48 protein-coding genes and 1 tRNA gene (2 of these 49 only partly in view) are annotated in these 56,979 nt (G+C 72.1%); 25 read left to right on the top strand and 24 right to left on the bottom strand.

The annotated features are described in order from the left end of the window. The 4 genes from IEY91_RS33280 to IEY91_RS33265 all read left to right on the top strand — a co-directional run. Positions 1-563, top strand: partial view of a serine/threonine-protein kinase gene (locus IEY91_RS33280; protein ID WP_189176842.1) — the 3' portion only. Its footprint begins 2,179 nt before the window's first position; the window shows 563 of its 2,742 coding nt (coding positions 2,180-2,742); its start codon lies off the left edge, out of view; its stop codon occupies positions 561-563. 2 nt (positions 564-565) lie between these two features. After that, positions 566-1,882 (top strand): PP2C family protein-serine/threonine phosphatase, encoded by a 1,317-nt coding sequence (locus IEY91_RS33275; protein ID WP_189176841.1) that lies wholly within the window; start codon positions 566-568, stop codon positions 1,880-1,882. Between the two features lie 122 nt (positions 1,883-2,004). Beyond that, positions 2,005-3,348, top strand: coding sequence for a vWA domain-containing protein (locus IEY91_RS33270; RefSeq protein ID WP_164324944.1), 1,344 nt, complete (start codon positions 2,005-2,007; stop codon positions 3,346-3,348). Between the two features lie 135 nt (positions 3,349-3,483). Next, positions 3,484-5,271 (top strand): FHA domain-containing protein, encoded by a 1,788-nt coding sequence (locus IEY91_RS33265; protein ID WP_189176840.1) that lies wholly within the window; start codon positions 3,484-3,486, stop codon positions 5,269-5,271. 47 nt (positions 5,272-5,318) lie between these two features. Here IEY91_RS33265 and IEY91_RS33260 read toward each other — a convergent pair whose 3' ends face one another. After that, positions 5,319-6,329: a methyltransferase domain-containing protein gene (locus IEY91_RS33260; RefSeq protein WP_229697391.1), complete on the bottom strand. Its 1,011-nt coding sequence runs from the start codon at positions 6,327-6,329 to the stop codon at positions 5,319-5,321. A gap of 86 nt (positions 6,330-6,415) precedes the next feature. Between IEY91_RS33260 and IEY91_RS33255 the strand changes: the two genes are divergently transcribed. Continuing rightward, complete coding sequence (locus IEY91_RS33255; protein WP_164324940.1) at positions 6,416-6,820, top strand: globin; 405 nt, start codon at positions 6,416-6,418, stop codon at positions 6,818-6,820. 36 nt (positions 6,821-6,856) lie between these two features. Here IEY91_RS33255 and IEY91_RS33250 read toward each other — a convergent pair whose 3' ends face one another. From IEY91_RS33250 to ettA, 3 genes are read right to left on the bottom strand one after another with little or no spacing between them, the layout of a single operon-like run. Beyond that, positions 6,857-7,543, bottom strand: coding sequence for a DUF8010 domain-containing protein (locus IEY91_RS33250; RefSeq protein WP_189176839.1), 687 nt, complete (start codon positions 7,541-7,543; stop codon positions 6,857-6,859). After that, positions 7,540-8,013: an acyl-CoA thioesterase gene (locus IEY91_RS33245; RefSeq protein WP_164324936.1), complete on the bottom strand. Its 474-nt coding sequence runs from the start codon at positions 8,011-8,013 to the stop codon at positions 7,540-7,542. Before IEY91_RS33245 ends, IEY91_RS33250 begins: the two co-directional genes overlap by 4 nt. A 1-nt stretch (position 8,014) precedes the next feature. Next, the gene (ettA, locus tag IEY91_RS33240) at positions 8,015-9,679 is read right to left on the bottom strand and encodes an energy-dependent translational throttle protein EttA (RefSeq protein WP_164324934.1); all 1,665 of its coding nucleotides are present in this window, start codon (positions 9,677-9,679) and stop codon (positions 8,015-8,017) included. A gap of 260 nt (positions 9,680-9,939) precedes the next feature. Here ettA and IEY91_RS33235 point away from each other — a divergent pair, with 260 nt between their 5' ends. Further along, the gene (locus IEY91_RS33235; protein ID WP_189176838.1) at positions 9,940-10,236 is read left to right on the top strand and encodes a DUF3303 family protein; all 297 of its coding nucleotides are present in this window, start codon (positions 9,940-9,942) and stop codon (positions 10,234-10,236) included. 67 nt (positions 10,237-10,303) lie between these two features. Here IEY91_RS33235 and IEY91_RS33230 read toward each other — a convergent pair whose 3' ends face one another. The 3 genes from IEY91_RS33230 to IEY91_RS33220 all read right to left on the bottom strand — a co-directional run bounded on the left by IEY91_RS33230 (position 10,304) and on the right by IEY91_RS33220 (position 14,589). Further along, on the bottom strand, positions 10,304-11,758 hold the full coding sequence (locus IEY91_RS33230) for a Cys-Gln thioester bond-forming surface protein (RefSeq protein WP_373288073.1): 1,455 nt from the start codon (positions 11,756-11,758) through the stop codon (positions 10,304-10,306). 354 nt (positions 11,759-12,112) lie between these two features. Next, positions 12,113-12,646: a single-stranded DNA-binding protein gene (locus IEY91_RS33225; RefSeq protein WP_189176837.1), complete on the bottom strand. Its 534-nt coding sequence runs from the start codon at positions 12,644-12,646 to the stop codon at positions 12,113-12,115. 287 nt (positions 12,647-12,933) lie between these two features. Continuing rightward, positions 12,934-14,589 (bottom strand): YfjP family GTPase, encoded by a 1,656-nt coding sequence (locus IEY91_RS33220; protein ID WP_229697390.1) that lies wholly within the window; start codon positions 14,587-14,589, stop codon positions 12,934-12,936. Here IEY91_RS33220 and IEY91_RS42120 point away from each other — a divergent pair. Next, a complete protein-coding gene (locus IEY91_RS42120; protein WP_229697389.1) occupies positions 14,575-14,952 on the top strand; it encodes a hypothetical protein in 378 nt (125 codons plus the stop codon). The genes IEY91_RS33220 and IEY91_RS42120 overlap by 15 nt on opposite strands. 80 nt (positions 14,953-15,032) lie before the next feature. Here IEY91_RS42120 and IEY91_RS33215 read toward each other — a convergent pair whose 3' ends face one another. Beyond that, the gene (locus IEY91_RS33215; RefSeq protein WP_189176893.1) at positions 15,033-16,670 is read right to left on the bottom strand and encodes a dynamin family protein; all 1,638 of its coding nucleotides are present in this window, start codon (positions 16,668-16,670) and stop codon (positions 15,033-15,035) included. 328 nt (positions 16,671-16,998) lie between these two features. On the opposite strand from IEY91_RS33215, the gene IEY91_RS33210 reads away from it, so the two are divergent. Further along, positions 16,999-17,071 (top strand) — tRNA-Arg (locus IEY91_RS33210). A 16-nt stretch (positions 17,072-17,087) separates the two neighbouring features. On the opposite strand, the gene IEY91_RS33205 is transcribed toward IEY91_RS33210, so the two are convergent. After that, positions 17,088-17,501 carry a DUF3291 domain-containing protein gene (locus IEY91_RS33205; protein WP_189176835.1) on the bottom strand — a complete coding sequence of 138 codons (414 nt, stop codon included), beginning with the start codon at positions 17,499-17,501 and terminating at the stop codon, positions 17,088-17,090. A 118-nt stretch (positions 17,502-17,619) separates the two neighbouring features. Here IEY91_RS33205 and IEY91_RS33200 point away from each other — a divergent pair, with 118 nt between their 5' ends. After that, positions 17,620-18,294, top strand: a complete 675-nt coding sequence (locus IEY91_RS33200; protein ID WP_189176892.1) for a MerR family transcriptional regulator — start codon at positions 17,620-17,622, stop codon at positions 18,292-18,294. Here the strand turns inward: IEY91_RS33200 and IEY91_RS33195 are convergent. Further along, a complete protein-coding gene (locus IEY91_RS33195) occupies positions 18,291-20,222 on the bottom strand; it encodes an AMP-dependent synthetase/ligase (RefSeq protein ID WP_189176834.1) in 1,932 nt (643 codons plus the stop codon). The genes IEY91_RS33200 and IEY91_RS33195 overlap by 4 nt on opposite strands. 189 nt (positions 20,223-20,411) lie before the next feature. Here IEY91_RS33195 and IEY91_RS33190 point away from each other — a divergent pair, with 189 nt between their 5' ends. Then, entirely contained in the window at positions 20,412-21,188 is a 777-nt protein-coding gene (locus IEY91_RS33190) for a class I SAM-dependent methyltransferase (protein WP_189176833.1), read from the top strand. 43 nt (positions 21,189-21,231) lie between these two features. After that, a complete protein-coding gene (locus IEY91_RS33185) occupies positions 21,232-23,019 on the top strand; it encodes an arabinofuranosyltransferase AftB family protein (RefSeq protein WP_189176832.1) in 1,788 nt (595 codons plus the stop codon). Here IEY91_RS33185 and IEY91_RS33180 read toward each other — a convergent pair. The 3 genes from IEY91_RS33180 to IEY91_RS33170 form a co-directional block, all read right to left on the bottom strand. Then, positions 23,016-24,629, bottom strand: a complete 1,614-nt coding sequence (locus IEY91_RS33180) for a vWA domain-containing protein (protein ID WP_373288072.1) — start codon at positions 24,627-24,629, stop codon at positions 23,016-23,018. The genes IEY91_RS33185 and IEY91_RS33180 overlap by 4 nt on opposite strands. Positions 24,630-24,826: 197 nt before the next feature. Continuing rightward, positions 24,827-25,759, bottom strand: coding sequence for an ABC transporter permease (locus IEY91_RS33175; protein ID WP_229697388.1), 933 nt, complete (start codon positions 25,757-25,759; stop codon positions 24,827-24,829). Next, on the bottom strand, positions 25,756-28,491 hold the full coding sequence (locus IEY91_RS33170) for an alpha/beta fold hydrolase (RefSeq protein WP_189176831.1): 2,736 nt from the start codon (positions 28,489-28,491) through the stop codon (positions 25,756-25,758). Before IEY91_RS33170 ends, IEY91_RS33175 begins: the two co-directional genes overlap by 4 nt. A 157-nt stretch (positions 28,492-28,648) precedes the next feature. Between IEY91_RS33170 and IEY91_RS33165 the strand changes: the two genes are divergently transcribed. After that, a complete protein-coding gene (locus tag IEY91_RS33165; protein WP_189176830.1) occupies positions 28,649-29,893 on the top strand; it encodes a threonine synthase in 1,245 nt (414 codons plus the stop codon). Between the two features lie 49 nt (positions 29,894-29,942). On the opposite strand, the gene IEY91_RS33160 is transcribed toward IEY91_RS33165, so the two are convergent. Continuing rightward, entirely contained in the window at positions 29,943-30,338 is a 396-nt protein-coding gene (locus IEY91_RS33160; RefSeq protein ID WP_164324913.1) for an ABC transporter permease, read from the bottom strand. A gap of 11 nt (positions 30,339-30,349) precedes the next feature. Between IEY91_RS33160 and IEY91_RS33155 the strand changes: the two genes are divergently transcribed. Further along, on the top strand, positions 30,350-30,829 hold the full coding sequence (locus tag IEY91_RS33155; protein ID WP_189176829.1) for a TetR/AcrR family transcriptional regulator C-terminal domain-containing protein: 480 nt from the start codon (positions 30,350-30,352) through the stop codon (positions 30,827-30,829). Between the two features lie 42 nt (positions 30,830-30,871). Here IEY91_RS33155 and IEY91_RS33150 read toward each other — a convergent pair whose 3' ends face one another. From IEY91_RS33150 to iolC, 6 genes are all read right to left on the bottom strand, one after another. Continuing rightward, on the bottom strand, positions 30,872-32,317 hold the full coding sequence (locus IEY91_RS33150; RefSeq protein ID WP_189176828.1) for an APC family permease: 1,446 nt from the start codon (positions 32,315-32,317) through the stop codon (positions 30,872-30,874). Between the two features lie 320 nt (positions 32,318-32,637). Beyond that, complete coding sequence (gene mmsA / locus IEY91_RS33145; RefSeq protein WP_164328527.1) at positions 32,638-34,149, bottom strand: CoA-acylating methylmalonate-semialdehyde dehydrogenase; 1,512 nt, start codon at positions 34,147-34,149, stop codon at positions 32,638-32,640. Between the two features lie 22 nt (positions 34,150-34,171). Next, positions 34,172-36,070: a 3D-(3,5/4)-trihydroxycyclohexane-1,2-dione acylhydrolase (decyclizing) gene (gene iolD, locus IEY91_RS33140; RefSeq protein ID WP_189176827.1), complete on the bottom strand. Its 1,899-nt coding sequence runs from the start codon at positions 36,068-36,070 to the stop codon at positions 34,172-34,174. Beyond that, entirely contained in the window at positions 36,067-36,870 is an 804-nt protein-coding gene (iolB, locus tag IEY91_RS33135) for a 5-deoxy-glucuronate isomerase (protein WP_189176826.1), read from the bottom strand. The genes iolD and iolB overlap by 4 nt, the downstream gene beginning before the upstream one ends. A gap of 30 nt (positions 36,871-36,900) precedes the next feature. Continuing rightward, on the bottom strand, positions 36,901-37,782 hold the full coding sequence (locus IEY91_RS33130; protein WP_444545480.1) for a Cgl0159 family (beta/alpha)8-fold protein: 882 nt from the start codon (positions 37,780-37,782) through the stop codon (positions 36,901-36,903). Positions 37,783-37,790: 8 nt separating this feature from the next. Continuing rightward, a complete protein-coding gene (gene iolC / locus IEY91_RS33125) occupies positions 37,791-38,774 on the bottom strand; it encodes a 5-dehydro-2-deoxygluconokinase (protein WP_434092983.1) in 984 nt (327 codons plus the stop codon). A gap of 138 nt (positions 38,775-38,912) precedes the next feature. On the opposite strand from iolC, the gene IEY91_RS33120 reads away from it, so the two are divergent. From IEY91_RS33120 to IEY91_RS33100, 5 genes are all read left to right on the top strand, one after another. Further along, complete coding sequence (locus IEY91_RS33120; protein WP_189176824.1) at positions 38,913-39,812, top strand: sugar phosphate isomerase/epimerase family protein; 900 nt, start codon at positions 38,913-38,915, stop codon at positions 39,810-39,812. Positions 39,813-39,902: 90 nt separating this feature from the next. Next, positions 39,903-40,904: a helix-turn-helix domain-containing protein gene (locus IEY91_RS33115; RefSeq protein WP_189176823.1), complete on the top strand. Its 1,002-nt coding sequence runs from the start codon at positions 39,903-39,905 to the stop codon at positions 40,902-40,904. Between the two features lie 327 nt (positions 40,905-41,231). Then, the gene (locus IEY91_RS33110; protein ID WP_164324899.1) at positions 41,232-41,432 is read left to right on the top strand and encodes a helix-turn-helix transcriptional regulator; all 201 of its coding nucleotides are present in this window, start codon (positions 41,232-41,234) and stop codon (positions 41,430-41,432) included. Between the two features lie 167 nt (positions 41,433-41,599). Then, positions 41,600-41,845: a heavy-metal-associated domain-containing protein gene (locus IEY91_RS33105; protein ID WP_189176822.1), complete on the top strand. Its 246-nt coding sequence runs from the start codon at positions 41,600-41,602 to the stop codon at positions 41,843-41,845. Between the two features lie 84 nt (positions 41,846-41,929). Beyond that, complete coding sequence (locus IEY91_RS33100) at positions 41,930-44,194, top strand: heavy metal translocating P-type ATPase (protein WP_189176821.1); 2,265 nt, start codon at positions 41,930-41,932, stop codon at positions 44,192-44,194. 490 nt (positions 44,195-44,684) lie between these two features. On the opposite strand, the gene IEY91_RS33095 is transcribed toward IEY91_RS33100, so the two are convergent. Both IEY91_RS33095 and recD2 read right to left on the bottom strand, forming a co-directional pair. Beyond that, positions 44,685-45,983 carry a citrate synthase gene (locus IEY91_RS33095; RefSeq protein WP_164324893.1) on the bottom strand — a complete coding sequence of 433 codons (1,299 nt, stop codon included), beginning with the start codon at positions 45,981-45,983 and terminating at the stop codon, positions 44,685-44,687. Positions 45,984-46,211: 228 nt separating this feature from the next. Next, positions 46,212-48,467, bottom strand: a complete 2,256-nt coding sequence (recD2, locus tag IEY91_RS33090; protein ID WP_229697387.1) for an SF1B family DNA helicase RecD2 — start codon at positions 48,465-48,467, stop codon at positions 46,212-46,214. A 196-nt stretch (positions 48,468-48,663) separates the two neighbouring features. Here recD2 and IEY91_RS33085 point away from each other — a divergent pair, with 196 nt between their 5' ends. The 6 genes from IEY91_RS33085 to IEY91_RS33060 all read left to right on the top strand — a co-directional run bounded on the left by IEY91_RS33085 (position 48,664) and on the right by IEY91_RS33060 (position 55,394). Beyond that, on the top strand, positions 48,664-49,695 hold the full coding sequence (locus IEY91_RS33085; protein WP_189176820.1) for a LacI family DNA-binding transcriptional regulator: 1,032 nt from the start codon (positions 48,664-48,666) through the stop codon (positions 49,693-49,695). Continuing rightward, on the top strand, positions 49,692-51,356 hold the full coding sequence (locus IEY91_RS33080) for a sugar ABC transporter ATP-binding protein (protein ID WP_373288071.1): 1,665 nt from the start codon (positions 49,692-49,694) through the stop codon (positions 51,354-51,356). The genes IEY91_RS33085 and IEY91_RS33080 overlap by 4 nt, the downstream gene beginning before the upstream one ends. Before the next feature lie 58 nt (positions 51,357-51,414). Next, positions 51,415-53,307, top strand: coding sequence for an ABC transporter permease/substrate-binding protein (locus IEY91_RS33075; RefSeq protein ID WP_229697399.1), 1,893 nt, complete (start codon positions 51,415-51,417; stop codon positions 53,305-53,307). A 74-nt stretch (positions 53,308-53,381) separates the two neighbouring features. Beyond that, the gene (locus IEY91_RS33070) at positions 53,382-54,290 is read left to right on the top strand and encodes a ribokinase (protein ID WP_189176819.1); all 909 of its coding nucleotides are present in this window, start codon (positions 53,382-53,384) and stop codon (positions 54,288-54,290) included. A 46-nt stretch (positions 54,291-54,336) separates the two neighbouring features. Next, positions 54,337-54,732, top strand: a complete 396-nt coding sequence (rbsD, locus tag IEY91_RS33065; protein ID WP_189176818.1) for a D-ribose pyranase — start codon at positions 54,337-54,339, stop codon at positions 54,730-54,732. 227 nt (positions 54,733-54,959) lie between these two features. Next, positions 54,960-55,394: a DUF937 domain-containing protein gene (locus IEY91_RS33060; protein WP_189176817.1), complete on the top strand. Its 435-nt coding sequence runs from the start codon at positions 54,960-54,962 to the stop codon at positions 55,392-55,394. Positions 55,395-55,428: 34 nt separating this feature from the next. Here the strand turns inward: IEY91_RS33060 and IEY91_RS33055 are convergent, their stop codons facing one another. Next, positions 55,429-55,701, bottom strand: coding sequence for a hypothetical protein (locus tag IEY91_RS33055; RefSeq protein WP_164324861.1), 273 nt, complete (start codon positions 55,699-55,701; stop codon positions 55,429-55,431). A gap of 84 nt (positions 55,702-55,785) precedes the next feature. Here IEY91_RS33055 and IEY91_RS33050 point away from each other — a divergent pair, with 84 nt between their 5' ends. After that, entirely contained in the window at positions 55,786-56,397 is a 612-nt protein-coding gene (locus IEY91_RS33050; RefSeq protein WP_189176816.1) for a winged helix-turn-helix domain-containing protein, read from the top strand. Positions 56,398-56,418: 21 nt separating this feature from the next. On the opposite strand, the gene IEY91_RS33045 is transcribed toward IEY91_RS33050, so the two are convergent. After that, on the bottom strand, positions 56,419-56,979 hold the 3' portion of the coding sequence (locus IEY91_RS33045) for a sugar phosphate isomerase/epimerase family protein (protein WP_189176815.1). The gene runs 315 nt beyond the window's last position; the window shows 561 of its 876 coding nt (coding positions 316-876); its start codon lies off the right edge, out of view; its stop codon occupies positions 56,419-56,421.

Here is a 56,979-nt window from a genome sequence, read left to right as displayed (position 1 = left end):
CCGAGTACTACCGCCTGGTGTGGGCGACCGACCCGAGCTACGTCAGCGCGGCCTTCGGGCTCGCCCGGGTGCAGCTCGCGGCGGGCGACCGGAGCGGCGCGGTGCGCACCCTGGAGTCCGTGCCGGAGTCCTCGATCCACTACACGGCGGCCCGCGTCGCCGCGGTCCGGGCGCGGCTGCGGCAACGTATGACGTTCGACACGACGGCCGGGCCCGGCGCCCGGTTCCTGGACGACCTGACGGCCGCCGCCGGGCAGGTGGAGGCGCTCGCGGGCTTCGGCCTCGACGCGGTGCGCAGAGAGCGCCTTTCCACGGAAGTCCTCGGTACGGCGCTCGACTGGGTACTCTCCGGTAGCCACTCTGGCCACGCCCCCGCGCCACCGGCCGCCCCCGGCGGCGGTAGTACGGGGACGGTCCTGCTCGGCAGCGAGCTGGACGAGCGCGGTCTCCGGTTCGGTCTGGAACGCTCGTACCGGACCCTTGCCCGGCTCGCACAGGGTGGCGAGGAAAGGATCGAACTGGTGGAACGGGCAAACCGTTTCCGCCCTCGGACGTGGGTGTGAAGATGTCCCAGATGCACCAACCGGCGGCCCTGTCGACGTGCCCGAGCTGCGAGGAGCCCCTGGAGTCGGGCGACTTGTTCTGCGGCGCGTGCGGCTACGACCTGTCGGCGATCCCGACCCCACCGTCCGACCGCCCCACCCTCGCGATCAACGGCCTGCCACCGGGACCCGCTCCGGCTCCGGCTCCCGCCGAGTGGCCCGTGGCGCCCGAGGTGGACAGCTCCGACGTCCCGGCACCGACCCACCGGTCGGCGGACCTGCCCGGCACCGACTCCCGGGGCGGCGACCTCGAGGCTTCCGGGCAGGGGGCGCCCGGCCAGGTGTCCGCCGAGCCGGACGAGTACCCGCTGCCCGCCCCGGCGGCACCGGCCTCGGAGTCGCCGACCCCGACCCCGCCCACCGGCACCAAGCTCTGCGTCGCCTGCCGCGCGGGCCACGTCGCCCCGGACGGCTACTGCGAGAACTGCGGGCACGCCCAGCCGCGCGAGCGGGACCACATGGAGCAGGAGCTCCAGGCCGTCGCCGCCGTCAGCGACCGCGGCCTGCGGCACCACCGCAACGAGGACGCGTTCGCGATCTCCTCGGCCAAGCTGCCCGACGGCTCACCCGCCGTCATCGCGATCGTCTGCGACGGCGTCTCCTCGGCGACCCGGCCCGACGAGGCCTCCATGGCCGCCTCGCGCGCCGCCGACGCCTCGCTCCAGGACGCCCTGCCGCGCGGCACCCACCCGCAGCAGGCCATGCACGACGCGATCATCGCCGCCGCGGAGGCCGTCAACTCGCTGGCCACCGAACCCGATTCGGCCCGCGAGCACAGCCCGCACCAGAACGCCCCCGCCTGCACCCTCGTCGGCGCCGTCGTCGCCGCCGGGCTGCTGGTCATCGGCTGGGTCGGCGACAGCCGCGCGTACTGGATCCCGGTCGACCGCACCGGCCCCACCGCCCGCCTCACCGAGGACGACTCCTGGGCCGCCCAGATGGTCGCCGCGGGCCTCATGAACGAGGCCGAGGCGTACGCCGACGAGCGGGCCCACGCCATCACCGGCTGGCTCGGCGCCGACGCCTACGAACTGGAGCCGCACACCGCTTCCTTCAAGCCGGACCGCCCGGGTGTAGTGGTGGTGTGCACGGACGGCCTGTGGAACTACGCGGAGGCGGCCGAGGACATGGCCCGCGCCGTGCCCGCCGACGCCGCCCTGCGGCCGCTGCACAGCGCCCAGGTCCTCGTCGGCCACGCGCTCGACGGCGGGGGCCACGACAACGTAACAGTGGCGATCGTGCCGTTCCCCGCCCCGCCGCAAGGGGCAGGATCGGCCTAGCGCGGGCGGGAGCGGGCCCCGCGCCGCCCGGCCCGCCCGGCCGCCGCCGTGCGTCCGCGCCGACGCGCGCCACGACGGGCAACGAGTCTGTGGGGAAGAATTCCTAGGGGGGAACAGCGTTCATGGCCATCTTCTCGAAGTCGAACGTGCCGCAGTTCACGGTCGATGTGTACCAGAACGAGTACCTGCCGGAGGGCGGCCGCGAGGTCAACGCGATCGCCACCGTCACCTCGACCGGCGGCGGCACCATCGGCACCGCGGTCGGCGCGCCCCATCTGTACTCGGCGGGCCAGGGCCCGGACGCCGCAGTCGCGATCATGGTCGACTGCTCGGGCTCCATGGACTACCCGCCGACGAAGATGCGCGGCGCCCGCGACGCCACCGCCGCCGCCGTCGACGCCCTGCGCGACGGCGTCCACTTCGCCGTGGTCGGCGGCACCCACGTCGCCAAGGAGGTCTACCCCGGCGGTGGCCGCCTCGCCGTCGCGAGCCCGCAGACCCGCGCCCAGGCCAAGGAGGCCCTGCGCAAGCTCAGCGCCGGCGGCGGCACCGCCATCGGCACCTGGCTGCGGCTCGCCGACCGCCTCCTCGCCTCCGCCGACGTATCCATCAGGCACGGCATCCTGCTCACCGACGGCCGCAACGAACACGAGTCACCGGAGGACCTGCGCGCCTCCCTCGACGCCTGCGCGGGTCGCTTCACCTGTGACGCCCGCGGCGTCGGCACCGACTGGGAAGTGAAAGAGGTCACAGGCATCGCCTCGGCGCTGCTCGGCACCGCCGACATCGTCGCCGACCCGGCCGGCCTCGCCGCCGACTTCACGCAGATGATGGAGTCCGCGATGGGCAAGGAGGTCGCCGACGTCAGCCTGCGGCTCTGGACGCCCATGGGCGTGGAGATCATGTTCGTCAAGCAAGTGGCGCCCACGGTCGAGGAGTTGACCGACCGGCGTACGGAGGTGGGGCCCCGCGCGGGCGACTACCCCACCGGCTCCTGGGGCGACGAGTCCCGCGACTACCACGTCTGTGTCCGCGTGCCCGGCGCCGATCTGGGCCAGGAGATGCTCGCGGCCCGGGTCTCCCTGGTCGTGCCCGGCGCCGACGGCACCGTACAGACCCTGTCCCAGGGCCTGGTCAGGGCGGTCTGGACGGACGACATGGCGGCATCCACCTCCATCAATCCGCAGGTCGCGCACTACACGGGCCAGGCGGAACTTGCCCAGGTCATCCAGCAGGGCCTGGACGCCCGCAAATCGGGCGACTACGACGGCGCAACGGCCAAACTGGGCCGGGCCGTTCAGCTCGCCAGCGCCTCCGGCAACGAGGACACCGCCAAGCTCCTTTCCAAGGTGGTGGACGTGGTCGACGCCACGACAGGTACTGTTCGATTGAAGGCGCGGGTCGCCGAGGCGGACGAGATGACACTCGAGACGCGCTCGACGAAGACGGTCCGCGTGAAGAAGTAGTACGTCCAGCAGTACGTGAACTTGTACGTGAAGCAGTACGCGCAGTACGTGTCGCCAGTACCGCAATAGCCGGAAACCCGGCAAAGCCAGTGCACACGGCCCTCGGGCCGGAGAAGGAGAGGGGGAAGCGCCGACATGCCGACCTGCCCGAACGGACACCAGTCGGGTTCCGACGACTGGTGCGAGGTCTGCGGTCACCGCATGGCCGGTGCCGTACCGCCGCCGCCTCCCCCGCCGCCCCCGGCCGCCGGCTACGGCTATCCGCCGGCGCCCGGCCAGCAGGGCGCACCCGGCCAGCACGGCGGGCCCGGTCCCGGTGGACCTGGCGGCCCTGGTGGTCCCGGCCCCGGCGGTCCCGGCCCAGGTGGTCCCGGTCAGCCCGGCCGCCCGCACCTTTCCGCGGTGCCGGACCTCGGCCCCGAGCCGCAGCTCTGCCCGCAGTGCCGCACGCCCCGCGAGGCGAACGCGCCGTTCTGCGAGGAGTGCCGGTGGAACTTCCTGACCGGTACGGCCACGTCGTACACGCCTGCCGCGCCCAATCCGCCGCTGCCCACGGGTGGGCGGCCGGGTGGGCCCGGGGGGCCGGGGATGCCTGGGCCTGGTGGTCCGGGTGGGCCCGGCATGTCCGGGCCTGGTGGTCCGGGTGGGCCTGGTGGCCCCGGCGGACCTGGTCCTGACGGGCCGGGTGGGCCGTTCGGTGGGCCTGCCTTTGGCGGGCCTGGTGGGCCTGGGCCCGGCGGTCCCGGTCCGGGTGGGCCCGGGCACGGTGGTCCCGGCGGGCCTGGTCCGGGTGGACCTGGTCCCGGCGGACATGGTGGTCCCGGTGGGCCCGGTCCTGGCGGGCCTGGCCCCGGTGGACACGGTGGTCCGGGTGGACACGGTGGTCCCGGTGGCCCCGGTCCTGGCGGACATGGTGGCCCTGGCGGTCCCGGCCCGGGTGGGCCTGGCCCCGGCGGCCCCGGCCCCGGCATGCACAGCGGTCCCGGTGGGCACGGCGGCCCTGGTGGTTCCGGCTCCCCCAGCCCCGCCCAACAGTTCCAGCAGGGCCCGCCTCCGCCCCCGCCCGGCCCAGGCGCACCGGGCGGTCCCGGCACCACACCCCCCGGCCCCGGCCAGGACCCGTTCGACTACCAGGGCTCCCGGCCCTCGCAGATGAACCGTCCCGCCGAGCCGATCCCGCCGTTCGGCCCGGGCAACGGCGGCACCCCGCCCGGCGCGAACCCGCCCGGCGCCCCGCAGGCGTTCCAGCAGCAGGGTCCGCCGGCACCGCCCGCGTTCCCGCAGGAGACCGGCACCCCGCACGGCCCGCCCCCGCCCGGCCAGGGCGGACCCGGCGGTCCGGGTGGCCCCGGCGGCCCCTTCGGCGGCGGCGACGACTGGGTCCTCTCGCCCCCGTCGTCCACGGCCCCCGGCCAGGGCGGCCCGGGAGGCCCCGGCGGCCCGGCCCAGCAGCCCCAGCAGGGCTACCCGAGCCACGGCCACCCGCAGCAGCCGCAGCAACCGCAGCCGCAGGGCCCCACGTCCTGGACCGCGACCATCGGCCCCGACCGTGAGTACTTCATGGCGATGATGCAGCGCAGCGGCCCCGAGGCCTCGGGCCTCAACCTGCCCGCGTACTCCCCGGAGCAGCTGCGTCCGCTCGTCGGCAACCAGATCACGATCGGCCGCCGCCGCCACTCCACCGGCGACACCCCCGACATCGACCTGTCGGTGCCGCCGGAGGACCCGGGCGTATCGCACCAGCACGCGGTCCTGGTCCAGCAGCCGGACGGCGGCTGGGCGGTCGTCGACCAGAACTCGACCAACGGCACCACGGTCAACGGCGGCGAGGAGCCCATCCAGCCCTTCGTCCCGATACCGCTGCAGGACGGCGACCAGGTGCACGTGGGCGCCTGGACGACGATCACCGTCCGCCGCGACTGACCTCCGTACCAGAAGCAGCAGTACCCGGAAGGGCCGTACGCCCCGCCTCACAGCGGCCAGGCGTACGGCCCTTCCGGGTCGTCCAGCCACGCCCACGCGTACGGCCCGCTGACCGTGACCCCGAACCGCTCCCGCACCGGCCGCCGCTCCCGCTGCCACAGCGCAAGGGCCTCGTGCGGGTCGAGGCTCCCCGCGGTCAGTTCGAGCAGGAAGCGGAACAGCTCGCTCTGCAGTGCCCGGCGCGGCAGCCCGCCGATGTGCTGCTCGTGCGCCGCGAGCCGCCCGTCCCCGCCGCGCAGCGGCACGAAGTACGCGGGCGTGTGCAGGAACCGCCCCTCCGCGTGCTCGGCGTCCGTCACCCGCAGCGCGATCAGCCCGGTCGCCAGCGGCGCGAGCACCCGCGCACCCGGGCGGCACTGCCCGAGCCAGGCCCGCGGCACCGAACGCAGCGTGCAGGTCGCGATGATCCGGTCGAAGGGCGCCCGCTGCGGACAGCCCGCGGCGCCGTCACCGGTCACGACGGCCGGCCGGTAACCGGCGGCCGCCAGATGGCGCCGCGCGGACTCGGTGATCTCCGGATCGAGGTCGATGGTGGTGACGCGCTCGTCCCCGAGGCGATGCGCGAGCAGCCCCGCGTTGTAGCCCGTCCCCGCGCCGATCTCCAGTACGTCGTGCTCACCGCCGTCACCGACGTGCAGCTCGACCAGCATCTTGGCCATCAGCGAGGGCTGACTGCTGGACGAGACCAGCTCCCCGTCCCGTACCCGGGTGGCCAGCGGCGCGTCCGCGTACGCCCCGCGCAGCCATCGCGCCCGCCGCACCGGATCGGGGTCCTCGCCCCACATCCGCTCGTACCCGCCGCCCGTGCTCACGTAGTAGTACGGCACGAAGAGGTGCCGCGGCACCTCCTGGAACGCCTCCCGCCAGGCAGGATCGTCGTCCCAGGCACCGCTGGCCTCGATCTCCCGCACCAGCGCGGCCCGTGCCTCGGCGGCCTGCACGGGGTCGGGGCCCCCGGGTCGATCGGGTTCCTCAGCGAGCGGAGCATGCGCACCCATACCCCCCACTGTGCTGCCCCGGGCCGCCTGATGCGAGTGGTCCTAAGCCTTCCGTCCTCGTCCGTCGCGTCTGAGACCATGGAGGAGTGAACGAGATCCCGCGCGGCACGCTTCAGGAGCAGACCTTCTACGAACAGGTCGGCGGCGAGGAGACCTTCAGGCGCCTGGTGCACCTCTTCTACCAGGGAGTCGCGGAGGACCCGCTGCTCAGGCCGATGTATCCGGAGGAGGACCTCGGCCCTGCCGAGGAGCGCCTCGCCCTGTTCCTGATGCAGTACTGGGGCGGCCCCCGCACCTACAGCGACAACCGCGGCCACCCCCGCCTGCGCATGCGCCACGCCCCCTTCACGGTCAACAGGGAAGCCCACGACGCCTGGCTCAAGCACATGCGCGCAGCCGTCGAAGCCCTGAACCTCCCCGAGGAACACGAACACACCCTCTGGAACTACCTGACCTACGCGGCAGCCTCAATGGTCAACACCCCCGGCTGACGCCCGCACCCCTGCCCGGGCGTCCAACGTCAACCGTCAAGTGGGCGTGACGGTAAGCGCTCCTGCGCCGGCCCGGCGCAGGGCAACAGATCCATAGGGCGTGCGCAGCCGAAGCCACGGCCCAGCGGACAGCAAGTCCAACGCGTCCCCCCGCAAGAAGCCCAAGGCTTGCGCCGCGTGCGCGGCCCGCACGGGCAGCTCGGTCCCGGGCACCACCCGGGACCAAATCTCCCGCCCCACCCGATCAAGCTCGACCCGAACCCGCGCCTCCGGTGCCAACTCCTCGACCCGAGCCCGGAATTCGGCGACGGCCCCCGCCACCAGGGCCCGCACCTCCCCCATCGAGGGCAGCCCGGAAACCCGACGCCACCCCCCACGAGGGGGCAGCACACCCGCCCACGGCGGCCCCGTGACGGCAACGGGCACGGCAACCGTCCCCACCGTCTCCACGGCGTCAGCCGACGCCCCCACGGACTCCAGCAACTCACCGGCGGAGACGGTCACATCCAGCGACGTATCGAGTCCGTACTCGTACGGCTTGGCAAGCCGCGCCGTACGAATGGCAAGCACCTCGAACGACGGCGGCCGCCCGAAGACGGCAAGCGTGTCCCCCGCGGCCTGCAACCGCACCGCGGCCGCCTTGTCGTAGTGGATCAGCCGAGCCAGGAAGGCGGCGAGATCCGCCGCCTCCCCGGCATCGGCGAAGTGCAGTCGCACGGTCATGCGACGAGCGCCCCCGCACCGCCCGCGCCCCGGACACCCGCGGCACCCGCCGCGTCCCCGTCGCGATACTCCTCGAGGACGGCCCGCTCCTCAGCGGTGATCCGCCGCGGCCGCTGCGCCCGCAGGTCGAACGGCACGACGATCGTCGACGCCCGCACATACACCTGCCCGCCGCTCTCCGGCTCCTTTATCTCGTACGAGATCGTCAGCGACGCGGCACCGATCTTCGTCACCCACGACTCGATGGTCACCGGCTTGTGCCGGTGCACCAACGGCCGCAGATAGTCGATCTCGTGGCGCGCCACCACGGACCCGCCCGAGAACGACGGCCCGTCGTCCTCGGCCGAGAGCCGGAACATGAAGTCGATCCGCGCCTCTTCCAAGTACCGCAGGAAGACCGCGTTGTTGACGTGCCCGAAGGCATCCATGTCCGACCACCGCAGCGGGCATTCGTAGATGTGGCGCGCCATGTCAGCCCCGGGTGAGCTTCTTGTACGTGGCGCGGTGCGGCCGCGCCGCGTCCGGGCCGAGCCGCTCGACCTTGTTCTTCTCGTACGCCTCGAAGTTGCCCTCGAACCAGAACCACTTCGACTCACCCTCGTACGCGAGGATGTGCGTGGCGACCCGGTCCAGGAACCACCGGTCGTGGGAGACGACCACGGCACAGCCCGGGAACTCCAGGAGCGCGTTCTCCAGCGAGGACAGCGTCTCCACGTCCAGGTCGTTGGTGGGCTCGTCGAGGAGCAGCAGGTTGCCGCCCAGCTTGAGGGTCAGCGCCAGGTTCAGCCGGTTGCGCTCACCACCGGAGAGCACACCCGCCGGCTTCTGCTGGTCCGGGCCCTTGAACCCGAACGCCGACACATACGCGCGCGACGGCATCTCGACCTGGCCCACGTTGATGTAGTCCAGCTCGTCCGACACCACGGCCCACAGCGACTTCTTCGGGTCGATGTTGGCGCGGCCCTGGTCGACGTAGGAGATCTTGACGGTGTCGCCGACCTTGATGGAGCCCGAGTCCGGCGCCTCCAGGCCCTGGATCATCTTGAACAGCGTGGTCTTGCCCGCGCCGTTCGGACCGATGATGCCGACGATGCCGTTGCGCGGCAGCGTGAAGCTGAGGTCGTCGATCAGGACCTTGTCGCCGAAGGCCTTCGAGAGGTTCTCCACCTCGACGACGATGTTGCCCAGGCGCGGGCCCGGCGGGATCTGGATCTCCTCGAAGTCCAGCTTCCGCATCTTGTCGGCCTCGGCGGCCATCTCCTCGTAACGCGACAGTCGCGCCTTGGACTTGGCCTGGCGCCCCTTGGCGTTCGACCGCACCCACTCGAGCTCTTCCTTGAGCCGCTTGGCGCGCTTGGCGTCCTTCTGGCCCTCCACCTTGAGGCGGGACTGCTTCTTCTCCAGGTAGACGGAGTAGTTGCCCTCGTAGCCGATGGCGCGGCCGCGGTCGAGCTCCAGGATCCAGCCCGCGACGTTGTCGAGGAAGTACCGGTCGTGGGTGACGGCGACGACGGTGCCGTCGTACTTCGCGAGGTGCTGCTCCAGCCACTGCACGGACTCGGCGTCCAGGTGGTTGGTGGGCTCGTCGAGCAGCAGCAGGTCGGGCGCCTCGAGCAGCAGCTTGCAGAGCGCGACGCGGCGGCGCTCACCACCGGAGAGGTTGGTGACCGGCCAGTCGCCGGGCGGGCAGCCGAGGGCGTCCATGGCCTGCTCGAGCTGGGTGTCCAGGTCCCACGCGTTGGCGTGGTCGAGGTCCTCCTGGAGCTTGCCCATCTCCTCCATGAGCGCGTCCGAGTAGTCGGTCGCCATCAGCTCGGCGACCTCGTTGAACCGCCGGAGCTTGCCCATGATCTCGGCCGCGCCGTCCTGGACGTTCTCCAGGACCGTCTTGGACTCGTCGAGCGGCGGCTCCTGCAGGAGCATGCCGACCGTGTAGCCCGGCGACAGGAACGCGTCACCGTTCGACGGGTGCTCGAGCCCTGCCATGATCTTGAGCACCGTGGACTTACCGGCGCCGTTCGGACCCACGACACCGATCTTCGCGCCGGGCAGGAAGTTCAAGGTGACGTCGTCGAGGATCACCTTGTCGCCGTGCGCCTTGCGCGTCTTGCGCATGGTGTAGATGAACTCAGCCAAGAGAAACCGTCCGGCATTCAGTGTGTGGGCAGATACACCCCATCTTGCCTGACAGCCACCCCCCGGAGGAAACCAGTACTGTCCCGGGCCCGTGACCTGCTCACCCCGCGGAGCGGCCTCACGCGGCCCAGGGCGACACGGACGGAGGGCGAGATGTTGCTGCCCTGATCACTCGAGGAGAGGCTGAGCGGGACGTCACCGGGTCTCAGTGAGCGCGGACGGGACCGCGCCGGTCGTGGTGGACGGAAGGAACGCGTGCGATGAGGGTCATGCTGAGAGCGCATCTGGACACCCAGATCTCGAACGAGGCACTCAAGAGCGGCAAACTGCCGAAGATCATGCAGACGCTGACGGAACGACTCAAGCCCGAGGCGGCCTACTTCGGCCCCAGCGAGGGCGGGCGGTCCTGCACCTTCGTCTTCGACATGCAGGACAGTTCACTGCTGCCCACCATCGCGGAGCCGCTCTTCGAGGGACTCGGCGCGAAGATCGAGATCCAGCCGGTGATGAACAGCGAAGACCTGCAGAAGGGCCTTGCGGCGCTGCAACAGGGCTGAGGGTCGACCTCCCCGTCCTGGTCACCGCCCGGGCATCCCGGGCGGTGACCAGGTGATCACGTTCCGCTCACTCCTCGGACGAGCTCGCCTCCGCGGGTCCCGCCGGGTCCTTCTTCTTGCGCAGCAGGAAGACCGCGCCGGCGCCCACCACGACCAGGGCGATCGCGATGCCGGCTATCAGGGGCGTCGCGTTCGAGCCGCCGGTCTCCGCGAGGTCGTCGCCGTCGGACGTGCCGCCCGCCGACGCGGGGCTCGGCTCCGACACGGGCTGTGCCTTGCCGCCGACGGCGACCGCGCTGCCCTCGGTCTTGCAGTCGAGCACTCCCTTGAACCGCTTCTCGAATCCGCCCGGCCCCACGATCGTGAAGTCGTAGGGCTGGTCCTCCTGCAGCGGTATCGTCACCGTCCGCGCCTCACCGGCCTTGATGGTGTGCTTGAACCCCATCAGGCTGAAGGTGAACGCGGCGTCCCCCTTGTTGCTCGCCGTGATGTCCACGCCGCTCTTCGCGCAGTTCTTCTCCGCGGACAGCGCGGGGATCGCGCCCTTCGCCGCCCAGTGCGCCGTCGCCGCGGCGGAGACCGTCGACTCGCTGGAGCCCGCGAGTATCTGCGTCTGGCTGCGGGTCTCGGAGGTGAAGGCCCGCCCGACCGGCACGGTCGTCGACGCCTGTACCTCCAGCGAGGCCGTGCCGTCCGGCGTGCCCTTCGGCACGTCGAAGTACAGCCTGCTGCCGTCGCCCGCCGACTTGACCTGCTTGCCGTCCTTGCCGACGACCTTCACCCCGCTCGCCGAGTCCGCGGGCGGCGTGACGGTCACGCTCTCCGCGTCGGTCCGCACCGTCACCGGGCCCAGCCGCTTCCCGGCGTGCCCGGAGACGGCCGACGACTCCAGCGTCAGCGACGCCTTCGGCTCCGCGCTGTTGCGCGCGCTGCGCTGCAGATAGTCCGCGAGCTTCTCGGCCCGGGGGTCGACGGCCTCCACCTTGGCCTTGTCGGAGAAGCGCCATATCGCCACCTGGGTGCCGGCCGCGGCCGTCTCCTCGGTGAGCGAGTCCGCGCCCGCCTTCCTCGCCAGCTCGGCGAGGTTGTTCACCCGGGGATAGGAGTGCTGCAGGATCCAGCGGATCTTGCCCGCCCGTGCGTTGCCGTTCAGGGACGTGCCGCTCCAGGGGGTCTCCTGGTACTTGGCGTCCTTCTGCGTGGGGTTGTGGATGTCGACGCAGTACGTCTGCAGGGTGCCGCCGTTGTCCACTGCCATCTCGAAGAGGCCCGCGGGGATCTTCTGACTGCCGCCGTCCTCACGTATGACCGCCTGGCCGTACGTCTTGAGACCGCTGAGCGTCGCGCTCGCCCCGCCCTGGTGCTGCGGGGTGTCCGCCGCCATCGCCGCGGTCGCGGTACCCGTCACGCCCGCCACGGCGAGCCCGGAGGCGACCGCCACGGCGGCGAGGCGCGCGGCGCCCCGGCCCCGGCGTCGGCTCCACAGAGTCGGCGACAGGGACGACGGCAGCGACGACGTCACGAACGCCTTGACCGACGGACACCCTGACAACGCAGAAAACACAGAAATCCCCTCCGGGCGGGACCCATTCACATGGGGGGACTGGTCCCGCCAGCAGATTCAACCGAGCAGGGTCACCTGCCGACCGCCCCGTTCACGGCACAACCGCCCCACGGAGCCACGCCCGGAATCCTAGGGACGTGGCGCATCGCGATTCCCGGTAGTGCCGTCTGATAACCGATCCGAATCGGAATTGTTATCGACAACGCCCCTTCTGAGCTGGGCATATCGACAAATCCATGGTTCCGCTTCGCCCCACCCCGGTGGTTGCGCGGCGGCGCCGGGCACAGCGGGGGTCCAACCCCGCCGCGGTCGTCACCCGACCGGAGCGGCTTCCCGTTCCAACTCGGCCCCCAGCCCGGTCTCCAGCCCGGCATCCACTGCGGACTCCGATACATGGGACTGCGGCGAGGACTGCGCGGGGAGCTCGAACTCCGGCTCATCCGCCGTCCCCTGCACGGGACTTCGCTCCTTCAAGGAGGAGTCCATCGTCCTGCCCGTGCGCCGGAACGCCGATGTTCCGCGCGCGAGGTCGTGTCCGATCGCGTAGGCGTCGATGTCCACCGACCGCCAGTGCTGCCCGCCCCGCTCCTCGTCCCGCACCCTCAACCTGCCCTGCACGATGACCGGTTCACCCACCGCCAGCGAGCCCTGGGCGTTGACGCCGAGCTGGCGCCAGGCACACACCGTGAAGAAATTGGTGTGCCCGTCCGCCCACGCGTTCTGCGTGCGGTCGAAGTACCGTGCCGTCACCGCGATCCGAAAGCGTGTCACCGGTCCGGACGGCAGCTCCCGGAACACCGGCGTCGTCGCCACGTTCCCCACCACCGTCACCATCGTGTCGTTCATGCCGACCCCTCCCTCGTCCACACGCGTGCGGGCCCGTCCCGCACGGCCGCGTCTGTGTCCGCAGCGCTCACGTCCGCCTTCGCGTTTCAGCGTCGGCGGCGGCTGCGATCTCAGACTGCACCCGCCGGGCCGGGCCCCGCCGAGCCCTGTGTCCTACCGGCCGGTTGTGGACAACTCCGTCACCCGACGGCGCCCTTCCGCTTCCCCGCGTCGCCTCGACGGCACCCCTTCCCCCCACGGCCTCGGCTGCACCCGACCACTCCCCCGCGGCCCCGGCGGCACGCCCCTCACGCCCGCCGAGCCACCCGCACGTACTGCTCCCGAACCTCCCGGTACCGCAGCAACTCCGCCGCCACCGGATCGAGCACCCGCGCCCGACCGCACCCCGCGGCCGCCTCCCGCAACCGCCGCTCGGCCTCGTACCCGTACCGCCGCGCAGGACCGCGCGCCGCCATCCCACTGGCCCACTCCACACACGGCCCGCCCACGATGCCCATGGCCATCAGGAGCACCGGCACACCCAGGTTCGGCTCCGCGACGCCGAAGATCTGCCCCACCAGCCACAGCCCGCCGACGGCCTGGAGCAGCGTCATCGCGGCCTGCGCGAGGACCGCGGCCGGCCACCACCCGGGCCGCGGCGGCCGCCCGTCCGGGAGCGCCGCCCGCAGGGCCAGCTCGTCGAGGGCCTCGGGCAGCCCCTGGGCGCCGCGCGCGGCCGACTCCCGTACGGCCTGACCCCAGGGCGTGGGCAGTCCGGTCGCGGCCTCGTCGGCCACGGCGCGCACGGCGTGCTCCACGCGCGCGCGTGCCGTCGACTCCTCGTCCGCCGGGGGCCGCAGGACGTGCCTGCCCGTGGTGTACGGGGAGCGCTGCGCCTCGTACCAGCGCCACAGCCGCAGCCAGGGCGCGGAGCACGCCCGGCCGGCGTGCCTGCGCCAGGCCCGCTCCGCGGCCTGCCCGGCGGCCGAGGCGCCCACCGCCTCCGCGAGCCGGTCGGAGAACTCCTCGCGCGCCTCCTCGCTGAGCCCGATCGCACCCCGCGCGGACGCGGCCCCCGACCCCGACGCGTACACCGGCCGCAGCCGTGCCGCAGCCGTGTCCAGGTCCGCTTCGATGCGCCGCGCCGCGGCTCCCCGCTCGCGCGTGAACTGGCCGAGCACCTCCCGGAGTTCGCCGACCCCCTCTCCGGTGAGGGCGGACAGCGCGAGCACCGTGGCACCGGGTTCGCCGTGTTCGCCCAGTGCGATGCCGTCCTCGTCGAGCAGCCGCCGCAGATCGTCGAGGACCTGGTCGGCGGCGTCTCCGGGGAGGCGGTCCACCTGGTTGAGCACGACGAACATGACCTCCGCGTGCCCGGCCATGGGCCGCAGATAGCGCTCGTGCAGCATCGCGTCCGCGTACTTCTCCGGGTCGACCACCCAGATGACCGCGTCGACGAGCCCGAGGATGCGGTCCACGTGCTCCCGGTGGTCGCCCGCCGCCGAGTCGTGGTCGGGCAGATCGACGAGTACGAGGCCCTGCAGAACCTGCGCGTCGGTGCCCTGAAGGGGCCGTCTGCGCAGCCGCCCGGGGATGCCGAGCCGGTCGAGCAGCCCCGCGGCGCCGTCCGTCCAGCTGCACCCGATGGGCGCGGCCGTGGTCGGCCTGCGTACGCCGGTCTCCGAGATCATCACTCCCGCGAGCGCGTTGAAGAGCGTCGACTTGCCGCTCCCCGTGGCGCCCGCGAGGGCCACGACGGTGTGCCGGTCGGACAGCCGCCGCCGCGCCGCGGCCTCGTCGAGCACCCGCCCGGCCTCCGCGAGGGTCTTGGTGTCGAGCCGCGTACGGGAGAGCCCGATGAGCTCGCGCAGCGCGTCGAGGCGGCCTCGCAGGCCCCCTTCGTAGACGACGGTCGTGTCCTGCGTGACGACGTCGATCTCGTACGGAGCGTGCTGGTCGTACACATCCGGCTCCCCGTCCGCCGGGGAGGCACCCACCACCACGCGCCGCGCGATGAGCCCGTCGTCCCAGGCGTCTTCGCCGCCCCCCGCGCGGTCATCGTTTTCGTCGCCTTCCCCGGCGCGCGAGTCCTGGTCTGCCTGACTGGAGGAGTCAGAGAGGCCGGAGAGCCCGGCGAGGTCAGAGAAGTCGGAGAAGTCGGAAGGGCCAGGGAGATCAGAAGGGTCAGAGGGGTCGATGGGGTCGGTGGGGTCAGAGAGGTCGGAGTGTTCCGCGTCCGCCGAGCCTTCGAATTCATCCAAGTGCTCTGTACGAGCTGTGCGCTCGGCATCACGACCTGTGTGATCCGTGCGCTCTGTGAGATCTGAGCGCTCTGTGAGATCTGCGTGATCGGCACGATCAGAGTGCTCTGTGTGATCGGTGTGGCCCGTGACGGCGGTCACCGCGGTCACCTCTCCTTCTGCAGTACGGAAAGCGCGGCGATGAGTTCGGCCTGGGGCTCGGGGCTGACGTCGAGTGCGTCCAGGGGGGCCAGGCGCCGCTCCCGCTCCGCGCCGAGGACCTTGTCCAGGTAGTCGGTGAGCAGCCGCCCGCCGCTGTCGCGCAGGCGCAGCGCGCCGTGGGCGCCGATGCGCTCGGCGAGCGTCTCTCCGGCGGTGCGCGCCCGCCGCCCGCCCAAGAGGGCGGTGGCGAGCAGCGCGGCGACGACGTCGGTGTCGGGCAGCGCGCGCTTGTCGGCGCGGTCGAGGGCGCGCACCTCGTCCTCGGCATGCTCCTCGAGCTCGCGCCGCCAGCGGCGTACGGCGACGCCGATGCGGTGTTCGGGGCTGTCGCCGTCTTCGTAGACGGCTGTTTCGTAGCGTCCGCCGCTGCGTACGAGTCCGGGGGCCTGGGAGGCGGGCTCGCGGCGCCAGGCGTCGTCGATGCGTTCGTCGGCGGCCGTGACGGCGCACAGCAGGAGCGCTTCCAGGCTCTCGACGATGGCGTCGAGGAGCTCTCCGGGGCCGCAGTCGAGCGGGTAGGCGCGCCAGCGCTTCAGGGCGTCTCCGGCGAGCACGGCGCCCGCCTGCAGGCGTTCACGTACGCGCGCGTGCTCGCTTTCGTACGCCTCGTCGACGGCGGAGGTGAGCCGCAGGGCGGCCGCGTACTGGGCGGCGACGGCGGCGGCGAGCTCCGGCATGCGGGCGTTGAGTGAAGCGAGGACTCCGTAGGCGGTGCGTTCGATGGCCTGTCTACGGGAGGACGGTTCCTGCACGCGGTGGGCGAGCCAAGTGCGGAGCGGCTCGACGGCAGTGGCCGGCAGGAGTCCGCCGCCGCCGGCGGACTCGGGCAGCTCGGGGACGGTGAAGCGCGGTACGTCGCCGAGTCCGGCCTTGGTGAGGAGCGCCCCGTACTGCCGTGACACTTCGCCGACGACCTGGTGGGGCACGCGGTCGAGGACGGTGACGAGGGTGGCGTCGTGCTCCTTGGCGGTGCGCAGGAGGTGCCAGGGCACGGCGTCGGCGTAGCGGGAGGCCGTGGTGACCATGACCCACACGTCGGCGGCGCAGATCAGCTCTGCGGCGAGGACGCGGTTGTCGGCGACCAGGGAGTCGATGTCGGGGGCGTCGAGGAGGGCGAGGCCGCGGGGCAGGGTGTCGGCGGTCTCGACGCGCAGGAGGCGTTCGCCGTCCGGTCCCACTCCGTCGGCCCCCTCGCCCTCCTGCCGGGGCACCCAGACGCGCGTGAGCTGCGGCAGCACTCGCATGCCGGAGAACCAGTGCTGGTCCTCCGGGTGGCACACCAGGACGGGCGTGCGGGTCGTGGGCCTGAGCACACCCGCCTCGCTGACCTGACGTCCCACCAGGGAGTTCACGAGCGTGGACTTGCCTGCGCCGGTGGAGCCGCCGACAACGGCCAGCAAGGGCGCTTCGGGCGCCCGCAGCCGGGGCACCAGATAGTCGTCGAGCTGTGCGAGGAGCTCGTCCCGGTTGGCCCGCGCGCGTGGCGCCCCCGGCAGGGGGAGCGGAAAGCGTGCGGCGGCGACACGCTCACGCAGGGCGGAGAGTGCGTCAAGCAGTTGAGGCCGTACGTCCAAGGTCACCACATGCGAAGAATGCCCAATTTTGATGGCTTTCTGAAGCATATGGGCACCCCTGCGCGCCGATCGGACACCCGCGACGGAAGGGGCGACTGGGTCGCAGGCATAACGAGTGCACAACACCCGGGGCGCCAGACGCCAAAAGCGATGCGAGATTCGCACCTGCCTGCGATTATCAGGACCGCTTCACCGAACCTCCACATCGCGTGGCGGAGGTGAAGCACCAGGGACAAGCCACCAGGAGCCCTATCCTTGTCCCCGGTCCATGGTCCAGGACTCCCGGCAGGGTCACGGACCACCCCACACCGGGCTCCAGGCCACCGGCCACCACCCGGCCCCCGTAGCTCAGTGGATAGAGCAGGTGCCTTCTAAGCACTTGGCCGCAGGTTCGAGTCCTGCCGGGGGCGCTCCACGCAGCCGTGCTCAGCCGCAGGCGTCGATCACTGTCGAAGCCTCCTCCGTGATGCGCCTCTTCGCGTCCGGCCACGTGATCGGCAGCTCCCCCGCCGGCACCTCCCAGAACGTGAACACGGAGGCCCGCATCAGGGGGCGCAGGGACGTCATGACGGTCTTGTGGGGCTCCGTGCGTGCGTACGCGTACAGGGCGTTCCGGTCCTCCCAGGCCGAGAGTGTGTAGAAGACGCCCTTGAAGAGCTGGGCCTCCAGGGAGGCGCCGAGTGCGCCGGGTGCGGAGCGCACCTGCCTCCAGGCCGCGTACGAGTTCCAGAAGAAGCGGGGGACGTGCCGGAGGGACTTCACCTCCAGGCGGGAGGCCATGACGAACGCGGTGGTGTCGGGGGCCGCCTGGTGCGGGGTCACCCAGGGAATGGTCGGCACGGTATCCTCGATCCCTAGTTGGAGAGTGGCACTATCTATATTAGACAGTGGCACTCTCTAATTGCCACCCGAATGCCACCCGATCGCCGACCGACCGCAGGAGCAGGAGAAGGACCAGGTGCGTATCTCCGAGTTGAGCCGTCGCAGCGGGGTGCCCAACGCGACGATCAAGTTCTATCTGCGCGAGGGGCTGGTGCCGCCCGGCCGGGCAACCTCCGCGACGCAGGCCGAGTACGACGAGGGGCATCTGCGGCGGCTCCGCCTGGTCCGCGCGCTGATCAGCGTGCGCGGGCTGAGTGTCAGCGCGGCCAAGGAGGTCGTGGGCAGCCTCGGTGAGGTGGAGGGCGACACGTACGAGCTGCTCGGGCTCGTCTTCGGGGTGTGGCCGGGTGCGGACGGCAACGGCCCAGCCGGCTCCGGCGGGGGCGAGGGCCGGGGCGGGGGCGAGGACCACGACGAGGGCGAGGACGCCGACGTCGACGCCCTCGTCGCCGAACTCGGCTGGGACGTCACCGAGTTCAGCCCGGCCCGCAAGACCGTCACCCAGACCCTGAACACCCTGCGCAACCTCGGCCTCGACTGCGGCTGGCGCGACCTCGTCCCCTACGCCCGCCTGGCCGAACGCACCGCCACCCTGGACCTCGACCAGATCGAGGGCCCGGACGACCCCCTGGAGAAGGCCGAACGCGCGGTCCTGCTGACCTTCCTCCTCGAACCGGCCCTGCTGGCCCTCAGACGCCTCGCCCAGGAATCGGAGGCGGCGGCGCGCTACCGCGACCAGGGCCTGCCTTAGCGGCGGTACAAGCCCTCGATCTCCTCCGCGTACGCCGCCACCACAGCCCCCCGCTTCAGCTTCATCGACGGCGTGAGCATCCCGTTGCCCTCCGTGAACTCGCCCTCCACGATCACGAATTCGCGGATCGACTCCGCCCGCGACACCGCCTCGTTCGTGTAGTCCACGGCCTTCTGGACGTCTTCGAGGAGTTTCGGGTCGCGGCACAGGGCGGACAGCGGGGTGTCCGTGGGGCGCTTGCGCACGGAGAGCCAGTGCTGGACGGCCTCCGGTTCGAGGGTGATGAGGGCGGCGACGTACGGACGGTTGTCGCCGACGACGATGCACTGGCCGATGAGCGGGCGGCCGCGCAGGCGGTCCTCCAGGACGGCGGGTGAGACGTTCTTGCCGCCGGAGGTGACGAGGATGTCCTTCTTGCGGCCGGTGATGGTGAGATAGCCGTCGTCGTCGAGGGCCCCGAGGTCGCCGGTCGCGAGCCAGGCGCCGCCGGAGTCGCCGGCCAGGACGGCGTCGGTGGCCTCCTTGTTGTTCCAGTACGAGGAGAAGACGATGCCGCCCTTGATGAGTACCTCGCCGTCGTCCGCGATGCGCACCGCCGTACCGGGCACGGGCAGGCCGACCGTGCCGGGGCGCGGGCCGAGCGGCGGCACGATGGTGGCGGCCGCCGTGGTCTCCGTCAGGCCGTAGCCCTCGTAGATGACGATTCCGGCGCCGTAGAAGAAGAGGTTGCGGCGCTTGTCCAGCGGGGAGCCGCCGCTGATCGCGTAGCGCAGGCGGCCGCCGACCTCCTTGCGGATGCGGCGGTAGACGAGGAGTTCGTACAGCGCCCAGCCGAGATAGAGCCCCGGGGACGGACCCGGGCCGCGCCCCAGGAACTTGTTCAGGTACGCCTCCGCGAAGCGCACGCCGATGCGGTCGGCGCGGTCGAAGGAGGCGCCGCGGCCGATCTTCTCGGCGGTCGCGCGCCCGGTGTCGTGGATCCGCTCGAAGAGGTACGGCACGCCGACGACGAACGTCGGCCTGAAGGACCGCAGTTCGGGGCGGAGGTCGTCCGGCCTGATGCTCGGGCAGTGGCCCAGCTCGATGCGGGCGAGCATGCAGGCGATCTGGATGCTGCGGCCCAGGATGTGGGCCAGCGGCAGGAACAGCAGGGTCGACGCGGTCTGGCCCGTGATCTCCTTGAAGACCGGGTGCATCAGCTCGACGGTGTTCGAGGCCTCGGCGTGCAGGTTGCCGTGCGTGAGGACGCAGCCCTTGGGTTTGCCGGTGGTTCCGGAGGTGTAGCAGATGGTGGCGACGGAGTCGGGCGTGAGGGCCGCGCGGCGCTCGGTGACCTCCGCGTCGCTCACTTCCCGCCCGCGCTCGGCCAGTTCGAGGACCGCGCCGTCGTCGATGACCGACACGGCGGGGGGCGCGTCGAGGTCCGCGACCGCGCGGCGCGCCGTCGCGGCGTTCTCCGCGGTCTCGGCGATGAGGAGCCGGGCGCCGGAGTCCCGCGCGATCCACTCGATCTGCTCGGCGGACGACGTCGGGTAGACGGGCACGGTCTGGCCGCCCGCCGCCCAGATCGCGAAGTCCAGGACCGCCCATTCGTAGCGCGTACGGGACATCAGGGCGACCCGGCCGCCGGGTTCGAGGCCCGCCGCGATCAGGCCCTTCGCCGCCGCGGAGACCTCGCGGGCGAAGACGGTGGCCGTGACGGGACGCCACTCGCCCCCCTCCTTGCGGCGCACGACGACGGCCTCGGGGGCCTCGGCGGCGTTGGTGAAGGGGATGTCGGCGGTGCTCGCGCGGGTCGCGGGGGCGGCAAGCGCGGGGGTGCGGGCCTCCCGTACGACGCCGTGCTCGTCCCTGACGATCTCGACCTTGGCGCGGTCCGCCAGATCACTGCGGCGTCGCGCCTGCTTCAGGTCCTTGCGTACCCCCATGACGGCTCCCGGTTCGTCGGCTCGCGCGGTCCCGGATCCTTACGTAATCGTCAACTTACCGACGCGTAAGGAAAGTTCAATGGTTCGCGCAGAAGAAGCCCGGGGCGCGTGCGGGGCCCGTACCAGACCTCTCGCGGGGCTCAAGAGGCACTCTGGCAACAGCCTCACCCGCTCGCTACCGTCCCACCCATGGTCAACTCGTACACGGAACTCTCAGGCCACTACGACCAGATCATGACGTCGGGCTACTACGACTACGACGACTACGCCCGCACCCTCCTCGAACTCCTCCAGGACCGCCCCCGCCTCCTGGAGCTCGGCACGGGCACCGGCCTGGTCGTCGAGAAGATCCTGGAGCTCGCCGGCGACGGGCCCGCCCCGGACATCACCGGCATCGACCACACCGAGAGCATGCTGGCCCAGGCCCGCGCCCGCGTGGGCGGGCGGGCCCGCTTCGTCCAGCAGGACATCCTGCACATGGACAGTGACAGCGGAGACAGCGAGGCCATGGGTACGGGCACGGGGACGACCTCGGGCTTCGACGCCGCCTTCGCCGTCGGCGGGGTCTGGTACCACACGCCCGACCCGGACGACGGCGACAGGGATTCCGTCCTGCTGTGCAGCCACCTCGTCGCGGACGAGGACAACATCCGGGGGCTCCGCAACGTCCACGCCGCGCTCAGGCCCGGCGGCATCCTCCTGCTCACCAGGCAGGCCGCCCACCGCGACTACGCGCGCGACCTGCCGGGCGGCCTGGTCTACAGCCAGACGATCCGGCGCCTTGGCGAGAACCACTACCTCAAGGACTACTACGTCAGGCGGCAGGACGGACACCTGGAGGCCCACCAGCGCTGCGAGTACCGCACCTACCCGCAGGACCGGGCGCTCGACCTCCTTGAAGAGTGCGGCTTCCGTGCGGCGTACGTGAGCGACAACGGGCTCTTCCACCTCTACTCGCGGCGTTAGCCCACCGTTCAAGCCGCCCCTGACCTGCGCCGAAGTACGGTGCATGACTTCTACACGCACCCCTGCCCGCCCCTCCGGCGCGCCCGCCGGACCGGCCGCCGTGCGCCTGGGAGGCCAACTCGCCGCCGCCCGGCCGCACTTGCGGGCCGCGCTGTGTCTGGCGCCGGCGCTGGTGGTCCTCGTCGCCGGGTTCCAGCGGCGCTGGATGTCCGACGACGGGCACATCTACGTCCGCACCGTCCGGCAGATCCTCGCGGGCAACGGCCCGGTGTTCAACGCGGGCGAACGCGCCGAGTCGTCCACCGGGACGCTGTGGCAGTGGCTGCTGGTGCTCGCGGGTCTTCCGGGCGCGGACGTCGCCTCCGCGGCGGTGTACGGCGGGCTGCTGCTCACGGCGGCGGGGTTCGCGCTCGCGGCTTGGGGGGCGGTCCGCCTGCACGGCGGTGGCGGTGGCGGCGCGCGGCCGCACTCCGGGGGCGGCGGCCGCCTCCTCCTGCCTCTCGGCGCCCTCGTCCCGCTCGCCCTGCCGCCCGTCTGGGACTTCGCCACCTCGGGCCTGGAGACGGGGCTCGCCACCTGCTGGATCGGTGGCGCCTGGCTGCTGCTCGTCGCGCGGCCCCGCTCGCTGGCCACCGCCTTCGTCATCGGCCTCGGGCCGCTCGTACGGCCCGATCTCGCGCTGGTCTCCGCCGTGTTCCTGGGCGCGCAGTGGCTGATCGCGCGCCCCTCCCGGCGCGCCACGCTGGCCGGTGCCGCCACGGCGGGCGCGCTCCCCGTCGCGTACGAGATCTTCCGCGTCGGCTACTACGGACACCTGATGCCGCTGCCCGGCGTCACCAAGGAGGCCTCGCGGAGCCTGTGGGGGCGGGGGCTGCACTACCTCGGTGACTTCGCCGGGCCCTATCTGCTGTGGGTGCCCGCGGTGTTGGTCGTCGCGGCGGTGGTGCCCGCGGTGCTTCCGCTCGTACTGCCCGCGGGGCGAGCCACGTCCGCCGGGGCCTCCGGCGGCACGCTCGTCCCCGTGCTCGCTCCCGTCCTCGCGGGGGCGCTCTGCTGGGCGTACGTCATCAAGGTCGGCGGGGACTTCATGCACGCCCGGATGTTCCTGCCGGGGCTGTTCCTGATGGTGCTCCCGGTGTTCCTGGTGCCCGCCACGCGCGCGTGGACGGCGGCCGTCGTGGGTGTCGGGGTGTGGGCCGTCGTGTGCGCCGCCGTGCTGCGGATCGGGTACGAGGGGCGGATCGGGCCCGGCGGCATCGCGGACGAACGCGGTGTGTACGTACGGCAGAACGCCGCCGCGCACCCCGTGCACCACACCTTCGGGGGCTTCCGGGAGAACGCCGCGTACGCGCGCGAGGTGCGCGCGGCCGGGCGGGACGGTGGGTCCGCGCTGTTCCTCTCCCGCACCCGCGTGGCCACCGCCTCGCCCTCGGTGACCGGCTTCTACGCGACCCTCGGCCTCAACGGCACCGTCGTCCCCCTCGACGGCGCCGCCCTCGACCCGATCGGCCTCGCCTACCCGCTGGCCGCCCACTCCCAGCGCATCGCGCACGCCCGCGTCGGCCACGACAAGTGGCTGCCGGACGAATGGCTCTTCGCCGACCGCGGCAGGGGCGTGCCGCCGGCTGAGATGGATTCCGCCCGGGTGGCCGCCGCCCGGCGCGCCCTCAACTGCGGGGCCCTCGCCGAGCTCCGCTCCGCCACGCGGGCGCCGCTCACGGCGGGGCGTTTCCTCCACAATGTCGCCGGTGCCTTGGAGCGGACGTCGTTCCGCTTTCCCAACGACCCCGTCCGGGCGGAGCGGGAGTTGTGCGGCGTGGAGGCCCCCTAAGGGGCGCGGCCTCGCAGTGCGTTCGCCCGGCGGATGCTGTTCGCGAGGTCGGTCACGGCCTTGTCCCCTGTCGTGAACGCCAGAGCCGCTGCGTGGCGTTCCAGTTCGGCGGGGGCCGGGGCGCCGGGCAGCGGGTCGTACGCGGTACGCAGGTCCTCTGCGAAGTAGGCAGCCGTGGCGGCCACCTGAAGGCCGGAGTCGGACTCGCTCAGCGGGCGGTCGAGGGCGTCCACGCCCACGTCAGCCGACGCCTCGTCGGGGGCACGACTATCGGGGTCGAGCCAGCGCACCCGCACCGTGGCCACGAGGCCACCCGCGCCGGGCTTCGTGCGCACCGCGTACAGCGCCGTCACGGTGTGGCCGGGCCCGACCTCCCCGCCGTCCACGCGGTCGTCGCGGAAGTCGTCGTCGGCGACCCGCCTGTTGTCGTATCCGATGAGCCGGAACCGTTCGACCGTGTCGGGGTCGAAGGACACCTGTGCCTTGGCGTCGCGGGCGCGCAGGTCGATGTTGGCGGGCAGTCGCTCGCAGAACACCTCGCGGGCGTCCTCCTCGTCGGCGACGTAGGTGGTGTGGCCGTCGCCGCGGTCGGCGAGCCGCTCCATCAGGGCGTCCCCGTAGTCGCTGCCGACGCCAACGCCGAACAGCGTGAGGCCGTGTGTGCGGCGGGCCTCCTCGACGCGGCGCAGGATGCCGTCGGCGCTGGTGTCGCCGGTGTTGGCGAGGGCGTCCGAGAGCAGCACGACACGGTTGGTGGCGCCTTCGCGCAGGCCGCGGACGGCGGTCTCGTAGCCGGTGATGATGCCCGCCTCCACGTTGGTGGAGCTGGTGGGGCGCAGCTTGTCGACGGCGGCGTGCACGCGGTCGCGGCTGTCGCCGATCCGGGTCATGGGCAGGACGGTCTCGGCGCGGTCGCTGAAGGTGACCAGGGCGACCGAGTCGTCGTCGCGCAGCTGATCGGTCATGACGCCGAGGGACTTCCTGACCAGGTCGAGGCGGCCCGTCTCGGCCATGGAGCCGGAGATGTCGATGACGAAGGTGAGCGCGGCGGGCGGGCGTTCGCTCCGTTCCGCTTCCGGGCGGGTCGCGAGGCCGACGCGCACGAGCGACCAGCCGTCGGCGCGGGTACGGGCGCCGTCCACGGTCACGGAGAAGCCGTCGCCGTCGGGCTTGGGGTAGTCCTGCCGGAAGCTGTTCACGAACTCCTCGGGCCGCACCGTCGACGGGTCGGGCAGGCGGCCCTGGTCGAGGGTGCGGCGCGCGAAGCCGTACGAGGCGGTGTCGACGTCCAGCGCGAAGGTGGAGAGCAGATCGGCGGGGCCCGGTTCGGGGGCGATGTCGCGGCGGGCGCCGTCCTGTTCGCCCTGCGCGCCGTCGGGGGCCGGGGCGGGGACGTTGTGGCGGGGGTTGTCGGGGGCGGGCAGGGCGTCGGACGCGCGCTCCTTGCTCGCCGCCCGGCCGCCGCCGTCGCTCCCGCCGCCGCTGCAGCCCGCGAGCAGCATGCCGCCCGCCAGAGCAGCCGCCGCGATCCCCAGCCCTGGACGGCGCCGTCGCCGGTGTCCAAGTCCGGTACGTCGGCTGCGTATGCGTGGGAAAGGCGTACGTCCCATGGATCGGCCCCTCAGCTCGTCTCGTCGGCACTCGTGACTGTGACGGCGGAGGGGCCCCGGACGATCGGTCCCGTACGTTGCGGAAGGGTCTCAAGTCGGCCACGGCGGCCGGAGGTTGAGGTTCCGGCCTCCCGGCCCGCACGCGCCCGCGTGCCCCCTGGGACACCTCGTCCCCGCTAGGACACCGCGCCCTTCCGCTAGGACACCACGTCCTTCCGCGAGAACCCCCGGAACGCCAGCGCGAACAGCACCAACGCGTACGTCACCGAGATCGCCGAGCCCTGGATCATGCCGCCCCACTCCGGTGTCGGCTGGAACACGTCGGCCCAGGCGAACTGCCAGTGCGCGGGAAGGAAGTCGCGCCAGCTCCCGAGGGCCGTCACGGCGTCCAGGACGTTCCCCGCGATGGTGAGGCCGACGGCGCCGCCGACCGCGCCCAGCGGGGCGTCGGTCTTCGTGGACAGCCAGAACGCGAGCCCCGCGGTGACCAGTTGGGACACGAAGACGTACGCCACGACGACGGCGAGGCGCTGGGCCGCCGTGCCCGCTTCGAGCGTGCCGCCGGTGGGGATCTCCAGCGGCCCCCAGCCGTACGCCGCCGTGCCGGCCGCGAGCGCGACCAGGGGCAGCAGCACCATCGCGGCGGCGCTCATGCCGAGCGCGACGGCGAGCTTGGACCACAGCAGCCGGGCCCGTGGCACGGGCGCGGCGAGCAGATAGCGCAGGCTGGACCAGCCCGCTTCGGAGGCGACGGTGTCCCCGCAGAACAGCGCGACGGGGATCACCAGGAGGAAGCCCGCCGAGACGAACAGGCAGGTGGCGGCGAAGTTGGCCCCCGACGCCGTGGCCGTGTCCATCAGCGTGACCTCGCCGTTGCGCCCGCCCGGCGAACCGGCGACGGCGAACGCGATAAGGAGCACGAACGGGAGCAGCGCGAGCACGCCGCCCATCACCAGCGTGCGCCGCCGCTTGAGCTGGCGGACCGCCTCCACGCGCAGGGGCAGGGTGCGCCCCGCGCGGTACCCGGGGGCGGTGGCGCGCTCGGCCGGGCCCTCCCCCGGGCCCGTCTCGACGGTGTCCAGGGAGTCCGGCACGTGCGGCGCGCCCGGCGTGCTCTCGGTCGCCGTCATGCGGTGCCTCCGATCAGGGTCAGGAACGCGTCCTCAAGGCGGCGGTGCGGCCCGATGGACTCGACGGGGACTTCGAGCCGGACCAGCTCGACGAGCAGCCGGGAGGCGGCGGAACCGGCAGCCGCAGACGCGTCGCCCTCCGTCGGCTCAAGCCGCACCAGCAGCCCGCCCTCCGCCCGCGCGGCCGTCGCCACGCCGGTCAGGGACGCCACCTTCTCCACCAGCGGCTCGGGGATGTCGGCCGCGAGGCCCACCAGGAGCGTGTCCCCGGAGCCGACGATCTCGTCGACCGGGCCCGCCTGGACGAGCCGGCCGCGGTCCATGACGACCAGGTGCGTGCAGGTCTGCTCGACCTCGGCGAGGAGGTGGCTGGAGACGATGACGGTGCGTCCGCCCGCGGCGTACCGGATCATCACCTCGCGCATCTCGCGGATCTGGGGCGGGTCGAGGCCGTTGGTCGGCTCGTCGAGGATGAGCAGGTCCGGCAGGCCGAGCATGGCCTGGGCGATGGCGAGGCGCTGGCGCATGCCCTGGGAGTACGTCCGCACCGCGCGGGCGAGCGCGTCGCCGAGCCCGGCGATCTCCAGGGCGTCGTCCAGGTGGGCGTCCTCGGCGGGGCGTCCTGTGGCCTTCCAGTACAGCTCCAGGTTCTCCCGGCCGGAGAGGTGGGGCAGGAATCCGGCGCCCTCGACGAACGCGCCGACGCGGGACAGGACGGGCGCGCCGGGCCGGATCGCGCGGCCGAACACGCGGATCTCGCCCGCGTCCGGGCGGATGAGGCCCATCAGCATCCGCAGGGTCGTCGTCTTGCCCGCGCCGTTCGGCCCGAGGAGGCCGAGGACCTGGCCCTTCTCGACGCGGAAGGAGAGGTCGCGGACCGCGTACCGATCGGTGGACTTGGCGTAGCGCTTGCTCAAGTCGGTGATCTGCAGGGGGACTTCGGCGAGCGCCGGGTCGGGTGCGGGCGCCGTGGTACGCCTGCGGCCGAGGACGAGGAGGGCCGCCGCGAGGGCCGCGCCGGTGAGCGGCAGCCACCACACCCAGGCGGGCAGCGGGGCGGCCGGGGTGTCCACTCCGGGGGCGGTCGGGACCTTCAGGTCGCCCTTCAACGACACCGTGTACGCGGCCGGTTCGGCCGGTGAGGCGTAGCCGAGGTCGGTCGCGGAGAGTACGAGGCGCAGCCGGTGGCCCTTCTTCAGCTCGTGGTCGACGGCGGGCAGCTTCAGGTCGACGTTCGCGCCGTCCACGGCGCCCGCGATCCGCACCGGCGCGACGAGCTGGGCGGGCAGGACCTGCTGGTCGCCGCCGGGCCCGACGTCGTACACCTTCCCGAAGAGGACGGTGTCCTCGCTGTCGGACTTCACATGGGCGCGCACGGTGGGCGTGCCGGTGATCCGCAGGTCCTTGGTGAGCGGCTTCGACTCGAACGCCGCGTACTGACCGGGGAAGTCGAGGGAGACGCCGATGCCGAGCGAGGAGAGCTGCGAGAGCCCGCCGCCACCGCGGCCTCCCCCGCCGCCTCCGCCCGCCGCCGAGCCGATGCCGGGCAGGGCGGACACGGCGGGCGGCGAGGCGCCCGCGGGGTTGTCGAAGGTCTGCGGCCGGCCGCCGAGCGGGATCTCGCGCACGCCGCTGTCCAGGCCCGGGTACCGGTCGCCGCTGGCGCCGCGCAGGGTGGCCGCGCCGTCCGTGGAGTCGATGCCTCCGGTGCGCGTGACGCGGAAGGCGGGGCCGGTGTCGACGCCCTTGTCGTCCTTCAGGTAGCGGTCGAACCAGGTGCCGACGCGGCCCGCCACGCGGTCGGTCTCCATGTCGCCGCCGTCGTGGCCGCCCGCGATCCAGTCGACCGAGACCGGCGCGTGGTTGCCGCGGATCGCCTTGGCCATCGCGTCGGACTGGTCGAGCGTGAACAGCGAGTCCGTCTGGCCCTGCGTGATCAGCGTGGGCACCTTGATGCGGTCGCCGACGGCGGAGGGGCTGCGCTCGGACAGCAGCTCGCGCGCCTTGGCGTCGGGCTTCCCGGCCACCGCCACGCGGTCGTACATCTCGCACAGCCGCTGCTCGAAGCGGTCGCAGCCGCCGCCCGCGGTGACGAACATCCCGGCCCACAGCTTCTTGAAGACGCCTCGGGGGAACAGGGCGTCCGCCAGGTTCCAGTACGTGATCACCGGGGCGATGGCGTCGACCCGCTTGTCGTACCCGGCGGCGAGCAGCGAGACCGCGCCGCCGTAGGAGGCGCCGGTGACGCCCACGCGCGGGTCGCCCGCCTTGTCCAGGTCCACCTCGGGGCGCTCGGCCAGCCAGTCGATGAGCCGGGAGACGTCGGCGACCTCGCCCTTGGGGTCGTTCAGACCGATCCGCCCGGTGGACTTGCCGAAGCCGCGGGCCGACCACGTCATGACCGCGTAGCCCTTGCGGGCGAGCTTCTCGGCCTGTTCGCGGACGTCTTCCTTGCTGCCGCCGAAGCCGTGCCCGATGAGGACGGCGGGGCGCTTCGCGCCGGGGTCGCCCGCGGTGAAGTACGACGTGTCGATCCGCACCTCGCGGCCGTCGGCCGTGCCCATGTCGAGGAGCCGGTCCGAGCGGCGCACACTCGGCCCGTCGTCCGACGCGAGCGCCGTCCACGTACCCGCCGCCACGAGCAGCACAACGGCGGCCACGGCGGCCAGCAGCCGCCGTGGCCGGCGAAGGGCGGCCTTCCAGGCTCCGGCCCAGGGCCGTCGTAGATCCATGCCGTCAACCGTACGGGGGCCCGCTGACAACCAATGCCCCCACCGGTCTGAACCCGGGGGCCTCCCCGGGAAGTACGCGGGGCCGGCCGCGTACCACCGACGCGGTAGCGCACGGCCCCTGCCGTCCAACTGTCAGGGGCACTTACCCTGTTGACCCATGACATCTCAGCCTGCTGCCCCCGTGGAATCCCTCGCCACCGGCCAGCGCTCGCTCGGCGACCCCGACGTCCGGTACCCGCTGTGGCCGCCGCTCACCGAGGGCTGCCCGGCCACGAGCACGGACTCCGTGGCGTATCCGGTGGAGGTCGACTACGCCTACGACAAGCTGCCCGACGACTTCTTCGCGACCGCGACCGCGACCCCCCGGCCGCGCGGGCACGAGCGGTGGGCGCCGCTCCTGCCGCCCCTGCACGCCCCCGGGCTCGCGGAGGGCGGCACCCCGCTGCTGCCCCTGGCCGACGGCGTGTGGATCAAGGACGAGTCCCGCAATCCGACGTGGAGCCACAAGGACCGGCTGAACCGGGTCACGGTGAGCGCGGCCGTCGGCGCGGGCGCGGCGGGCGTCGTCGTCGCCTCGTCCGGCAACCACGGCGCCTCCGCGGCGGCGTACGCGGCGCGTGCCGGGCTCCGGTGCGCCGTCGTGACCTCGGCGGAGGTGCCGCCCGCCGTCGACGCCTTCCTGCGCGCGTACGGGGCCGCCGTGCTTCCGGTGCCCATCGAGCAGCGGTGGTCGCTGCTTCGCCGGATCGCCGAGCGGACCGGCTACCACCCCGTCAGCAACCTCACGCCCGCCGCGCACACCGGGCACGGCTTCGGCCCCGAGGGCTACAAGACCCTCGCGTACGAGATCTTCACCGAGCTCGGCACCGTCCCGCGCGCGGTGTACGTACCCACCGGCTACGGAGAGATGCTGTTCGGTACGTGGAAGGGCTTCGCCGAGCTGGTGCGGCTCGGGTACGCGGACCGGGTGCCGCGCATGTACGCCTGCGAGCCCGCCGCGGGCGGTCCGCTGGCCGCGTCCGTGCGCGCGGGGGCGCTCACGCAGGTCCCCGTCGGCCCCACCGCCGCGTACGCCATCTCTTGTCCCGTGGGCGGCCACCGCGGCGTCGTCGCCCTGCGGGAGAGCGGCGGGTCGGCCCTGCTCGTCACGGACGCGGAGATGACCGCCGCCCGCGCGGAGCTGGCACGGAACGGGATCTGGGCGGAGCTGTCCGCGGCGGCCGGTCTCGCGGGTCTGCGGCAGCTCTCCGAAGACGTACGGGACAGAGCGGGCGAAGGCCCCGTGGTGTGCGTGTCCACGTCCAGCGGCTTCAAGGACCAGGACCTGCTGTCCGCCGGGCCGTCCGCGACGGTCGATCCGGAGGACTGGGACGCGGTGGAGCGGCGGCTGCGCCAGGCGTGACGGCGGGCGGCCGGGCGCCTCAAAGAAGCCAACAACCGACAACAGGCCCTCAGTGCTTGACCGCCCGGCCGAAGGCCGAGCGCGCCCAGAGGAAGCCCACCAGGGTCAGGCCCGCGATCCAGGCCAGGGCCTGGGCGCCGCTGCTGCCGGTCTCGGTGCCGAGAAGCAGCCCCCGCAGCGTCTCGTTGATCGGCGTGAAGGGCTGGTACTCGGCGAACCAGCGCAGGCCCGTCGGCATGGACTCGGGGGTGACCACCGCGGAGCCCAGGAACGGCAGGAAGGTCAGCGGCGCGGGCGCGTTGCTCGCCGCCTCGATGGTCTTGGCGCCAAGCCCCATGGCGGCGGACACCCAGCTCAGCGCGAAGGCGAGCAGCACCAGGATGCCGAGGACGGCGGCCCACTCCACGAGCCCGGCGTTCGGCCGGAACCCCACCGCGAGCGCCACACCAGTGGCTGATGCCGGCCAGCGGCACCCACCTCATCTACGGCCCGGAGACGGCACGCCGCCAGGACCACTGCTACCGCGTCTTCGAGGCCGCGGGATTCACCGGCGAGGAGCTCGACGGGGCCGTGACCACGCTCCTGACGTTCGTGACCGGCACGGCTCTGGAGGACGCCGCCGCGGCCACCCTGCGGGCGCGGATCCGCCGCGAGGGCGGTGACGAGGAGCAGGGCGTCAAGGAGGTCGTCGAGTGGGCGAACGGCATCGCGAGGGAGTTCCCGCGGCTGCGGGCCCGCATCGAGGCGGGGACCCAGGCGCGCGTCGCGGAGACTCCGGGCTCACAGGGGGCAGACGCGCAGACGGCGCCCGAACCGGACGCCGCCCCCGGAACCGCACCGAGCACCGCGAAGATCGCCTTCGGCGTCGAGATCATCCTCGACGGCCTCCAGGCCCGCCTGGGCACCCGGACCGGCGGCGACGCGCCCCAGCGCTAGCGGAAACGGGACCCGGCCGTAGAGGATCCGGCCGGGGGGGGACTACTCCCGCACGTCCTCCGGAATCGTCACCAGCCACCGGCTGTCCCTGCGCGGCCGCAGATAGAACAGCCAGTACAGCGTGGCCACCCCCACGATCCCGCCGGTCCACAGCAGGTACGTCGCCTCCTGCTGGCTCAGTACGTACGCGAGCACCGCGACGAGCACCACCGGCACCCCGGGCCACAGCGGCATCCGCCAGGCGGGCGCGTGCCGGTGCGTGCCGCGCCGGGCGAGCAGCGCCGCCACGGCCACCAGCAGGTACATGCCCGTCACGGAAACGCCGGTCACTCCGTAGAGGGTGTCCAGGTTCACGAAGCACAGCGCGGCGCCCGGGACGCCCACCAGGAGCGTGGCGACCCAGGGCGAGCCGAAGCGCCCGCCGAGCCGCGACAGGACCTTGTTCACGGGCGTGGGCCACGCCTTGTCACGGGCGGAGGCGAACAGGACCCGGGAGTTCTGGATCACCATGACGATGCCCGCGTTGATGATGGCGAGGGCGACGCACAGGCTGATGAAGGTGCCGACGCCGGAGCTGGACCAGGCGGCGACCATGCCGCTGATGTCGCCACTGGTGAGGGCGGCGAGGTCCGGGGCGCCCATGGTGATCGCGGCGACCGGCACGAGGAGCACGACCGCCGAGATGCCGAGGGTGAGCAGCACCGTGCGGGCCACGTTCTTGCGCGGGTTCTCCATCTCCTCGGAGAGGTAGACGGCGGTGGAGAAGCCCTGGGTGACGAAGAGGGCGATGGCGAGACCGGAGATGATCAGCATCGCGGTGACGGCCTTCGTGCCGTCGCCGGACCCGGCACCGGAGCCCGCCGCCACGCTCAGGTCGGTGAGGCTGGAGACCCCCCGCTCGGTGTGCGCGAACCCGAGCACCGCGACGACGCCCGCCGCGACCACCTCGAGTACCAGGAAGATCCCGGTGATCCACGCGTTGGCCCGCAGGTCGAGCAGGCCCGCGAGGGTGGCGAGGAGCATCACGCCCGCGCCCGCCCAGGACGCGTCCAGGTGCACGACCGGGGCGAGGTAGTCGGCCGTACCCATGGCGATCACCGGCGGGACGATCATCACGACGAGCAGGGAGAGGACGAAGACGAGCCAGCCCGCGAGCCGTCCGGCCATGGTCGACACCATCGCGTACTCGCCGCCCGCGCTGGGGATGAGGGTGCCCAGCTCCGAGTAGCAGAACGCGACGCCCACGCAAAGCAGCGCGCCGATGGCGATGGTGAGCGCGGTGGCGGTGCCGAGCGAGGAGAACAGGTCGGGCACGACCACGAACAGCGTGGACGCGGGTGTCACGCAGGACAGCGTGAGCAGGGTGCCGCCGACGACGCCGATGGAACGCTTCAGTTGGCGCGGCGCCTTCTCCGGTTCCTGCGCGGGCGCGGTGACCGGCCCGATGACCGCGGACTCGGGCGGCGGCGTGTGAAGCGTTTCGGTCATACGGCGGATCCGATCGGCTCGTACGAAGGGGGAGGCAGAGCCGTCAGGAAACCCCGGCGTAAGGGGAACGTCAATGGCCGTTTGCCTACGGAATCCGCACCTCAGCAAGTCGCCAACTCACCGTTGAATCCCAGCCTTTCGCTCCTACAGGTGAATTTCACCTGATCGATTCCGCTCACGACCTTCGATACGAAGGTCAACTGCCACCACAGCCTCCGTCACCCGTTTCGCGCCCTCTGTACGAGAACCGCAGCCCGAGCCCCGAAAAACAAACGAAGCCGTCCGCAGTGCGGACGGCTTCGTTCAACGGATCACAGCTGTCAGTGGTTGCGCGGGAACCCCAGGTCCACGCCCGCCGGGGCGTCCGACGGGTCCGGCCAGCGGGTGGTGACGACCTTGCCGCGGGTGTAGAAGTGCGTGCCGTCGTTGCCGTAGATGTGGTGGTCGCCGAAGAGCGAGTCCTTCCAGCCGCCGAAGGAGTGGTAGCCCACCGGCACCGGGATCGGCACGTTCACGCCGACCATGCCCGCCTCGACCTCGAGCTGGAAGCGCCGCGCGGCGCCGCCGTCCCGGGTGAAGATCGCGGTGCCGTTGCCGAACGGCGAGGCGTTGATGAGGGCCAGGCCCTCCTCGTACGTCTCCACGCGCAGCACACAGAGCACCGGGCCGAAGATCTCGTCCTTGTACGCGTCCGCCGTCACCGGCACCCGGTCGAGCAGGGAGAGCCCGATCCAGTGGCCGTCCTCGTGCCCCTCGACGGTGAGGCCGGTGCCGTCCAGGACGACCTCGCTGCCCTGTGCCGCCGCGCCCTTCACGTACGAGGCGACCTTGTCGCGGTGCGCGGCCGTGATGAGCGGGCCCATCTCGGAGGCCGGGTCGTTGCCGGGGCCGATCTTGATCTTCTCGGCGCGCTCCTTGATCTTCGCGACGAGCTCGTCGCCGACCGCGCCGACGGCCACGACCGCCGAGATGGCCATGCAGCGCTCGCCCGCCGAGCCGTACGCGGCCGAGACGGCGGCGTCGGCGGCCGCGTCCAGGTCGGCGTCCGGCAGGACCAACATGTGGTTCTTGGCGCCGCCGAGGGCCTGTACGCGCTTGCCGTTGGCGGAGGCGGTGGTGTGGATGTAGCGGGCGATCGGGGTGGAGCCCACGAAGGACACGGCCGCGACGTCCGGGTGCTCAAGGAGGCGGTCGACGGCCACCTTGTCGCCGTGCACGACGTTGAAGACGCCGTCCGGCAGGCCCGCCTCCGCGAGCAGCTCCGCGACCTTCATCGCGGCCGACGGGTCCTTCTCGCTGGGCTTGAGCACGAAGGTGTTGCCGCACGCGATGGCGAGCGGGAACATCCACATCGGCACCATGGCGGGGAAGTTGAAGGGCGTGATGCCCGCGACGACGCCGAGGGGCTGGCGGATCGAGGAGACGTCCACGCGGCTCGCGACCTGCGTGGACAGCTCGCCCTTGAGCTGCACGTTGATGCCGCAGGCCAGGTCGACGACCTCCAGGCCGCGGGCGACCTCGCCGAGGGCGTCGGAGTGCACCTTGCCGTGCTCGGCGGTGATCAGCTCGGCGATCTCGTCGCGGTGGGCGTCGAGCAGCGCGCGGAACTTGAACAGGATGGACGTGCGCTGGGCGAGCGAGGACTGGCCCCAGGTCGCGTACGCTGCCTTGGCGGCGGCGACGGCCGCGTCCACCTCGTCGACGGACGCGAAGGCCACGCGGGTCGTCACGGCGCCGGTGGCCGGGTCGGTGACCGGGCCGTACGTACCGGACGCGCCCTCGACGCTCTTGCCACCGATCCAGTGGTCGACGGTCTTCGTCGTGCTCGTCATATTGCTCATGCCAAGTTCCCCTTCACAGCTGGCGGCGCCGGGCTGAGACGTGCCGGTCGTACTCCTCGCGTGCCTTGACCGCCGACGTGCGCGTCGCGGTCTCGGCCACGGGCACATCCCACCACGCCTGTGCGGGGGGCGGGCCCGACACTGTGTCTGCCGTTTCCGTCTCCACGTAGACACATGTGGGGCCGTCCGCCTCGCGCGCTTCGCGCAGGGCTTCCCGCAGCTCGCGGACGGTCTTCGCGCGTCGCACCGGGAGCCCCAGGGAGGCCGCGTTGGCGGCCAGGTCGACGGGCAGCGGGGCGCCCGTGTAGGTCCCGTCCGGCGCCCGGTGGCGGTAGGCGGTACCGAACCGCTCGCCGCCCACGGACTCCGAAAGGCCCCCGATGGAGGCGTACCCGTGGTTCTGCAGGATCACGACCTTGATCGGGATGTTCTCCTGCACGGCCGTGACGATCTCGGTCGGCATCATCAGATACGTCCCGTCGCCGACAAGCGCCCACACGGGCCGCTCCGGCGAGGCGAGCGAGACCCCGATCGCGGCGGGGATCTCGTAGCCCATGCAGGAGTAGCCGTACTCCACGTGGTACTGCCGCGGCGAGCGCGCCCGCCACAGTTTGTGCAGGTCGCCGGGGAGCGATCCGGCCGCGTTGATGACGACGTCGGCCTCGGTGACGAGCTCGTCGAGCAGGCCGAGTACCTGCGCCTGGGTGGGCCGCACATCCGGTTCGTCCGCTTCGTAGGCGGCGTCGACGCGGTGCTCCCAGCGGGCCTTGTCGTCGACGTACTCGTTGGCGTACGCGGTGTCGGCGCGGTGGCCCGACAGCATGTCCCGCAGGCCGTCGAGGGCGGCGCGGGCGTCGGCGACGACCGTCGTGCCGGCCATCTTGTGCGCGTCGAACGCGGCGATGTTGATGTTGAGGAAGCGCACTCCTGGCGTCGCGAAGAGGGTGCCGGAGGCCGTGGTGAAGTCGGTGTAGCGGGTGCCGACGCCGATCACCAGGTCGGCGGTGCGGGCCAGTTCGTCGGCGGTCGCGGTGCCGGTGTGGCCGATGCCGCCGACGTCGGCGGGGTGGTCGTGGCGCAGGGAGCCCTTGCCGGCCTGGGTGGAGGCGACCGGGATGCGGGTGGCGTGGGCGAGTTCGGACAGGGCGAGCTCGGCGGCGCTGTGGTGGACGCCGCCGCCCGCGACGATCAGCGGCCGGCGGCTGTCGCGCACCAGGCGTGCGGCGGCGGCGAGTTCGGCGGGGTCGGGGGCCTGGCGGCGCACCGTCCACACCCGCTCGGCGAAGAACTCCTCGGGCCAGTCGTGGGCCTCCGCCTGCACGTCCTGCGGCAGCGCGAGGGTCACCGCGCCCGTGTCGACGGGGTCGGTGAGCACGCGCATGGCCTGCAGGGCGGCCGGGATCAGCGCCTCGGGGCGGGTGATCCGGTCGAAGTACTTCGAGACGGGCCGCAGGCAGTCGTTCACGGACACGTCGCCCGCGTACGGCACTTCGAGCTGCTGTAGCACCGGGTCGGCGGGGCGGGTCGCGAAGGTGTCGCCGGGCAGCAGGAGCACCGGCAGGTGGTTGATGGTGGCGAGCGCGGCGCCCGTGACGAGGTTGGTGGCGCCGGGGCCGATGGACGTCGTCACGGCGTGCGTGGAAAGCCGCCCGCACTGGCGCGCGTACCCGACGGCCGCGTGCACCATGGACTGTTCGTTGCGCCCCTGGTGGAACGGCATCTGCTCGCCGTACTCCACGAGGGCCTGGCCGAGTCCCGCCACGTTGCCGTGCCCGAAGATGCCCCAGGTCGCGCCGATGAGGCGGCGCCGTTCGCCGTCCCGCTCGGTGAACTGCCGCGCCAGGAAGCGCACCAGGGCCTGGGCCGTCGTGAGCCGGACCGTGCCGGACGCCCCGGTCTTCGTACCGCTCATCGGTAACCCTCCGTGTGGTCGGGGTGGAAGCAGATCTTCCACTCCCGCTCGCCCCCCGGTCCCGCCATGACGTTCAGGTAGTACATGGTGTGCCCCGGCTGGGCGATGGACGGCCCGTGCCAGCCGTCGGGCACGAGCACCGCGTCGCCGGAGCGCACCTCGGCGAGCGTGTCCGTGCCGCCCTCGCGCGAGGGGGACACCCGCTGGTAGCCGAAGCCGTGCTCGCCCTCGATCTCGAAGTAGTAGATCTCTTCGAGGACGGACTCGACGCCGGGCCGGTGCTCGTCGTGCTTGTGCGGCGGATACGAGGACCAGTTGCCGCCCGGCGTGATCACCTCGACCGCGATGAGCCGGTCGCACTCGAACGCGTCCGCCGACGCGAAGTTGCGGACCTGCCGCGCGCAGCCGCCGCTGCCGCGTTCCTCGACGGGGACCTCCGGCGTGGGGCCGTAGCGGGCGGGGAGTCGGCGCTCGCACTTCGCTCCTGCCAGGGCGAAGCGGCCTCCCACGCCGGAGGCGATCTGGATGTGGGCGTCACGGGGAACGTAAGCGAAGTCGGTGACTCCGCTGAACACGCTCTCGCGGCCCAGGAGTTCGATGATCTCGCCCTCCGCGTGCACCGTACAGCCGCCGGTCAGCGGGAGCACGATCCATTCACTCTCTCCGGTGGCGAAGGAGTGCGTGCCGCCGGCCGGGATCTCGACGACTCGCAGCCCGGCATACGTCCAGGCTGCGCTTTTGGGGTCGATGGCGACGGCGTACGTCCCGTCGGCCGCACTTCCTTTTGGTACGTACGTCATGCGCGCTCCTCTTGATTGCGTACGACACGGCTACAGCAGGCCGACCGCGATGTCGACGGCGCCCGCCACGTCACCGTCCGCCGGATACAGCAGCGTGCGCCCGGCGACCAGGCCCTGCACGGTGGGCAGACGCAGGGCGCCGCGCCATTTCTCGTACGCCGCGTCCGCGTCCCGGGCCTCCGCGTCGATGTCACCGCCCAGCAGCACGGCGGGCAGCGTCGAGGTCTCCATGACGCGGGCCATGTCGTCGGGGTTCTCGGTGACGGGGACCTTCAGCCAGGTGTACGCGGAGGTGCCGCCGAGGCCCGACGCGATGGCGATGGACCTGGTGACGGCGTCGGCGCTCAGGTCGTTGCGCAGCACGCCGCCCTGCCTGCGGCTGAGGAACGGCTCGACGAACACGGGCAGTCTGCGCTCGGCCATCGCGTCGACGGCCCGCGCGGTGGCCTCCAGGGTGGTCAGGGAGCCCGGGTCGTCGTAGTCGACGCGAAGCAGCAGCTTGCCCGCGTCGAAGCCGAGGCGGTGCAGGTCCTCGGGCCGGTACCCGGTGAACCGGTCGTCCAGCTCGAACACGGCGCCCGCGAGCCCGCCGCGGTTCATGGACCCCATGACGACCTTGCCTTCGAGCGCGCCGAGCAGCAGCAGGTCGTCGAGGATGTCGGCGGTGGCCAACACCCCGTCGACCCCCGGCCGCGACAGCGCCAGACACAGCCGCTCAAGGAGGTCGGCCCGGTCGGCCATGGCCATCGGATCCTTCCCGACCCCGAGGGCACCCCGCGCCGGATGATCGGCCGCGATGACCATGAGCCGCCCGGAGTCCCCGACCAACTCCCGCCGAGGCCGCCGCGCGGCGGCCTCGGCGATGGCTTCGGGATGCCGCACCCGGGTCCGCACCAGCTCGGCCACATCCACCGTGGAGCTCACAGGACGGCCCCCGCAGCCAACGCGGCCTCGACCTCGTCGGCGTACGGCATCGCGGACGAACACTCAAGCCGGGAGGCGACGATCGCCCCCGCCGCGTTGGCGTACCGCAGCACCCGCTCCAACTCCCAGCCCGCGAGCAGCCCATGGCACAGCGCCCCGCCGAACGCGTCCCCGGCCCCGAGCCCGTTGAGGACGGTCACGGGCAGCGGCGGAACCTCGGCGACGTCCCCGGCCCGGTTCATGGCGAGCACGCCGCGGGGTCCCTGCTTGACCACGGCCAGCTCAACTCCCGCGTCCAGCAGGGCACCGGCGGCCGCCCGCGGCTCCCGCACGCCCGTTGCGACCTCGACCTCGTCCACATTGCCGACGGCGACATTCGCGTGCCGCAGAGCCGCGGCGTAATGCGGCCGCGCCTCATCGGGCTCGTTCCAAAACATGGGCCGCCAGTCGAGGTCGAAGACCGTGATGCCCCCCGAGCGTGCGCCGAGCGCGGCGACGGTCGCCGTCCGGCTGGGCTCGGCGCACAGCCCGGTCCCGGTCATCCAGAAGATGCGGGCCTCGGCGATCGCGTCGAGGTCGAGTTCGGCCGCCGAGATCTCCAGGTCGGGCGCCTTGGGCTGGCGGTAGAAGTACAGCGGGAAGTCGTCGGGCGGGAACACCTCGCAGAACGTGACGGGCGTGGGCAGCCCGGCGACCTCGCCGACCCACCGGTCGTCCACCCCGAACTCCCGCAACTGCTCGCGCAGATACGTGCCGAAGGGATCCTGTCCCGTCCGCGTGACAACGCCCACGCGCCGCCCGAGCCGCGCCGCCGCGACCGCGACGTTCGTGGCCGAGCCGCCGAGGAACTTCCCGAACGTCGTGACTTGCGAGAGCGGCACCCCGGTCTGCAGGGGGTAGAGGTCCACCCCGATCCGGCCCATCGTGATGACGTCGTACGGCTCGTACGTGTCGTACGCATCCGTGTACGGATCGGTCACCCTGCACTTCCCTTCCTGGAGGCAGCCTGTCGCGCCTCCCCCAGGTCTAATCCCGCCCTGGGAACCCTGTCAACATTTTGTCCTGACATTCGGACTACTCCTTGACACTGTTCTCGGCGTGCGGCGAGGCTTGCGGCCATGACGACGCTGTCCCGCATCCGGATCGGTTCGGCCCCCGACTCATGGGGCGTGTGGTTTCCCGAGGACCCCCAGCAGGTCCCCTGGAGCCGTTTCCTCGACGAAGTCGCCGCATCCGGGTACGAGTGGATCGAGCTCGGGCCGTACGGCTATCTGCCGAGCGACCCGGCCCTGCTGACCGCCGAGACGGACCGCCGCGGCCTCAAGGTCTCCGCCGGCACGGTCTTCACCGGCCTGCACCACGGCCCGGACGTGTGGGACAAGACGTGGGAGCACGTGTCCGCCATCGCCGCCCTCACACAGGCGATGGGCGCGCGCCACCTCGTCGTCATCCCGTCCTTCTGGCGCGACGACAAGACCGGCGAGGTCCTGGAGGACTCCACGCTCACGCCCGCGCAGTGGCGCGAACTGACCATCCAGACCGAGCGCCTGGGCCACGAGGTGCGCGAGCGCTACGGCCTGTCGATCGTGGTGCACCCGCACGCCGACACCCACATCGACACCGAGGAGAACGTCACCCGCTTCCTCGACGCGACGGACCCCGACCTGGTCTCGCTCTGCCTGGACACCGGCCACTACGCGTACTGCGGCGGCGACAGCGTCAAGCTCATCGAGACGTACGGCGAGCGCCTCGGCTATCTGCACCTCAAGCAGGTCGACCCGGCCGTGCTCGCCGAAGTGCGCGCCCAGGACATGCCGTTCGGGCCCGCCGTCGCGCGCGGCGTGATGTGCGAACCGCCCGCGGGGGTGCCCGCGCTCGGTCCTGTCCTGGAGGCCGCGCAGAAGCTGGACGTCGACCTGTTCGCCATCGTCGAGCAGGACATGTACCCGTGCGAGCCGGACAAGCCGCTGCCGATCGCCCGCCGGACGCGGTCGTTCCTGCGCTCCTGCGGCGCGTAGGGCGCGTCCGGGGCCTCCTGCCCGGCGCGCGGTTGCGGCACGCTGGTCGTACGGCGGGCGACGCCGTGCCGACGACGGGCGGGAGGCTGCATGAACGCGGGCCGCTGGCACGAGGCACGTACGCGCACCAAGGTGCGCGCCCTGCACGGTCCGGACGGCCTCTGGGAGGTCGCGCTCGCCCGCCCGCACCCGCGCCTTCGGCCCGGCGTGATCAGCTACCGCGGCTTCCGGCTCGCCCTGAGCGCGCCCCGGCGGCGCCTCGAAGTCCCCATCGGCGCCGTCACGTTGATGCTCGGCTTCGGCGACCAGCTGCGCATCAGGCGCCTCACGGCCTCCGCGCGCCCACCGGTCGCGCTGGTGTCGGTGGTCTCCGGGCTCACCACGCGGCCGGCCATCGGCGAGCACGACGGGCGCCTCGCGGGCATCGAGGTGCTGCTCACGCCGTGGGCGTCGTTCACGATCCTCGGCACCGAGCAGCACGAGCTGGCCGAGCGCGTGCTGGACCCGGACGCCCTCGGCGTCCGGCCCGAGCGGGGCCGCTGGGAGAGCGTCGGCGACCTCGCGGCGGCGCTCGGCGCACTGCCCCGCTGGAGTGAGCGCTTCGGGCTCCTGGACGAGGTCCTCACCCGCTGGTCGGGCACCGGGCCGCCGTGCTCACCGCGGACCGTGCGGGCCTGGGAGGAGCTGGTGCGCACCCGGGGCAGCGCGCCGGTGGCCCGGCTCGCGGACGAGGTCGGCTGGAGCGTACGGCAGCTGGAGAACCGCTTCCGCGAACAGATCGGCCTCGGCCCGAAGGCCGCGGGCCGCATCCTGCGCCTGCAGCGCGCCCGCCGGCTGCTCGCCTCGGGCCGCTCCCAGGCCGAGACGGCGGCGCTCTGCGGCTTCTACGACCAGGCGCACCTCAGCGGCGAGTTCAAGGCGATGACGGGCTGTACGCCGCGTCAGTTCGCGCACGCGAGCGGCACCCCGCTCCCGGCGCACAGCGGCCCGCCGTCGGCGGAGCGGCTCGCGGGCGAACAGACCAGCCTCGTGCTCGCGCCCGGTTCGTCCGGCCACGGCGCGGTCTTCTCCAAGACCGCGCGCCGGCGTTGACGACGGGCTGACTGACGCCCCTCCCTCATGCCCCCATGCCCCCATGCCCCCTGCACAAGGGTCGCCATTACCACCCCGCGTAGTCACGCGCCCCGGACACGCCCCGCCATCACGCCCTCCGCAAGCGGCACTTCTGTCACAAACACTCCCTTCCTGTCACACATGTCTCGTGTACGCGGGTCTTGCGTCACAGCCGGTCCACAGAGGCCACCTGCCGGTCACTCTGTGTCGTTCACGGGGCACAAGGCCGAGTGATCGCCATTGCCGCGCCCAGCTCCCCCGTCGGCCGTTCCGGCCGCCCTGGGCGCGCGCAGGGAGGAGCCACTGATGACCGACCGAAGGCTCTGGTCGTACAAGGACATCGCCGCCCACATCCGGGTGCAGCCCGACACCGTCCGCTCCTACCGCAAGCACGGTCTGCTGCCCGAGCCCGACCACGTCGAGAGCGGCAAGCCCTACTGGTACGCCGACACCATCCGCGCCTGGGTCGCCTCCCGCCCCGGCAACCGCGCCCGCAAGGACGGCTGACAACCGACCGGGACCGCACCTCCGCCCCCTCTTGGATTGGTACCCCCTAGGGGTATAGTGTGGAGCACGTCGGGGTTCCCTGGAGCCACCCGGAGCCATCCGGAACCCCGCGCGTGCGCCGACGTCCGACGCGTCCACACCTTTCACTTTTCACTGAGGAGAACGACATGACCGCCAACGCCCAGACCTCGCAGGCCGGATCCGTCACCACGGTGCTCGACGTGAAGGGCATGACGTGCGGCCACTGCGAGGGGGCTGTGTCCAGTGAGATCGGCGAGCTGGCGGGCGTCAGCTCGGTCGAGGCGGTGGCCGCCACCGGCAAGGTGACCGTCGTCTCCGCGGCCCCGCTGGACGAGGAGGCGCTCCGCGCCGCCGTCGACGAGGCCGGTTACGAGCTCGTCGGCAAGGCCTGACCGCCGCCCCGCCCCTTTCTCCGGGCCCCGCGGCACGCCACCCACGGCCGCGGGGCCCGGCGCCTTTCCCCCGAAAGAGCCGTCATGAACACCTCCGAGGTCGAACTCGCCATCGGCGGAATGACCTGCGCCTCCTGCTCGGCCCGCATCGAGAAGAAGCTGAACCGCATCGACGGCGTCACCGCGTCGGTCAACCTCGCCACGGAGAAGGCCAAGGTGGCGTACGGCGACGGGGTCGAGGTCGGCCAACTCGTCGCCACGGTCGAGAAGCTCGGCTACTCGGCGCACGAGATCGTCCCGCCCGCGCCCGACGCCGGGCCGGGCGACGACACCTCCGTGCGGCCCGTCACCACCGACCTCACCGAGGCCGACCGGCTGCTCCAGCGGCTGCTGGTCTCCGCCGCGCTCGCGCTGCCCGTCGTCGTGCTCGCGATGGTGCCCTCGCTCCAGTTCGAGTACTGGCAGTGGCTGTCCCTGACCCTTGCCGCGCCGGTCGTCGTGTGGGGCGGGCTGCCCTTCCACAAGGCGGCGCTCACCAACGCCCGGCACGGCGCGGCCACCATGGACACCCTCGTCTCGCTCGGCACCCTCGCCGCCTTCGGCTGGTCGGTGTGGGCGCTGTTCTTCGGCACCGCGGGCGAGCCGGGGATGCGGCACGGCTTCGAGTTCACGATCGCGCGCGGCGACAGCTCGTCGGCGCTCTACCTCGAAGTGGCCGCGGGCGTCGTCACGTTCATCCTGCTCGGCCGCTATCTGGAGGCCCGCTCCAAGCGGAAGGCGGGCGCGGCGCTGCGGGCGCTGCTCGAACTGGGCGCCAAGGACGTGTCCGTGCTCGGCCCGGACGGCGCGGAGACACGGATCCCGGTGGGGCGGCTCGCCGTCGGGGACCGCTTCGTCGTCCGGCCCGGGGAGACGGTCGCCACCGACGGCACGGTCATCGAGGGCGCGTCCGCCGTCGACGTCTCGATGCTCACCGGCGAGTCCGTGCCCGCCGACGTCACCGTGGGCGACGCGGTGACCGGCGCGACCGTGAACGCGGGCGGGCGCCTGGTCGTCGAGGCCACCCGCGTCGGCGCCGACACCCAGCTCGCCCGGATGGCCCGGCTCGTGGAGGACGCGCAGAGCGGCAAGGCCGAGGTGCAGCGCCTCGCCGACCGCGTGGCCGCCGTGTTCGTGCCGGTCGTCATCGCGCTCGCCGTGGCCACGCTCGGCTTCTGGCTGGGCAACGGCGTGGGCTCCGCGGCTGCCTTCACGGCCGCCGTCGCCGTACTGATCATCGCCTGCCCCTGCGCGCTCGGCCTCGCCACGCCCACCGCGCTGCTCGTGGGCACGGGCCGGGGCGCCCAGCTCGGCATCCTCATCAAGGGCCCGGAGGTCCTTGAGTCCACCCGCCGCGTCGACACGGTCGTCCTCGACAAGACCGGCACGGTGACGACGGGACGTATGGCCCTTCAGGACGTGTACGCGGCCGACGGGACGGACGAGAAGGAGCTGCTGCGGCTCGCGGGCGCCCTGGAGCACGCCTCCGAACACCCCGTGGCGCGGGCCGTCGCGGCGGGCGCGGCCCGGCGGCTCGGCCTCGACGCGGGAGCGCTGCCGGCGCCGGTGGACTTCGCGAACGTGCCCGGGAACGGCGTGCGCGGCACGGTGGACGGACACGTGGTGCTCGCCGGGAGCGAGCGGCTGCTCACGGACGCGCACATCACCGGGCTCGACGAGCTGGCCGCCGCGAAGAAGCGCGCCGAGGCGGCGGGCCGTACCGCCGTCCTTGTCGCCTGGGACGGCGCGGCGCGCGGGCTGCTCACGGTGGCCGACACGGTCAAGGACACCAGCGCCGAGGCGGTGCGCCGGCTGCGTGAACTCGGCCTGCGTCCCGTTCTTCTGACGGGTGACAACCGGGCCGTCGCGGAGACGGTCGCGCAGGCCGTCGGCATCCCGCCCGACGCCGTGTACGCCGAGGTGCTGCCGTGCGACAAGGCCGACGTGGTGCGCCGGCTCCAGGACGAGGGGCGGGTCGTGGCCATGGTCGGGGACGGCGTGAACGACGCGGCCGCCCTGGCGACGGCCGACCTCGGGCTCGCCATGGGCACGGGCACGGACGCCGCCATCGAGGCGGGCGATCTCACGCTCGTCCGGGGCGACTTGCGGGTGGCCGCCGACGCCATCCGGCTGGCCCGCAGGACCCTCGCCACCATCAAGGGAAACCTCTGCTGGGCCTTCGGCTACAACGTCGCCGCGCTGCCCCTCGCGGCCGCCGGACTGCTCAACCCGATGATCGCCGGAGCGGCCATGGCGTTCTCTTCCGTGTTCGTCGTCACCAACAGCCTCCGCTTGCGGTCTTTCACATAGCCTCGCGATCCTTCACACTGTCTTCGCGGGACTCTCACCTCAGGAGGGATATCCGCATATGGACCCTCTTGTGCTTGTTCGATGGCATATGCAAGAGACGTAGATCACAATGATCGCAACGTAACCATCGAGGGGGCTCGTGAGTCTAAGAGGGCGACACCAGAGGGATCTTGGGGGATCTGTCAGGTGTCGGGGGACATCTTGGGGGATGTCCCTGGAGTGTGTTGGCCGGGGCACGTGCACCGGGGAGCTTTGAGCGGCCCTCCTGATCCCGTACGCGTCCCGGCAGACCGCGACCACAGACTCCCGGCCGGATCCCGTGGGGGGAATCCGCACCGGGGCACAGGAAAACGCCCCGACCGTCGACCCGTGGGGGGATCGACGGCGGGGCGTTTTTCATGACGTGGGGCGCGCCCCATAAGGGGCGCGGGGCCGTGCCGATGTGCGGCTCCGCCGCGTGGGCGCGACCAGCCACGACGAAAGCCGCAGGCTAGCGGGCCTCCACCGGGACGAAGTCCCGGATGACCTCGCCCGTGTAGATCTGCCGCGGACGGCCGATGCGGGAGCCAGGCTCCTTGATCATCTCGTGCCACTGGGCGATCCAGCCCGGCAGGCGGCCGAGGGCGAACAGGACCGTGAACATCTCGGTCGGGAAGCCCATCGCCCGGTAGATCAGACCGGTGTAGAAGTCCACGTTGGGGTAGAGGTTGCGCGAGACGAAGTAGTCGTCGGAGAGCGCGTGCTCCTCCAGCTTGAGCGCGATGTCAAGCAGCTCGTCGGACTTGCCGAGAGCCGAGAGGACGTCGTGCGCGGCAGCCTTGATGATCTTCGCGCGCGGGTCGAAGGACTTGTACACCCGGTGGCCGAAGCCCATCAGGCGGACGCCGTCCTCCTTGTTCTTCACCTTGTTGATGAAGGAGTCGACGTCGCCGCCGTTGGCCTGGATGCCCTCGAGCATCTCCAGGACCGACTGGTTGGCGCCGCCGTGCAGCGGGCCCCACAGGGCCGAGATGCCCGCCGAGATCGAGGCGAACATGTTGGCCTGCGAGGAGCCGACCAGACGCACCGTGGACGTCGAACAGTTCTGCTCGTGGTCCGCGTGCAGGATGAGCAGCTTGTCGAGCGCGGAGACGACGACCGGGTCCAGGTCGTACTCGGCGGCAGGCACCGAGAACGTCATGCGCAGGAAGTTCTCGACGTAACCGAGGTCGTTGCGCGGGTAGACCACCGGGTGGCCGACCGACTTCTTGTACGCGTACGCCGCGATCGTCGGAAGCTTGGCGAGCAGCCGGATCGTCGAGAGGTGCCGCTGCGTCTCGTCGAACGGGTTGTGGCTGTCCTGGTAGAACGTCGACAGCGCGCTGACCACGGAGGACAGCATGGCCATCGGGTGCGCGTCGCGCGGGAAGCCGTCGTAGAACCGCTTGACGTCCTCGTGCAGCAGGGTGTGCTGGGTGATCTCGTTCTTGAAGCTGGCGAGCTCGTCGACCTTCGGCAGCTCACCGTTGATCAGCAGATACGCCACCTCGGTGAAGGTGGAGCGCTCCGCGAGCTGCTCGATCGGATAGCCGCGGTAGCGCAGGATGCCCTGCTCGCCGTCCAGATACGTGATGGCGGATTTATAGGCGGCGGTGTTCCCGTAGCCGCTGTCCAGGGTCACCAGACCGGTCTGGGCGCGGAGCTTGCCGATATCGAAGCCCTTGTCGCCGACAGTGGACTCGATCACCGGGTAGGTGTACTCGCCATCGTCGTACCGCAGTACTACAGCCTTGTTAGCGTTCTCGCTCACGTCATCCCTCACCGACGTTGTGCCTCTTCTTCGAGGTGCCCTGACTGTCTCTACCATCCCCCATTTGGCCCTGGAGAGTGCACTCGGGGTCGACCATTGGGCCTATTGGCGGCACTCAGTGCCGCCAACCTGCTCATCCTGCCCCCTTCGCCCCAGTTCCGAAAGTGCTGTGTGACCTTTCCGACTCGTTTGATCGATCATTGGTACGCGCCGCGTTGACGCCCGCCCTCAGCCGGTGCGACGACCGGCGAGCCGGTGGTCGAGGGCCGTGCAGCGCCGGCCTGCGGAGACCGTGCGGACCGCCTGGCCGAGAGCCTTGCGCGAACCGACGAGCACGACCAGCTTCTTCGCGCGTGTCACAGCTGTGTAGAGCAGATTCCGCTGCAGCATCATCCAGGCGCCGGTGGTGACCGGGATCACCACCGCTGGGTACTCACTTCCCTGCGAGCGGTGGATTGTCACCGCGTAGGCGTGGGCGAGTTCGTCGAGTTCGTCGAAGTCGTACGGAACTTCCTCGTCCTCGTCGGTGCGGACGGTCAGGCGCTGTTCGTCGGCGTCCAGGGCGGTGACCACGCCCACCGTGCCGTTGAAGACGCCGTTGGCGCCCTTCTCGTAGTTGTTGCGGATCTGGGTGACCTTGTCGCCGACGCGGAAGACGCGGCCGCCGAAGCGCTTCTCCGCGAGGTCCGGGCGGGCGGGGGTGATGGCCTGCTGGAGCAGGCCGTTCAGGTGGCCGGCGCCCGCCGGGCCGCGGTGCATGGGGGCGAGGACCTGCACGTCCCGGCGCGGGTCGAGGCCGAACTTCGCGGGCAGGCGGCGGGCCGCCACGTCGACGGTGAGGCGTCCTGCCTCCTCCGTGTCGTCCTCCACGAAGAGGAAGAAGTCGTTCAGGCCCTGGGTCAGGGGCGGCTGCCCGGAGTTGATGCGGTGGGCGTTGGTGACCACCCCGGACTGCTGCGCCTGGCGGAAGACCCGGGTGAGGCGGACCGCGGGGACCGGGCTCTCCTCGCTGAGCAGGTCCCGCAGGACCTCGCCCGCACCGACGCTCGGAAGCTGGTCCACATCGCCCACGAAAAGCAGGTGGGCGCCCGGCGGCACGGCCTTGACCAGCTTGTTGGCGAGGAGCAGGTCGAGCATGGAGGCCTCGTCGACGACCACCAGGTCGGCGTCCAGGGGGCGGTCCTTGTCGTACGCCGCGTCGCCGCCGGGCTTCAGCTCCAGGAGGCGGTGGACGGTGGACGCCTCGGCGCCGGTCAGCTCGGCGAGGCGCTTGGCGGCGCGGCCCGTGGGCGCGGCGAGCAGCACCTTGGCCTTCTTGGCGCGGGCCAGCTCCACGATCGAGCGCACCGTGAAGGACTTGCCGCAGCCGGGCCCGCCGGTGAGGACGGCGACCTTGCTGGACAGGGCGAGCTTGACCGCCTCCTCCTGCTCGGGCGCGAGCTCGGCCCCCGTGCGCCCCTTGAGCCAGCCGAGCGCCTTGTCCCAGGCGACGTCCCGGAAGCCCGGCATCCGGTCCTCCGGGGCCCGCAGCAAGCTCAAAAGCCGCCCTGACAGGGAGAGTTCGGCGCGGTGGAAGGGGATCAGATAGACGGCCGTGACGTCGTCGCCACCGTCCGGGCCGGGGACGGACTCACGGACCACGCCCTCCGGGTCCTGGGCCAGCTCTGCCAGGCAGTCGATCACGAGTCCCGTGTCGACCTGGAGGAGCTTGACCGCGTCGGCGATCAGGCGCTCCTCGGGCAGGAAGCAGTTGCCCTGGTCGGTGGACTGCGAAAGGGCGTACTGCAGACCGGCCTTGACGCGCTCCGGGCTGTCGTGCGGGATGCCGACGGACTGGGCGATGCGGTCGGCGGTGAGGAAGCCGATGCCCCACACGTCGGCCGCGAGGCGGTAGGGCTGATTCCGCACCACCGAGATGGAGGCGTCCTCGTACTTCTTGTAGATCCGCACGGCGATGGACGTGGAGACGCCGACGCCCTGGAGGAAGACCATCACTTCCTTGATGGCCTTCTGCTCCTCCCAGGCGGCCGCGATCTTCTTCGTGCGCTTCGGGCCGAGGCCGGGGACCTCGATGAGGCGCTTGGGCTCGGTCTCGATGATGTCGAGGGTGTCCACGCCGAAGTGCGTCGTGATGCGGTCGGCCATGATCGGGCCGATGCCCTTGATCAGGCCGGAGCCGAGATAGCGCCGGATGCCCTGGATCGTGGCCGGGAGCACCGTCGTGTAGTTCTCCACGGTGAACTGCTTGCCGTACTGCGCGTGGGAGCCCCAGCGGCCCTCCATCCGCAGGGACTCGCCGACCTGCGCGCCGAGCAGCGCCCCGACGACGGTCAGCAGGTCACCGCCGCCCCGCCCGGTGTCCACCCGCGCGACCGTGTACCCGTTCTCCTCATTGGCGTACGTCACGCGCTCCAGGACGCCCTCGACGACGGCCATACGGGGCGCGGGGACACCAGCGGTACCCCGCTGTGCGGCACTCGACATGCCCCGAAGCTACCCCCGCCCACTGACAGCGCCTCCGGTTGCCCCGTAAGGGGCGCAACACCCCCGCCTGGTCAGGGTGCCCACGCCGGCAAAAGTCACGATCGAGTTTCAGCCACTGGACAAGGGGTTGCCAGACCCCCGTGTAATCGATTCCAATCCCTCGTGTAATCGATTCCACGAGGAGGTGGCATCGGCAGTGGCAAGCGTCGGCATCAAGGACGTGGCCGCCCGTGCGGGCGTCTCCGTCGCCACGGTCTCGCGTGTCCTGAACGCGCACGCGTCCGTGAGTCCGGCCGCACGCGAGCGGGTGCTCGCCGCGGTGGACGCGCTCGGCTATCGGCCCAACACGCTCGCCCGGTCCCTCAGGACGGACCAGACGCGCACGCTCGGCCTGGTCATCAGCGACGTACTCAATCCGTACTTCACCGAGCTGGCCCGCTCCGTCGAGGAGGAGGCCCGCGCGCTCGGCTACAGCATCATCTTCGGCAACGCCGACGAGCGGCCCGAGCTGCAGGACCACCACATCCGTACGCTCCTGGACCGCCGCATCGACGGCCTCCTGGTCTCCCCCGCCGACGGCGGCTCCCCGCTCGTCCTTGACGCCGCCCGCGCGGGCACCCCGATGGTCTTCGTGGACCGCTGGATCCCGGGCCTGGACGTGCCCGTGGTGCGGGCGGACGGCCGCGCCGCCGTGCGCGACCTGGTGGCCCACCTGTACGGTCTCGGCCACCGCAGGCTCGCCATCATCGCGGGCCCGGCGGCCACCACCACCGGCAGCGAGCGCGTGGCCGCCTTCCGGGACGCGCTCGCCGAGTACGGCCTCGCGCTGCCGGACGCCTACATCGGGCAGGGCGACTTCCAGGCGGGCAGCGGACGCCGCGCCACCGAGCGCTTCCTGGCGCTGCCCGAGCCGCCCGAAGTCGTCTTCGCCGCCGACAACTTGATGGCGCTCGGCGCGCTCGACGCGATCCGCGCGCGCGGGCTCCGCATCCCGCACGACATCGCGCTCGCCGCGTTCGACGACATCCCCTGGTTCGTGCACACCGATCCGCCCATGACGGCGATCGCCCAGCCCACGGGCGAGCTCGGCCGGGCCGCCGTACGGGCCCTCACCGACCTGATCGAGGGCCGGACCCCGGAGTCCGTGACGCTCCCCGCCCGCCTTGTCGTACGCGGTTCGTGCGGCGAGCACCCCACGACCGGCACGACCCGAAGGAGTGACGCATGACTGGCCCCGCACCGGTGCGCGACGCCGTGCAGGACGCACCGGAACTGCTCCGTGTCGAAGGCATCCGCAAGGCCTTCCCCGGTGTCGTCGCCCTGGACGGCGTGGACTTCGACCTGCGCGGCGGGGAGGTGCACGTACTCCTCGGCGAGAACGGGGCGGGCAAGAGCACGCTCATCAAGATGTTCTCGGGCGCCAACCAGCCCGACGCGGGCCGGATCCTCGTCGGCGGCGAGGAGGTCCGCATCCACGGCGCGCAGGACGCCGAGCGTCTCGGGATCGCCACCATCTACCAGGAGTTCAACCTCGTCCCCGACCTGACGGTCGCCGAGAACATCTTCCTGGGCCGCCAGCCGCGCCGCTTCGGCCTCATCGACCGCAAGAAGATGGAGGCCGACGCGGCCGAGCTCCTCACGCGCGTGGGCGTCGACGTGTCCCCGCGCGCCCGCTGCCGCGAACTGGGCATCGCCCGGCTCCAGATGGTGGAGATCGCCAAGGCGCTCAGCCTGCACGCGCGCGTGCTCGTCATGGACGAGCCGACCGCCGTGCTCACCTCCGAAGAGGTCGAAAAGCTCTTCACCATCGTGCGGGGGCTGCGCGCGGACGGCGTCGGCGTCGTCTTCATCACCCACCACCTGGAGGAGATCGCCGCACTCGGCGACCGCGTGAGCGTGCTGCGGGACGGCAGCAGCGTGGGCCAGGTGCCCGCGTCGACGCCCGAGGACGAACTCGTACGCCTCATGGTGGGCCGGTCCATCGAGCAGCAGTATCCGCGCGAGCGGACCGAGAAGGGTCAACAGGCCGACGGGGACGCGCCGTTGCTGCGTGTCCGCGGGCTCACGCGCGGCGGGGTCTTCCACGACGTCGGTTTCGAGGTGCACGCCGGTGAGGTCGTCGGCGTGGCGGGTCTTGTCGGGGCGGGGCGCACGGAGGTGGCGCGGGCCGTCTTCGGGGCGGATCCGTACGACGCGGGCACGGTGGAGGTCGCGGGCCGGGCGCTGCCCCGGCACGACGTGTACGCCGCCATGACCGCCGGGGTCGGCCTGGTCCCGGAGGACCGCAAGGGCCAGGGCCTCGTGCTCGACGCCTCCGTCGAGGAGAACCTCGGCCTGGTGACGTTGCGGGCGGCGACCCGCGCGGGACTCGTCGACCGGGGCGCGCAGCGTGCCGCCGCCGAGCGGATCGCAGGCCAACTGGGCGTACGGATGGCGGGACTTCACCAGCACGTACGCACTCTGTCCGGCGGCAACCAGCAGAAGGTCGTCATCGGCAAGTGGCTGCTCGCCAAGGCGAAGGTCCTCATCCTCGACGAGCCGACGCGCGGCATCGACGTCGGCGCGAAGGTCGAGATCTACCAGCTCATCAACGAACTCACGGCCGCCGGGCACGCCGTCCTGATGATCTCCAGCGATCTGCCGGAGGTCCTCGGGATGAGCGACCGGGTCCTGGTCATGGCGCAGGGCCGGCTCGCGGGCGAACTCGCCGCGGACGAGGCGACGCAGGACGCGGTGATGGCGCTGGCCGTCAGCACGGGTTCCTCTGCGGCACCCACGGACACCGCCGCGCCTGTGGACACCGGCGCCCCTGTGGACAACGACACCACCCCCGCGGGCGACGACGCCCCTGCGGGGGACGCGAAGGAGGACTCCCGTGGCAACCACTGACACCCGGCCCGGCAAGACGGCCCCGGGCGGCGCCGGCGGGGGCCTCGACCTGCGCCGCATGCTGCTCGACAACGGCGCGCTCAGCGCCCTCGTGGTCCTGGTGGTCGCGATGTCGCTGCTCTCCGGCGACTTCCTGACCACCCAGAACCTCCTCAACGTCGGTGTGCAGGCGGCCGTGACGGCGATCCTCGCGTTCGGCGTCACCTTCGTCATCGTCGCGGCGGGCATCGACCTGTCGGTCGGCTCGGTGGCGGCCCTGTCGGCGACGGTCCTCGCCTGGTCGGCGACGAAGGAGGGCGTGCCCGTCTGGATCGCGGTGCTCCTGGCCGTCGCCACGGGCATCGCCTGCGGCTTCGTCAACGGCGTCCTCATCTCGTACGGGAAACTCCCGCCCTTCATCGCCACGCTCGCGATGCTGTCGATCGGCCGCGGCCTGTCCCTGGTGATCTCGCAGGGCTCCCCCATCGCCTTCCCGGAGTCGGTCTCCAAGGTCGGCGACACGCTCGGCGGCTGGCTGCCGGTGCCGGTGATCGTGATGGTGGCGATGGGCCTGCTCACGGCGCTGATCCTGTCGCGTACGTACATCGGCCGCTCGATGTACGCGATCGGCGGCAACGAAGAGGCCGCACGCCTCTCCGGCCTGCGCGTGAAGCGCCAGAAGATCATCATCTACGCCCTGTCCGGCCTGTTCGCGGCCGTCGCGGGCATCGTGCTCGCGTCCCGTCTGGTGTCCGCGCAGCCGCAGGCCGCGCAGGGCTACGAGCTGGACGCGATCGCCGCGGTCGTCATCGGCGGCGCGAGCCTCGCGGGCGGCGTCGGCAAGGCGTCGGGGACGCTGATCGGCGCGCTGATCCTCGCGGTGCTCCGCAACGGCCTCAACCTCCTTTCCGTGTCGGCGTTCTGGCAACAGGTCGTCATCGGCGTCGTGATCGCGCTGGCCGTGCTCCTGGACTCGCTGCGCAGGCGGGCCGGCGCGGGTGCGGGCGCCGTCGGGAGTACGTCCTCCGGGTCCGGGCGCAAGGGCCCGCAGGCGCTGAAGTACACAATCGCGGCCGTGGTCGCGGCCGCCGTGATCGCCGCGGTGTCCGTCTTCAACACCGGCTCCTCGGGTGCGTCGACGAAGATCGGCCTGTCCCTCTCCACCCTCAACAACCCCTTCTTCGTACAGATGAAGGAGGGCGCGCAGGCGGAGGCCAAGAAGGCGGGCGTCGACCTGACCGTCACGGACGCGCAGAACGACGCGTCCCAACAGGCCAACCAGCTGCAGAACTTCACCAGCGAGAGCATGAAGGCCGTCATCGTCAACCCGGTCGACTCCGACGCCGTCGGCCCCGCCGCGCGCGCCGCGAACAAGGCCGACATCCCGGTGATCGCCGCCGACCGCGGCGTGAACAAGGCGGACGTCGCCACGCTTGTGGCCTCCGACAACGTCGCGGGCGGCAAGCAGGCCGCGAAGGCCCTCGCCGACAAGCTCGGCGGCAAGGGCGAGGTCGTCGTGCTCCAGGGCACCGCGGGCACCTCCGCGAGCCGCGAGCGCGGGCAGGGCTTCGCCGAGGGCATCAAGGCGTTCCCCGGCATCAAGGTCGTCGCCAAGCAGCCCGCGGACTTCGACCGCACCAAGGGCCTGGACGTCATGACGAACCTGCTCCAGGGCAACCCGGGCGTCGACGGAGTCTTCGCGGAGAACGACGAGATGGCGCTCGGCGCGGCGAAGGCGCTCGGCGACAAGGCGGGCAAGTCGGTGTCGGTGGTCGGCTTCGACGGCACCCCGGACGGCCTGAAGGCGGTCGAGGCGGGGACGCTGTACGCGTCGGTGGCGCAGCAGCCCGCGGAGCTGGGCCGGATCGCGGTGCGCAACGCGATCCGCGCGGCGGACGACAAGAAGGTGGCCGCCGTGGTGAAGGTGCCGGTGAAGGTGGTCACGGAGAAGAACGTGGCACGGTTCAAGTGAGGTTCTCCGCGCGCGGTGTGTGCCGCGCGCGGAGGCGCACACGTACGGGGAAAGACTGGAAAGGCAGAACCACGATGCATGACTACGACCTGCTGGTCGTGGGCTCGGCCAACGCCGACCTGGTGACCGCAGTCGAGCGGCGGCCGGGTGCCGGCGAGACGGTGCTCGGCTCGGACCTGGCCGTCCATCCGGGCGGCAAGGGCGCGAACCAGGCGGTGGCGGCGGGCCGGCTCGGCGCGCGTACGGCGCTGCTCGCCCGGGTCGGCGACGACGCGTACGGCAGGCTGCTCCTGGACTCGCAGCGTTCGGCGGGCGTGGACACGGTGGGGGTCCTGGTGGGCGGCGCGCCGACCGGGGTCGCGCTGATCACGGTGGACCCGTCGGGCGACAACAGCATCGTGGTGGCGCCGGGCGCGAATTCCCGTCTGACGCCCGCGGACGTGACGGCCGCGGCGGGCCTCTTCCAGGCGGCCCGGGTGGTGTCGGTGCAGTTGGAGATCCCTCTCGACACGGTCGCGGAGGTGGTGCGCGCCCTGCCCGCGGACACGCGTCTGGTCCTGAACCCGTCGCCGCCCGCGCCGCTGCCTGCCGAGGTCCTCGCGGCCTGCGATCCCCTCGTGGTGAACGAGCACGAGGCGCGGGTGATCCTGGCGGGCGCCGGGGCGGATGTCCCCGAGGCGCCGGAGCACTGGGCGCGGGGGTTGCTGGCGCTCGGCCCGAGGTCGGTGGTGGTGACGCTCGGCGGCGAGGGCGCGCTGGTGGCGGGTCCCGAGGGGATGGCGCGGGTGCCGTCGGTGAAGGTGGACGCCGTGGACACGACGGGTGCCGGTGACGCGTTCACGGCTGCGCTCGCGTGGCGCCTCGGCGCGGGCGAGGACCTGGAGTCGGCGGCGCGGTACGCGGCGAAGGTGGGGGCGCTGGCTGTGACGCGGGCGGGGGCGCAGGTGTCGTATCCGACGGGGGCGGAGGTGGCGGCGCTGTGAGCGGCGCTTGGACGACCACGGGGACTGTCCCGTTCGGAGCCGCCCTGTGAAGAAGGCCGGAATACTCAACCGTCATCTCGCGGGGGCGCTGGCCGAGCTTGGTCATGGCGACCGGGTCCTGGTGTGCGACGCGGGGATGCCGCTGCCGGCCGGGCCGCGGGTGGTGGATCTGGCGTTCGTGGCCGGGGTGCCGACGTTCGCGCAGGTCCTCGACGGGCTGTTGGCGGAGCTCGTGGTGGAGGGCGCGGTGGCGGCGCGGGAGGTACGGGAGGCGAATCCGGCGGCGGCTGCACTCCTTGAGCGGCGCTTTCCGGGTCCGGCTCTGCACCTGATCGCGCACGAGGAGCTGAAGGAGCGGACGGCGGGGGCGCGCCTGGTGGTGCGCACCGGGGAGGCGAGTCCGTACGCGAACGCGTTGCTGACGTGCGGCGTCTTCTTCTGAGTACGTCGCCGGCGCACCGGAACATTTCGAGGGGGCCTGGTCCGTCGACCGGGCCCCCTCGGTTTCCCTCCCCTGCCAGTGCTCCGCGGATCCCCCCGGATCCCCCCTCCAGAGCGACTGACAACAAGTACGACCCTCGTGGTGGGGGAAGGGTTGCACGACTTCGGCAACTTCCCCCGGAAGATTTCGGCGTGCCGACATAACACCCCAGACGTAGCGTTTCGCCCATGAGCGACCAGAACTCATTCGAGCAGGACGTACTCACCGAGCTGGGCGACGACCGCCTCCAGGAGATCGCCGACGTACTCGGCACGGACCCGGCGGCCGCCCAGGAGGTCGTGACCACGACGGCCTCGGCCCTGTCGGGAACCATGGAGGACGAGGCGGAGGCGGAAGGCATACGCCGGGAACTCACGGAGCAGGCCCCGGCCGGCAACGACGACGCTCCCCTCCAGGGCGTCGCCACCCTCGGCGGCGGCCTCGGCGGCCTGCTCGGCGGCGGCATGGTCGCCGGAATGCTCGGCCGCCTGAGCAAGCCGGTGGCCAACGCGGTCGCGAAGAAGACGGGCCTGCCCGCCGCGACGGTCACCCGCGTCGTGGAACTCCTGATCCCGGTGGTCGTGGCGGTCCTCACCAAGCGCGCCCGGAAGCCCGGGAAGTAGCGGCACACCCCATGAGGGCCTGGTCCGCGGACCGTCAGCAACGACGCGCGGTCAGCAGCCAGGCGAGGTTCATCACCGCGATCGCACCCCAGATCCAGCAGACGACGCCGCTTCCGCCCGGCGCCAGCGCCGTGGCGAGTACGCCAAGGCCGACCGTGCCGAGCACCAGCCTGATGCTGCGCCGCAACGCCAGTGACGCGCGCAGCGGCCCCGGTTCGACCAGCCTGTCGGCCAGGTAGGCGTCGAACGCCTCCGCGACCTGATCGTCGATCTCGTCCCGCAACTGGGCATTCAGTGATTCAGCCATGACCGGCAACATAGCCATCGCAGAGACATTCTGCAAACAATCTCTGCAATGAATGCAGAGAGTCTCTGCAGTAGGCTGGTCGGCATGGTCGAGCGCCCCGAGAAGCCCGAGAAGAGAGTGCTCACCGGCCCGGACCTCAAGGCCTTCTACAAGGCGCTGTCCAACCCGGTGCGCCGCGACATCCTGAGCTACCTGGGCGAGCACGGCGAGGCGAACTCCACCAGCGTCGCCAAGGCCCTCGGCGAAAGCACCGGCACCACCAGCTACCACCTGCGCAAGCTCGCCGACCTGAAGCTGATCGCCGAGATCGGGGAGCGGTCCACCGGCCGGGAGCGCTGGTGGAAGTCGCTCATGACGGACATCTTCACGCCGCCGGGCCTGGAGTTGACGGCCGACGAGCGCGAGGCCGCCGTGAAGATCGGCGCGCTCAAGATGACCCACGACCTGAACCTGGTCGTGAGCGCGTACGCCGGGTACGACGCCTCCGCGGGCTGGAACCAGATCTACCGCGCCGGGCTGCGGATGACGAAGGAGCAGGTAGCCGCGTTCGCCGAGGAGTACCAGGCGCTGCTGGACAAATACCTGACCGAGCCCGGCGACCACCCGCCCGGCTCACGACAGATGGCCGTTCGCCTGGTGGTGGTGCCCGACGACGGCCCCCGGCCCACCCTGCCGACCACGCCCGACGACGACTGACGGGTCAGTGGCCCGGCACCTTCAGCAGGCGTGCGCCACGTACCGTCGCACCGTCTCCGCCAGGACCTCCCGGCCGTTGCTCGCCCACAGGGTGTCGTTGAAGAGTTCGACCTCGGTGGGGCCGGTGTAGCCGGCGGACTCGACGAGGTGGCGCCAGTGGTGGAAGTCGATGGTGCCGTCGCCGAGTTGGCCGCGGCCTGTGAGGACGCCGTGGGGCAGCGGGGTGGTCCAGTCGGCGAGTTGGAAGGCGTGCAGACGGCCTGTGGTGGTGGCGCGGGTGAGGGCGGCGGGGGCCTGGTCGTCCCACCAGATGTGGTACGTGTCGGCGCAGACGCCGACCTGGTCGGCGGGGAAGCGTTCGGCCAGGTCGAGGGCCTGGGTGAGGGTGGAGACGACGCAGCGGTCGGCGGCGTACATCGGGTGGAGGGGTTCGATGGCGAGGCGGACGGCGCGGGCGGCGGCGTAGGGGGCGAGGTCGGCGAGGGCGTCGGCGACGCGTTCGCGGGCGGCGGGCAGGTCGCGGTCCCGGTCGCCCGCGGGGAGGCCGCCGGAGACCAGGACCAGGGTGTCGGTGCCGAGGGC

The organism is Streptomyces lasiicapitis, from assembly GCF_014646335.1.
Taxonomy (GTDB): domain Bacteria; phylum Actinomycetota; class Actinomycetes; order Streptomycetales; family Streptomycetaceae; genus Streptomyces; species Streptomyces lasiicapitis.
This window is presented reverse-complemented; position numbering and strand designations above follow the sequence as displayed.

What these genes read in the sequence shown, in the direction of transcription:
- IEY91_RS33170 (WP_189176831.1), bottom strand. Translation starts at nt 28,491, where the DNA reads ATGGATCTACGACGGCCCTGGGCCGGAGCCTGGAAGGCCGCCCTTCGC.
- IEY91_RS33080 (WP_373288071.1), top strand. Translation starts at nt 49,692, where the DNA reads ATGACTGGCCCCGCACCGGTGCGCGACGCCGTGCAGGACGCACCGGAA.
- IEY91_RS33175 (WP_229697388.1), bottom strand. Translation starts at nt 25,759, where the DNA reads ATGACGGCGACCGAGAGCACGCCGGGCGCGCCGCACGTGCCGGACTCC.
- IEY91_RS33195 (WP_189176834.1), bottom strand. Translation starts at nt 20,222, where the DNA reads ATGGGGGTACGCAAGGACCTGAAGCAGGCGCGACGCCGCAGTGATCTG.
- IEY91_RS33225 (WP_189176837.1), bottom strand. Translation starts at nt 12,646, where the DNA reads ATGAACGACACGATGGTGACGGTGGTGGGGAACGTGGCGACGACGCCG.
- iolD (WP_189176827.1), bottom strand. Translation starts at nt 36,070, where the DNA reads ATGAGCGGTACGAAGACCGGGGCGTCCGGCACGGTCCGGCTCACGACG.
- IEY91_RS33110 (WP_164324899.1), top strand. Translation starts at nt 41,232, where the DNA reads ATGACCGACCGAAGGCTCTGGTCGTACAAGGACATCGCCGCCCACATC.
- IEY91_RS33235 (WP_189176838.1), top strand. Translation starts at nt 9,940, where the DNA reads ATGAGGGTCATGCTGAGAGCGCATCTGGACACCCAGATCTCGAACGAG.
- mmsA (WP_164328527.1), bottom strand. Translation starts at nt 34,149, where the DNA reads ATGACGAGCACGACGAAGACCGTCGACCACTGGATCGGTGGCAAGAGC.
- IEY91_RS33245 (WP_164324936.1), bottom strand. Translation starts at nt 8,013, where the DNA reads ATGGCGCGCCACATCTACGAATGCCCGCTGCGGTGGTCGGACATGGAT.
- IEY91_RS33265 (WP_189176840.1), top strand. Translation starts at nt 3,484, where the DNA reads ATGCCGACCTGCCCGAACGGACACCAGTCGGGTTCCGACGACTGGTGC.
- IEY91_RS33250 (WP_189176839.1), bottom strand. Translation starts at nt 7,543, where the DNA reads ATGACCGTGCGACTGCACTTCGCCGATGCCGGGGAGGCGGCGGATCTC.
- IEY91_RS33105 (WP_189176822.1), top strand. Translation starts at nt 41,600, where the DNA reads ATGACCGCCAACGCCCAGACCTCGCAGGCCGGATCCGTCACCACGGTG.
- IEY91_RS33050 (WP_189176816.1), top strand. Translation starts at nt 55,786, where the DNA reads ATGGTCGAGCGCCCCGAGAAGCCCGAGAAGAGAGTGCTCACCGGCCCG.
- IEY91_RS33165 (WP_189176830.1), top strand. Translation starts at nt 28,649, where the DNA reads ATGACATCTCAGCCTGCTGCCCCCGTGGAATCCCTCGCCACCGGCCAG.
- IEY91_RS33190 (WP_189176833.1), top strand. Translation starts at nt 20,412, where the DNA reads ATGGTCAACTCGTACACGGAACTCTCAGGCCACTACGACCAGATCATG.
- IEY91_RS33270 (WP_164324944.1), top strand. Translation starts at nt 2,005, where the DNA reads ATGGCCATCTTCTCGAAGTCGAACGTGCCGCAGTTCACGGTCGATGTG.
- IEY91_RS33185 (WP_189176832.1), top strand. Translation starts at nt 21,232, where the DNA reads ATGACTTCTACACGCACCCCTGCCCGCCCCTCCGGCGCGCCCGCCGGA.
- IEY91_RS33075 (WP_229697399.1), top strand. Translation starts at nt 51,415, where the DNA reads ATGCTGCTCGACAACGGCGCGCTCAGCGCCCTCGTGGTCCTGGTGGTC.
- IEY91_RS33115 (WP_189176823.1), top strand. Translation starts at nt 39,903, where the DNA reads ATGAACGCGGGCCGCTGGCACGAGGCACGTACGCGCACCAAGGTGCGC.
- IEY91_RS33070 (WP_189176819.1), top strand. Translation starts at nt 53,382, where the DNA reads ATGCATGACTACGACCTGCTGGTCGTGGGCTCGGCCAACGCCGACCTG.
- IEY91_RS33275 (WP_189176841.1), top strand. Translation starts at nt 566, where the DNA reads ATGTCCCAGATGCACCAACCGGCGGCCCTGTCGACGTGCCCGAGCTGC.
- IEY91_RS33060 (WP_189176817.1), top strand. Translation starts at nt 54,960, where the DNA reads ATGAGCGACCAGAACTCATTCGAGCAGGACGTACTCACCGAGCTGGGC.
- recD2 (WP_229697387.1), bottom strand. Translation starts at nt 48,467, where the DNA reads ATGTCGAGTGCCGCACAGCGGGGTACCGCTGGTGTCCCCGCGCCCCGT.
- IEY91_RS33055 (WP_164324861.1), bottom strand. Translation starts at nt 55,701, where the DNA reads ATGGCTGAATCACTGAATGCCCAGTTGCGGGACGAGATCGACGATCAG.
- IEY91_RS33100 (WP_189176821.1), top strand. Translation starts at nt 41,930, where the DNA reads ATGAACACCTCCGAGGTCGAACTCGCCATCGGCGGAATGACCTGCGCC.
- IEY91_RS33120 (WP_189176824.1), top strand. Translation starts at nt 38,913, where the DNA reads ATGACGACGCTGTCCCGCATCCGGATCGGTTCGGCCCCCGACTCATGG.
- iolB (WP_189176826.1), bottom strand. Translation starts at nt 36,870, where the DNA reads ATGACGTACGTACCAAAAGGAAGTGCGGCCGACGGGACGTACGCCGTC.
- IEY91_RS33155 (WP_189176829.1), top strand. Translation starts at nt 30,350, where the DNA reads ATGCCGGCCAGCGGCACCCACCTCATCTACGGCCCGGAGACGGCACGC.
- IEY91_RS33260 (WP_229697391.1), bottom strand. Translation starts at nt 6,329, where the DNA reads ATGGGTGCGCATGCTCCGCTCGCTGAGGAACCCGATCGACCCGGGGGC.
- IEY91_RS33150 (WP_189176828.1), bottom strand. Translation starts at nt 32,317, where the DNA reads ATGACCGAAACGCTTCACACGCCGCCGCCCGAGTCCGCGGTCATCGGG.
- IEY91_RS33180 (WP_373288072.1), bottom strand. Translation starts at nt 24,629, where the DNA reads ATGGGACGTACGCCTTTCCCACGCATACGCAGCCGACGTACCGGACTT.